This is a genomic window from Vibrio sp. Vb0937, assembly GCF_033338855.1.
Genome location: NZ_JAWOTK010000004.1, coordinates 62,552 through 120,222, shown reverse-complemented (window position 1 = coordinate 120,222; position 57,671 = coordinate 62,552). Strand labels below are relative to the sequence as shown.

Annotated in this window: 43 protein-coding genes and 2 tRNA genes (1 of these 45 cut by a window edge); 18 read left to right on the top strand and 27 right to left on the bottom strand. The window is 45.1% G+C overall.

Features of this window, described 5'->3' with window-relative positions:
* The 15 genes from nlpI to rlmE all read right to left on the bottom strand — a co-directional run.
* Nucleotides 1-436, bottom strand: partial view of a lipoprotein NlpI gene (nlpI, locus tag R7P67_RS08840; RefSeq protein WP_005380101.1) — the beginning only. It extends 485 nt beyond the left edge of the window; the window shows 436 of its 921 coding nt (coding positions 1-436); it begins with the start codon at nucleotides 434-436; its stop codon lies beyond the left edge, outside the window.
* 178 nt (nucleotides 437-614) lie between these two features.
* Complete coding sequence (gene pnp, locus R7P67_RS08835; protein WP_005380098.1) at nucleotides 615-2,750, bottom strand: polyribonucleotide nucleotidyltransferase; 2,136 nt, start codon at nucleotides 2,748-2,750, stop codon at nucleotides 615-617.
* A 292-nt stretch (nucleotides 2,751-3,042) separates the two neighbouring features.
* Entirely contained in the window at nucleotides 3,043-3,312 is a 270-nt protein-coding gene (rpsO, locus tag R7P67_RS08830) for a 30S ribosomal protein S15 (RefSeq protein ID WP_005380094.1), read from the bottom strand.
* 141 nt (nucleotides 3,313-3,453) lie between these two features.
* Nucleotides 3,454-4,407: a tRNA pseudouridine(55) synthase TruB gene (gene truB, locus R7P67_RS08825; protein ID WP_005380088.1), complete on the bottom strand. Its 954-nt coding sequence runs from the start codon at nucleotides 4,405-4,407 to the stop codon at nucleotides 3,454-3,456.
* A complete protein-coding gene (gene rbfA, locus R7P67_RS08820) occupies nucleotides 4,407-4,802 on the bottom strand; it encodes a 30S ribosome-binding factor RbfA (RefSeq protein ID WP_005380087.1) in 396 nt (131 codons plus the stop codon). Before rbfA ends, truB begins: the two co-directional genes overlap by 1 nt.
* A 114-nt stretch (nucleotides 4,803-4,916) precedes the next feature.
* Complete coding sequence (infB, locus tag R7P67_RS08815) at nucleotides 4,917-7,628, bottom strand: translation initiation factor IF-2 (protein WP_005380086.1); 2,712 nt, start codon at nucleotides 7,626-7,628, stop codon at nucleotides 4,917-4,919.
* 22 nt (nucleotides 7,629-7,650) lie between these two features.
* Entirely contained in the window at nucleotides 7,651-9,138 is a 1,488-nt protein-coding gene (gene nusA / locus R7P67_RS08810; protein WP_005380084.1) for a transcription termination factor NusA, read from the bottom strand.
* Nucleotides 9,139-9,174: 36 nt separating this feature from the next.
* Complete coding sequence (gene rimP / locus R7P67_RS08805) at nucleotides 9,175-9,630, bottom strand: ribosome maturation factor RimP (protein WP_005386424.1); 456 nt, start codon at nucleotides 9,628-9,630, stop codon at nucleotides 9,175-9,177.
* Nucleotides 9,631-9,855: 225 nt separating this feature from the next.
* Nucleotides 9,856-9,932: transfer RNA gene (locus tag R7P67_RS08800), tRNA-Met, on the bottom strand.
* 56 nt (nucleotides 9,933-9,988) lie between these two features.
* A tRNA-Leu gene (locus R7P67_RS08795) sits at nucleotides 9,989-10,072 on the bottom strand.
* Nucleotides 10,073-10,088: 16 nt separating this feature from the next.
* Entirely contained in the window at nucleotides 10,089-10,427 is a 339-nt protein-coding gene (gene secG / locus R7P67_RS08790; protein WP_005380080.1) for a preprotein translocase subunit SecG, read from the bottom strand.
* 220 nt (nucleotides 10,428-10,647) lie between these two features.
* A complete protein-coding gene (gene glmM, locus R7P67_RS08785; RefSeq protein WP_005388992.1) occupies nucleotides 10,648-11,988 on the bottom strand; it encodes a phosphoglucosamine mutase in 1,341 nt (446 codons plus the stop codon).
* A gap of 19 nt (nucleotides 11,989-12,007) precedes the next feature.
* On the bottom strand, nucleotides 12,008-12,838 hold the full coding sequence (gene folP, locus R7P67_RS08780) for a dihydropteroate synthase (protein ID WP_170890536.1): 831 nt from the start codon (nucleotides 12,836-12,838) through the stop codon (nucleotides 12,008-12,010).
* 52 nt (nucleotides 12,839-12,890) lie between these two features.
* Complete coding sequence (gene ftsH, locus R7P67_RS08775) at nucleotides 12,891-14,864, bottom strand: ATP-dependent zinc metalloprotease FtsH (protein ID WP_017635895.1); 1,974 nt, start codon at nucleotides 14,862-14,864, stop codon at nucleotides 12,891-12,893.
* A gap of 108 nt (nucleotides 14,865-14,972) precedes the next feature.
* A complete protein-coding gene (rlmE, locus tag R7P67_RS08770) occupies nucleotides 14,973-15,602 on the bottom strand; it encodes a 23S rRNA (uridine(2552)-2'-O)-methyltransferase RlmE (RefSeq protein WP_005388985.1) in 630 nt (209 codons plus the stop codon).
* Nucleotides 15,603-15,740: 138 nt separating this feature from the next.
* On the opposite strand from rlmE, the gene yhbY reads away from it, so the two are divergent.
* Nucleotides 15,741-16,037 carry a ribosome assembly RNA-binding protein YhbY gene (gene yhbY / locus R7P67_RS08765; RefSeq protein ID WP_005480467.1) on the top strand — a complete coding sequence of 99 codons (297 nt, stop codon included), beginning with the start codon at nucleotides 15,741-15,743 and terminating at the stop codon, nucleotides 16,035-16,037.
* A gap of 84 nt (nucleotides 16,038-16,121) precedes the next feature.
* Here the strand turns inward: yhbY and greA are convergent, their stop codons facing one another.
* A complete protein-coding gene (greA, locus tag R7P67_RS08760) occupies nucleotides 16,122-16,595 on the bottom strand; it encodes a transcription elongation factor GreA (protein WP_005380065.1) in 474 nt (157 codons plus the stop codon).
* Between the two features lie 545 nt (nucleotides 16,596-17,140).
* On the opposite strand from greA, the gene R7P67_RS08755 reads away from it, so the two are divergent.
* Nucleotides 17,141-18,163: a porin gene (locus R7P67_RS08755; RefSeq protein WP_005380064.1), complete on the top strand. Its 1,023-nt coding sequence runs from the start codon at nucleotides 17,141-17,143 to the stop codon at nucleotides 18,161-18,163.
* Between the two features lie 186 nt (nucleotides 18,164-18,349).
* Nucleotides 18,350-19,771, top strand: coding sequence for a serine-type D-Ala-D-Ala carboxypeptidase (dacB, locus tag R7P67_RS08750; protein ID WP_005380063.1), 1,422 nt, complete (start codon nucleotides 18,350-18,352; stop codon nucleotides 19,769-19,771).
* On the opposite strand, the gene R7P67_RS08745 is transcribed toward dacB, so the two are convergent.
* Nucleotides 19,750-20,595 carry a magnesium transporter gene (locus R7P67_RS08745; RefSeq protein WP_005380062.1) on the bottom strand — a complete coding sequence of 282 codons (846 nt, stop codon included), beginning with the start codon at nucleotides 20,593-20,595 and terminating at the stop codon, nucleotides 19,750-19,752. The two genes, dacB and R7P67_RS08745, sit on opposite strands and share 22 nt — an antisense overlap.
* A gap of 418 nt (nucleotides 20,596-21,013) precedes the next feature.
* Complete coding sequence (gene tyrS / locus R7P67_RS08740; protein WP_017820416.1) at nucleotides 21,014-22,201, bottom strand: tyrosine--tRNA ligase; 1,188 nt, start codon at nucleotides 22,199-22,201, stop codon at nucleotides 21,014-21,016.
* A 130-nt stretch (nucleotides 22,202-22,331) separates the two neighbouring features.
* Here tyrS and R7P67_RS08735 point away from each other — a divergent pair, with 130 nt between their 5' ends.
* The gene (locus R7P67_RS08735) at nucleotides 22,332-23,624 is read left to right on the top strand and encodes a peptidoglycan DD-metalloendopeptidase family protein (protein ID WP_005386530.1); all 1,293 of its coding nucleotides are present in this window, start codon (nucleotides 22,332-22,334) and stop codon (nucleotides 23,622-23,624) included.
* Nucleotides 23,625-23,688: 64 nt separating this feature from the next.
* On the opposite strand, the gene vmeK is transcribed toward R7P67_RS08735, so the two are convergent.
* From vmeK to erpA, 3 genes are all read right to left on the bottom strand, one after another.
* Nucleotides 23,689-26,793, bottom strand: coding sequence for a multidrug efflux RND transporter permease subunit VmeK (vmeK, locus tag R7P67_RS08730; RefSeq protein ID WP_054576316.1), 3,105 nt, complete (start codon nucleotides 26,791-26,793; stop codon nucleotides 23,689-23,691).
* Between the two features lie 9 nt (nucleotides 26,794-26,802).
* Nucleotides 26,803-27,918: an efflux RND transporter periplasmic adaptor subunit gene (locus R7P67_RS08725; protein ID WP_005380030.1), complete on the bottom strand. Its 1,116-nt coding sequence runs from the start codon at nucleotides 27,916-27,918 to the stop codon at nucleotides 26,803-26,805.
* A 105-nt stretch (nucleotides 27,919-28,023) separates the two neighbouring features.
* Nucleotides 28,024-28,365 (bottom strand): iron-sulfur cluster insertion protein ErpA, encoded by a 342-nt coding sequence (erpA, locus tag R7P67_RS08720; RefSeq protein ID WP_005380031.1) that lies wholly within the window; start codon nucleotides 28,363-28,365, stop codon nucleotides 28,024-28,026.
* Between the two features lie 246 nt (nucleotides 28,366-28,611).
* On the opposite strand from erpA, the gene hemL reads away from it, so the two are divergent.
* The 14 genes from hemL to R7P67_RS08650 all read left to right on the top strand — a co-directional run bounded on the left by hemL (nucleotide 28,612) and on the right by R7P67_RS08650 (nucleotide 51,386).
* Nucleotides 28,612-29,907 carry a glutamate-1-semialdehyde 2,1-aminomutase gene (hemL, locus tag R7P67_RS08715; RefSeq protein WP_054576317.1) on the top strand — a complete coding sequence of 432 codons (1,296 nt, stop codon included), beginning with the start codon at nucleotides 28,612-28,614 and terminating at the stop codon, nucleotides 29,905-29,907.
* Nucleotides 29,908-30,252: 345 nt separating this feature from the next.
* The gene (locus R7P67_RS08710; RefSeq protein ID WP_031779035.1) at nucleotides 30,253-31,338 is read left to right on the top strand and encodes an AI-2E family transporter; all 1,086 of its coding nucleotides are present in this window, start codon (nucleotides 30,253-30,255) and stop codon (nucleotides 31,336-31,338) included.
* A gap of 76 nt (nucleotides 31,339-31,414) precedes the next feature.
* Nucleotides 31,415-32,440 carry a 16S rRNA (guanine(1207)-N(2))-methyltransferase RsmC gene (gene rsmC, locus R7P67_RS08705; protein ID WP_025768200.1) on the top strand — a complete coding sequence of 342 codons (1,026 nt, stop codon included), beginning with the start codon at nucleotides 31,415-31,417 and terminating at the stop codon, nucleotides 32,438-32,440.
* A 226-nt stretch (nucleotides 32,441-32,666) separates the two neighbouring features.
* Nucleotides 32,667-36,053, top strand: coding sequence for a response regulator (locus R7P67_RS08700; RefSeq protein ID WP_062730455.1), 3,387 nt, complete (start codon nucleotides 32,667-32,669; stop codon nucleotides 36,051-36,053).
* A gap of 781 nt (nucleotides 36,054-36,834) precedes the next feature.
* Nucleotides 36,835-38,517, top strand: coding sequence for an ABC transporter substrate-binding protein (locus tag R7P67_RS08695; protein ID WP_005380037.1), 1,683 nt, complete (start codon nucleotides 36,835-36,837; stop codon nucleotides 38,515-38,517).
* A 170-nt stretch (nucleotides 38,518-38,687) separates the two neighbouring features.
* A complete protein-coding gene (locus R7P67_RS08690; RefSeq protein ID WP_005380038.1) occupies nucleotides 38,688-39,674 on the top strand; it encodes an ABC transporter permease in 987 nt (328 codons plus the stop codon).
* A gap of 2 nt (nucleotides 39,675-39,676) precedes the next feature.
* Nucleotides 39,677-40,702, top strand: coding sequence for an ABC transporter permease (locus R7P67_RS08685; RefSeq protein WP_025768199.1), 1,026 nt, complete (start codon nucleotides 39,677-39,679; stop codon nucleotides 40,700-40,702).
* Between the two features lie 2 nt (nucleotides 40,703-40,704).
* Nucleotides 40,705-41,688 carry an ABC transporter ATP-binding protein gene (locus tag R7P67_RS08680; protein WP_005380040.1) on the top strand — a complete coding sequence of 328 codons (984 nt, stop codon included), beginning with the start codon at nucleotides 40,705-40,707 and terminating at the stop codon, nucleotides 41,686-41,688.
* Between the two features lie 47 nt (nucleotides 41,689-41,735).
* Nucleotides 41,736-42,731 carry an ABC transporter ATP-binding protein gene (locus R7P67_RS08675; protein ID WP_005380041.1) on the top strand — a complete coding sequence of 332 codons (996 nt, stop codon included), beginning with the start codon at nucleotides 41,736-41,738 and terminating at the stop codon, nucleotides 42,729-42,731.
* A 63-nt stretch (nucleotides 42,732-42,794) separates the two neighbouring features.
* Nucleotides 42,795-44,534, top strand: coding sequence for a glycoside hydrolase family 9 protein (locus R7P67_RS08670; RefSeq protein ID WP_158174146.1), 1,740 nt, complete (start codon nucleotides 42,795-42,797; stop codon nucleotides 44,532-44,534).
* A gap of 2 nt (nucleotides 44,535-44,536) precedes the next feature.
* Entirely contained in the window at nucleotides 44,537-45,427 is an 891-nt protein-coding gene (locus R7P67_RS08665) for an N-acetylglucosamine kinase (RefSeq protein ID WP_005380046.1), read from the top strand.
* A gap of 8 nt (nucleotides 45,428-45,435) precedes the next feature.
* Complete coding sequence (locus R7P67_RS08660) at nucleotides 45,436-47,355, top strand: beta-N-acetylhexosaminidase (RefSeq protein WP_158174147.1); 1,920 nt, start codon at nucleotides 45,436-45,438, stop codon at nucleotides 47,353-47,355.
* An 84-nt stretch (nucleotides 47,356-47,439) separates the two neighbouring features.
* Nucleotides 47,440-49,848 (top strand): GH36-type glycosyl hydrolase domain-containing protein, encoded by a 2,409-nt coding sequence (locus R7P67_RS08655; protein ID WP_158174148.1) that lies wholly within the window; start codon nucleotides 47,440-47,442, stop codon nucleotides 49,846-49,848.
* Nucleotides 49,849-49,973: 125 nt separating this feature from the next.
* Complete coding sequence (locus tag R7P67_RS08650) at nucleotides 49,974-51,386, top strand: phosphoglucomutase/phosphomannomutase family protein (RefSeq protein WP_213917219.1); 1,413 nt, start codon at nucleotides 49,974-49,976, stop codon at nucleotides 51,384-51,386.
* A gap of 157 nt (nucleotides 51,387-51,543) precedes the next feature.
* On the opposite strand, the gene R7P67_RS08645 is transcribed toward R7P67_RS08650, so the two are convergent.
* The 6 genes from R7P67_RS08645 to R7P67_RS08620 all read right to left on the bottom strand — a co-directional run bounded on the left by R7P67_RS08645 (nucleotide 51,544) and on the right by R7P67_RS08620 (nucleotide 57,618).
* Nucleotides 51,544-52,575, bottom strand: a complete 1,032-nt coding sequence (locus tag R7P67_RS08645; RefSeq protein WP_017820405.1) for an ABC transporter ATP-binding protein — start codon at nucleotides 52,573-52,575, stop codon at nucleotides 51,544-51,546.
* Complete coding sequence (locus tag R7P67_RS08640; RefSeq protein WP_132936919.1) at nucleotides 52,575-54,200, bottom strand: ABC transporter permease; 1,626 nt, start codon at nucleotides 54,198-54,200, stop codon at nucleotides 52,575-52,577. The genes R7P67_RS08645 and R7P67_RS08640 overlap by 1 nt, the downstream gene beginning before the upstream one ends.
* A gap of 99 nt (nucleotides 54,201-54,299) precedes the next feature.
* A complete protein-coding gene (locus tag R7P67_RS08635; RefSeq protein WP_005386566.1) occupies nucleotides 54,300-55,313 on the bottom strand; it encodes a Fe(3+) ABC transporter substrate-binding protein in 1,014 nt (337 codons plus the stop codon).
* 152 nt (nucleotides 55,314-55,465) lie between these two features.
* Nucleotides 55,466-56,695 (bottom strand): ammonium transporter, encoded by a 1,230-nt coding sequence (locus tag R7P67_RS08630; RefSeq protein WP_005386568.1) that lies wholly within the window; start codon nucleotides 56,693-56,695, stop codon nucleotides 55,466-55,468.
* Between the two features lie 27 nt (nucleotides 56,696-56,722).
* Nucleotides 56,723-57,061, bottom strand: a complete 339-nt coding sequence (locus tag R7P67_RS08625) for a P-II family nitrogen regulator (RefSeq protein WP_005386570.1) — start codon at nucleotides 57,059-57,061, stop codon at nucleotides 56,723-56,725.
* Between the two features lie 188 nt (nucleotides 57,062-57,249).
* Entirely contained in the window at nucleotides 57,250-57,618 is a 369-nt protein-coding gene (locus R7P67_RS08620) for a YacL family protein (protein ID WP_017635908.1), read from the bottom strand.
* Nucleotides 57,619-57,671: the final 53 nt, after the last annotated feature.

Sequence of the window (57,671 nt, the reverse complement as noted above, 5' to 3'; positions counted from 1 at the left end):
AATACAGTGCAATCGCACGGTTGCGCTCAGCATAGGTATTATCAGGAGCCAACTCTATGGTCGAGTCAAACGCTTCATATGCCGCATCAAACTCTCCTACTTGGGTAAAGTATACTCCCAAAAGATTGAAGATGTCCGGCTGAGCAGGATTCAACTGCAAAGACTGGTTAAAGTCCAAACGGGCAAGATCACGCAAACCAACGCTGTCGTAGTAGCTACCGCGCTCATAATGCATTTTAGCGCGCACTTCATCACTAAGGTCGGGACGTTGTAGCAACTGCGAGAGACGCGCGATTTGTACTTCTTGTTGAACACTAGGCTGAAGTGGCACCGCCATCGGTGGATATAACCACTTTTGTGCTGATTGTTGAGAAGTATTTGCACAACCGGTCAGCGCGATAGCAACACATAAAATTGCGGTTTGAAACCATTTCACTAATTGATACTCCTGTTTGGACCGCTCAAGATTTGTTTCTCTTAATGCAATATAGGCGATAACCTCGTTTGAGGTTAATACATCGAAACAAACCAAAAAAGGGGAGCGAAAATGCTCCCCTTTTATAACATGCTTTCAGGCCCTTAATCTAATAAAAGGCTGAAAGTCTCATTTTGTCTTACTCGTCTTTAGCAGCTGGTGCTTCAGCAGCAGCTTCTTCAGCTGGCTTTTCTACCGCTTCTTTCATGCTTAGACGTACACGGCCTTGGCGGTCGATTTCAAGAACTTTAACTTGAACTTCTTGACCTTCAGCTAGGTAGTCAGACACTTTCTCTACGCGTTTTTCTGCGATTTGAGAAATGTGTACAAGACCATCTTTGCCTGGAAGAACCGTTACGAATGCACCGAAGTCTGCTAGACGTGCAACTTTACCTGTGTAGATACGGCCCACTTCAACTTCAGCAGTGATCTCTTCGATACGGCGGATAGCTTCTTTCGCAGCAGTGCCTTCAGTTGCCGCAATCTTGATAGTACCGTCGTCTTCGATTTCGATAGTTGTACCAGTCTCTTCAGTTAGAGCACGGATAACTGCACCACCTTTACCGATAACGTCTTTGATCTTCTCAGCGCTGATCTTCATCGTGTGAATACGCGGAGCAAATTCAGAGATGTCTTCACGAGCACCAGAGATTGCTTCATCCATTACAGATAGGATGTGCTTACGTGCGCCTTGAGCTTGGTTAAGCGCAATTTGCATGATTTCTTTAGTGATGCCTTCGATCTTGATGTCCATTTGAAGTGCAGTGATACCAGTGTTAGTACCTGCTACTTTAAAGTCCATGTCACCTAGATGGTCTTCATCGCCAAGGATGTCAGAAAGTACAACGAAATCGTCACCTTCTTTAACAAGACCCATTGCGATACCAGCAACAGATGCTTTGATTGGTACACCTGCGTCCATAAGCGCAAGAGAAGTACCACATACTGAAGCCATTGAAGATGAACCGTTAGATTCAGTGATTTCCGATACAACACGTACTGTGTATGGGAACTCATCAACAGAAGGCATTACTGCAGCAATACCACGCTTCGCCAGTTTACCGTGGCCGATTTCACGACGCTTAGGAGAACCTACAAAACCAGTTTCACCTACACAGTATGGAGGGAAGTTGTAGTGCAGTAGGAAGTGATCTTTACGCTCACCAGTTAGCTCATCGATGATTTGAGCATCACGCTGAGTACCTAGCGTTGCCGTAACGATCGCCTGAGTTTCACCACGAGTGAATAGCGCGCTACCGTGAGTACGAGGAAGAACACCAGTACGTACATCTAGTGCACGAACCATGTCTTTTTCACGGCCATCGATACGAGGGTTACCTGCAATAATACGGCTACGTACTACTGTCTTCTCTAGATCATGGAAGATAGTGTGGATTTCTTTTGTGTCTGCTTCAGGATCTTCAGCAAGAAGAACTTCATTTACTTCCGCAGCGATCTCATGGATGCGGTCGTAACGAGCCATTTTCTCAGTAATTTGGTAAGCTTCAACAAGTTTAGCTTCTGCTAGATCAGCAATCTTATTTTTAAGCGCTGTGTTCTCTTCAGGAGCAACCCAATCCCAAGCAGGAGTTGCAACTTCTGCTTTGAATTCGTTGATAGCTTGAATAGCAACTTGTTGTTGGTCATGACCATAAACAACCGCCGCTAGCATTTCTTCTTCAGTTAGGTTGTCCGCTTCTGACTCAACCATCAGTACTGCTGACTCTGTACCTGCAACAACAAGGTCAAGCTTAGAAGTTTCTAGTTCAGTTTGGCTAGGGTTAAGTACAAGCTGACCATCGATATGACCAACACGCGCCGCACCGATAGGGCCATTGAATGGAATGCCAGAGATAGCAAGAGCAGCAGAAGTACCGATCATTGTAACGATATCTGGCTGAACATCTGGGTTTACAGACATTACTGTCGCGATAACCTGAACTTCGTTTTTAAACGCGTCTGGGAAGAGCGGACGGATTGGACGGTCGATTAGACGAGCTGTTAGCGTTTCGCCTTCAGAAGGACGACCTTCACGTTTGAAGAAGCCGCCTGGGATTTTACCCGCAGCGTAAGTACGCTCTTGGTAGTTAACCGTTAGTGGGAAGAAGTCTTGACCTGCAACGGCTTCTTTTTTACCTACAACAGATACGAATACAGACGTATCATCCATTGTGACCATAACTGCTGCTGTAGCTTGACGTGCAATAACGCCAGTTTCTAAAGTAACTGTGTGGTTACCGTACTGGAACGTTTTAACAACTGGTTTTTCGAACATTGTTATTCCTTGTTTCTAATCTTCCTTTAGTGCTTAAAGAAATCTTAGATGTGTTAATTGACACTCAAGGCATTACGAATCGCGACTAGTAAAAAGAAACTCGGAAATTCCTTTTGAATAGTCGCGACCTTTTGGTCGACGTGGTTGACTGTAATGCTATGAGCTTTTGAGAAAACCTCTTACAAGGTTTAGCCGCCAGTATTATAACGGCATAAGTCTAATTTGGCTAAATTTAGGCAACAAAAAAGGGGCATAAAGCCCCTTTTTAGACAAACTGCTATGCAGTCGCTGATTAGCGACGTAGGCCTAGACGTTTGATTAGGTCTTGGTAGCGAGCTAGGTTTTTACCTTTTAGGTAATCTAGAAGCTTACGACGACGAGAAACCATGCGTAGAAGACCACGACGGCTGTGGTGATCGCCTTTGTGCGCTTTGAAGTGACCTTGTAGGTGGTTGATAGAAGCTGTAAGTAGAGCTACTTGAACTTCTGGTGAACCAGTGTCGCCTTCGCCTTGTGCGTATTCTGCAACGATTGCTGCTTTAGTTTCTGCATTCAGAGACATAATTCTCTCCTAATAAGAGTAGGTTTAAAGTTGTAGCAGCCAATCTCTGATTCAGCCGCTACGCGAAGCGCGGATTATAGGGAAATTTCCTATCTCGTGCAATATAAAAATACCGACACTCAGGTCGGTATTTTCAATCATTTACTTGGATGCAACGTCATCTCGGAACACGACCAATCGCTTAGGAGCGATTTTGCCATCTTCGTTCATTTCGCCAACGCCAATAAACAAGCGTTCTTCACCCATAGTAAGGCGAAGTGAGCCCTCAGTCGGAGCACCAAATACTTGAACGGGCTGCCCATGTTGGACCATATTCGCCAGTTCAGGCACCAAGTTGACTTCTGGTAAGTCTTCTACCGCTGTATCCATTGGCAAAAGTAGCGGGTCCAGTAGTTCTCGAGGCGCTCGTTCCTCGCGGTGAGCTTGCTCTAGCAACTCATTTAGTTGCTCAAGTGTTACCATATTCTCGTAAGGGTATTTAGCAACACCAGTACGACGAAGCATAGTTACGTGCGCACCACAACCTAACATTTCGCCCAGATCATCAACGATAGTACGAATATAGGTACCTTTAGAGCAGTGCACTTCCATCTCTACTTCATCGCCTTCAAAACGGTGAAGAACAATCTCATATACCGTGATCTTACGAGATTCGCGCGGAACTTCGATGCCTTTACGAGCGTATTCATACAAGGGTTTACCTTGATACTTCAACGCAGAGAACATGGAAGGCACTTGATCAGATTCACCACGGAACTGATCGATGCACGCTTCTAGCTTGTCTAACGTAACATCGACTGGACGCGTCTCTACAACTTCACCATCCGAGTCAGACGTATTGGTACGTTCACCCAGCTTTGCGATCACGCGGTAGCGTTTATCAGAATCAAGAAGAAACTGAGAAAATTTTGTCGCTTCACCCAAGCAAATTGGCAACATGCCTGTCGCTAATGGGTCCAAGGCTCCAGTGTGGCCTGCTTTCTCGGCAAAGTAGATTCGCTTTACTTTTTGCAGTGCATCATTGGAAGAGATACCTGTTGGTTTGTCCAACAGTATAACGCCATTAATTGGACGACCTTTACGACGACGAGCCATTATTCTTCGTCCTCACGACCAGAATCTTTTTGCTTTTGTTTGTCTGAACTAACGACTTCAGACACTAGGTTAGACATACGCATACCTTCAACAAGCGTATTGTCATAGTGGAAGCGGATTTCTGGCGTTAAACGTAGACGAATACGCTTACCTAACATCATGCGAATGTGCACTTCGTGCTCACGTAGCGCTGCTAGACATGATTCAGGTGTTTGCTCACCCACACATAGGAAGGTCACAAATACTTTTGCGTAAGCTAGGTCACGAGAGACTTCTACGTCTGAGATCGTCACCATGCCAAGGCGAGAGTCACGAACTTCACGTTGAAGGATCATCGCTAGTTCTTTTTGCAGCTGCTGTGCAACGCGCTGCGTGCGGCTAAATTCTTTTGACATATCTTTACTCTTATATAGAAAGAATGGGGGGTTGGTCAAAGCCAGCCCCCCATGGTGTATTCAACAACCAATTACTACTTATCTTTCAAAGACAATATTAGTAATTTTAGTCAATTAGTCTAGAGTACGTTTAATTTCAACGATTTCGAAGACTTCGATTTGGTCACCAACGCGAACATCATTGTAGTTCTTAACGCCGATACCACATTCGTAGCCATTCTTAACTTCTTGAACGTCATCTTTGAAACGACGTAGTGACTCTAGTTCACCTTCGTAAATAACAACGTTATCACGTAGTACACGGATTGGGTTGTTACGCTTGATCACACCTTCTGTAACCATACAACCAGCGATAGCGCCCAGTTTCGGTGACTTAAACACGTCACGAACTTCAGCAAGACCAATGATCTCTTGCTTGAATTCTGGAGCAAGCATACCGCCCATTGCTTGTTTCACTTCGTCAATCAATTGGTAAATGATTGAGTAGTAACGTAAGTCAACAGCTGCGGCTTCAACAGCACGACGAGCAGAAGCATCTGCACGAACGTTAAAGCCAAGGATGATTGCGTTTGAAGCTTCCGCTAGTACTACGTCAGTTTCCGTAATACCACCAACACCAGAACCAACGATGTTCACTTTAACTTCGTCAGTAGATAGCTTAACTAGTGAGTCTGCGATTGCTTCTACAGAACCTTGAACGTCTGCTTTAAGTACAACGTTAAGTTCAGCAACTTCACCAGCAGTCATGTTAGAGAACATGTTCTCTAGTTTAGATTTCTGCTGACGAGCAAGTTTCACTTCACGGAACTTACCAGCACGGTAGTTAGCTACTTCACGCGCTTTACGCTCGTCACGAACTACTGTTGCTTCATCACCTGAAGATGGTACACCTGAAAGACCTAGGATCTCTACAGGGATAGATGGGCCAGCCGAAGTAATTTCTTTACCTAGCTCATCACGCATTGCACGAACACGGCCGTATTCTTGACCACAAAGAACGATGTCGCCTTTGTTTAGTGTACCTGATTGAACAAGTACTGTTGCAACTGGACCACGACCTTTATCTAGGCGAGATTCAACAACAACACCAGATGCCATGCCTTCAGCTACAGCTGTAAGTTCAAGAACTTCAGACTGAAGAAGGATTGCTTCTAGAAGACCATCGATGTTTGTACCCTGTTTAGCAGAGATGTGAACGAACATGTTCTCACCGCCCCACTCTTCAGGAATAACGTCGTATTGAGCAAGCTCGTTCTTAACGTTATCTGGGTTCGCGTCTTCTTTATCGATCTTGTTCACAGCAACAATTAGAGGAACGCCTGCCGCTTTCGCGTGCTGAATCGCTTCTACTGTTTGTGGCATTACGCCATCGTCTGCTGCAACTACAAGAACAACGATATCTGTCGCTTGAGCACCACGAGCACGCATTGCAGTAAACGCTGCGTGTCCAGGAGTATCAAGGAACGTGATCATGCCGTTGTCTGTTTCAACGTGGTACGCACCAATGTGCTGAGTAATACCACCCGCTTCGCCAGAAGCAACGTGTGTGCGACGGATGTAGTCAAGTGTTGACGTTTTACCGTGGTCAACGTGACCCATGATAGTAACAACTGGAGCACGTGGAACTGCTTCCGCGTTAGTGTCACGGTCAGATAGTACCGCTTCTTCCAGTTCGTTCTCTTTACGAAGAACTACTTTATGGCCCATTTCTTCAGCAACAAGTTGTGCTGTTTCTTGGTCGATCACTTGGTTGATAGTCGCCATAGCGCCCATCTTCATCATTACTTTGATAACTTCTGTCGCTTTAACCGACATCTTGTTAGCAAGTTCTGATAGAACGATCGTTTCGCCAATTACAACGTCTTGCTTAGCAACCGTTGCTGACTTATCAAACCCGTGCTGCATTGAAGTCGGCTTAGCAAGTTTGCCCTTACGACCTCTACCGCCACGTTGGTTGTTACGGCCACCGCGAGCTTGGTCGTCTTTACCCGAAGCTGCTTTTTTCTTCTTACGACGACCGCCTTCTACTTTGCGATCTGCTTCATCTTCGGCTTCACGTGCGTATTGTGAAGTCGTTACATGGTAATCTGTATCTTCCATATCACCCTTTTTCTCTTCTGCAGCAGACCAACGCTCTTTATTCTTTTCAGCCAATTCGCGAGCTTCTTCAAGCTTGCGCTGACTTTCCTCTTCAGCCTTACGCTTAGCTTCTTCTTCCTGACGACGTTTAAGCTCGTCGGCCTCTTTTCGCGCTGCTTCTTGCTTAATTTTCTCTTCAGCATCACGCTTTGCTTTTTCTTCAGCATTACGTTGTGCATTCGTATCTACGTCTCGCTTCGCTTTTTCTTCAGCTTCACGTTTCGCTTTTTCTTCCGCTTCACGTTTTGCAGCTTCTTCAGCTTCACGTTTCGCAGCTTCTTCAGCTTCACGTTTTGCAGCTTCTTCTGCTGCACGTTTTGCTGCTTCTTCTGCTTCACGTTGTGCTGCTTCTTCAGCTTCACGTTTCGCTTCATCTTCAATTGTGCTGCGCTTCACGTATGTACGTTTTTTGCGCACCTCAACCTGAACATTCTTACTCTTACCACCACCCGCGTTCACACTAAGTGTACTACGAGTTTTACGCTGAAGCGTAAGGCGAGTCGGCTCTGAATCACCTGATTTATCACCGTGTTCTTTCTTTAAATGAGAGAGAAGCTTCTGCTTCTCTTCATCAGTAACATTGTCAGAGCTCGCCTTTTTAATGCCAGCGTCAGCAAGTTGTTCAATCAAGCGGTCGACTGGCGTACCAATCTCATCACTCAGTGCTTTAACTGTTAATTGTGTCATGCCGCTTCCTCCTTGCCGAAAATTATGCTTCTTCGCCGAACCAACAGATGTTACGTGCGGCCATAATTAGCTCACCTGCACGTTCTTCGGTCAGGCCTTCGATACCTTCTAAATCGTCAATACCTTGGTCAGCAAGATCTTCCAGTGTCGCTACACCTTTCGCTGCCAATTTAAATGCCATCTCACGCTCAAGACCTTCAAGTGCAAGTAGGTCCTCAGCTGGTTCTAGACCTTCAAAAGACTCTTCTTGTGCTAGTGCGATCGTCGTTAGTGCATCTTTTGCACGTCCACGAAGCTCTTCGATTAGTTCTTCATTCAAACCATCGATTTCTAGTAGCTCGTTAACTGGCACGTATGCGATTTCTTCTAGCGTTGAGAAACCTTCTTCAACAAGAAGTTGAGCGAAGTCTTCTTCAATATCTAGGTACTTCATGAAGTTTTCAATAGATGCTTGTGATTCTTCAGCGTGTTTCTTCTGAAGATCAGCAACTGTCATAACATTCAGTTCCCAACCGGTTAGTTGAGATGCTAGACGCACGTTTTGACCGTTACGACCAATAGCTTGCGCTAGGTTGTCAGCTTCAACTGCGATGTCCATTGAGTGTGCATCCTCATCAACGATGATAGAAGCAACATCAGCTGGCGCCATTGCGTTGATAACGAATTGAGCTGGGTTATCATCCCAAAGAACGATATCGATACGCTCACCACCAAGTTCGCCAGAAACAGCCTGTACACGTGCACCACGCATACCAACACACGCACCTACAGGGTCGATACGTTTGTCATTTGTTTTGACAGCGATCTTAGCACGAGAACCAGGATCACGTGCTGCGCCTTTCAGCTCGATAATATCTTCTGCGATTTCAGGCACTTCAACACGGAACAGTTCTGCCAACATTTCTGGCTTAGAACGAGTGATGAACAATTGGAAACCACGTGCTTCAGGCGCGACTTTGTAAAGAAGGCCACGTACGCGGTCGCCTGGACGGAAGTTTTCACGAGGAAGTTGGTCATCACGCAGGATTACCGCTTCAGCGTTATTACCAAGATCAAGCACGATTGTGTCACGGTTTACTTTTTTCACGACACCAGTGATTAGATCACCCTCATTGTCGATGAACTGTTCAACGATTTGTGCGCGCTCAGCTTCACGAACTTTTTGAACGATAACTTGCTTAGCAGTTTGAGTCGTAATACGGTCAAACGTTACTGATTCGATTTCGTCTTCTACGTAGTCGCCAAGCTCGATTGAGTCATCTTCGTATTGCGCTGCTTCTAGTGAGATCTCTTTTGTAGGGTTCTCAACGTCATCAACAACTAACCAACGGCGGTAAGTTACAAATTCACCGGTTTTACGGTCAATGGCAACACGTACGTCGATTTCGATTTCGTATTTTTTCTTTGTAGAAGTTGCTAGAGCAATCTCAAGAGCCTCAAAGATACGCTCACGAGGTACCGCTTTTTCGTTCGATACCGCTTCTGCTACCGCTAAAATTTCTTTACTCATTGTATTTAGCCTCTAAGCTTAAACTTTTTTAGGGAACTAAAATTTAGGGATCAGGTTAGCTTTGGAAATGTTACTTAGAGCAAACTCTTCTTGCTGACCGTCTACAGTAATTGTCACTGTTTCGCCATCAACACCGTGGATAATACCTTTCCACTTACGACGGTTTGCTACAGCCATTTTCAATACGATGCTGACCTCGTGACCAATAAATTGCTCGTAATGTGCTGCTTTAAAAAGTGGTCTTTCTAAACCTGGAGAAGACACTTCTAGGCTGTAAGCAACAGAAATTGGATCTTCAACGTCTAAAACTGCACTAACTTGGTGGCTAACTTCTGCACAGTCGTCTACGTTAATACCATTTTCATGGTCAATGTAGATACGTAACGTTGAGTGCGCGCCTGCACGAATGAATTCTAATCCAACTAACTCATAACCTGATGCCGCTACTGGCGCGTCAAGCATTTCAGTAAGTTGTCTTTCTAAACCAGTCATTTAACCACTCCAGAAACAAAAAAAGGGCTCAGAGCCCAATCAAAAAACCAAGCAGTATCTGAGCTATTTCAAAAAGCTCAGATAACAAAAAACCCCGATAGTCGGGGTTTTATGCTGCTGGACCCTGATACGTTAAGAATAGCCAACAATTGCTTTTCTTAACTCGTAGTGTGGTTAGCACTACGCAAACTTGCCAATCTACGATTTCCTTTTAAAGAAAGAGATTGGTTGCGGGGGCCGGATTTGAACCGACGACCTTCGGGTTATGAGCCCGACGAGCTACCAAGCTGCTCCACCCCGCGTCCGACTTGCTGAGCATTATACTCGCAAACAAGTGATTTACAAGTTTGTAAATACATGGTGCCGAGAGAGGGACTCGAACCCTCACACCTAAGGCACTAGCACCTCATGCTAGCGTGTCTACCAATTTCACCATCTCGGCATCAAAACCTTACAGCTTATTGAGGAATTTCATCACCCGCAGGGGCAGGAACTTCACTCGCTGCATCCTTAACTTGTTCAACAACTGGTTGACCTAACGTTGGGTCTACCCATTGTGATTCAGTCTGGTGCGTAGACATACGACCAAGTAACAAGCTAACGATAAAGAATACGGTTGCTAAAATAGCAGTTGTTCGGGTTAAGAAATTACCTGAGCCGCCAGCACCAAACACTGTGTTTGAAGCACCAGCACCGAACGAGGCTCCCATATCTGCGCCTTTACCTTGTTGAATCAACACAAGGCCAATCACACCAAGCGCTGCCAACAGGTAAATCACAAGTAGAACTGAAAACATTTTTTCCACCTATGTTCCAAATTGTTGAGCCAGCGCCGTTCAAAAGAATAAATCATAATGAACAAGGCTAGCGACCTCCTAACGGGAGGCGGAGCAATACTAGCGAAAGCCAGTAACGCTGACAAGGGAAAATTAGTAAAAAATCAATGCCAATGCGTTAAGCGCTCAAAAAAAGGGCAAAAGACGCCCTTTTCATTCAAGACATGCTTTAACGCAATGATTAACAACTTGCTTTAACAGCCTCAGCGATTTTCAATGCTGAGTGTTGAACTAGTTCACCATCTTCTCCTTCCACCATAACGCGGATCAAAGGCTCAGTGCCAGACTTACGCAGCAATACACGCCCTTTATCACCAAGTGTCGCCTCTACTTCAGCGACAGCATTTAATACAGCTGTAGCTTCAAGAGGGTTACTTTCTCCTGAGAAACGGACATTTTCTAAAACCTGAGGATATAGTGTCATTCCTTGCGATAGTTCATACAAAGACATATCGCTGCCAATTACAGAAGCAAGTACTTGAAGTGCAGCAACAATCGCATCGCCGGTTGTGACTTTATCTAATAAGATCACATGGCCTGAGTTTTCAGCACCAATTTTCCAACCTTTTTCTAGCAGTTGCTCCATGACATAACGGTCACCAACAGCAGCACGTACAAACGGAATGCCTAGCTGCTTTAAACCATTTTCCATACCCAAGTTAGTCATTAGTGTACCAACAACACCACCCTTTAGCTCACCACGACGAAGTGCATCACGAGCGATGATATAAGCAATTTGGTCACCATCAACTTTGTTACCTAGGTGGTCGACCATAATGATGCGGTCACCATCACCATCAAATGCGAGACCAAGATGCGCTTGCTCTTCAACAACACGCTGTTGAAGAGCTCGTACGTCTGTTGCGCCCACTTTTTCATTAATGTTGATGCCGTTAGGCTCTACGCCCATAGCGATAACTTCTGCCCCAAGTTCTTTGAAAACATTTGGAGCGATGTGGTACGTTGCACCGTGCGCACAGTCTACTACGATCTTAAAGTTCGCAAGGCTCAACTCAGATGGGAAAGTACTCTTACAGAATTCGATGTAACGACCAGCTGCATCATTTAGGCGGGTTGCTTTACCAAGCTCAGCAGACTCCACACATTCAATTTCTTTATCTAACTCAGCTTCGATCGCCAATTCGATATCGTCAGGTAGCTTAGTACCCTCAGAAGAAAAGAATTTAATGCCGTTGTCGTAATATGGGTTATGTGATGCAGAAATCACAATACCAGCCTCGGCACGGAAAGTCTGAGTTAAATATGCCACAGCTGGAGTTGGCATGGGACCAGTAAATGTTGCTTTAAGTCCCGCAGCTGCAAGGCCAGCCTCTAGTGCAGATTCAAGCATATAACCTGAAATACGTGTATCTTTACCTATGATAACTTTCTTTGTGCCTTGTTTCGCTAGTACACGACCAGCAGCCCAGCCAAGCTTAAGTACGAAGTCTGGAGTGATTGGGTATTGTCCTACTTTACCGCGCACACCGTCAGTACCAAAGTAACGTCTTTCATTCGACATAAACTTTCCTTTATTATTTTTAAATATTGTTTTTCGTCATCTCAACAACTTTCATTGCTTCGATTGTCTCTTCAAAGTCATGCACGCGAATGATCTGCGCGCCTTTCATCGCGGCAATCGTAGCACAAACGACACTTGCGTTCGTACACTCTGCCGCTGGCTTGTCTAACAGTTTGAAGATCATGGATTTACGAGACATGCCAGCCAAAATAGGCAGGCCGAATTCATGAAACTTTTCAAGATGAGCAAGCATATGATAATTGTGTTCGATTGTTTTGCCAAAGCCAAACCCAGGATCGAGAATCAGTTGAGATTTATCAATCCCTGCTGCTTCACACGCCGCGATACGCTCTTCTAGAAAAGCCGACACGTCCCCCATTAAATCATCATAATGAGGGTCAACTTGCATGGTCCCAGGCTGACCTTTCATATGCATCAGACAAATTGGAAGGTTTGCTTCTGCTGCGACTTCCAGAGCACCTGGCTCTTGCAGCGAGCGGATGTCATTGATCAAATCAGCCCCAGCCTCAATTGCTTGACGCATCACTTCTGCTTTACTGGTGTCAACGGAAATCCACACATCATACTTTTCACGAATGGCTTTGATTACTGGGACAACACGCCTAAGCTCTTCTTCCAAAGACACATCCGGTGCACCAGGTCTTGTCGATTCACCACCAACATCAACAATACTTACACCAGCCTTTATCATTTTATCAACTTGAGCAAGAGCAAGTTCAATTGAGTTGTATTTACCGCCATCCGAAAAGGAATCCGGTGTCACATTTAGAATGGCCATGACATGTGGACGCGAAAGGTCCAAAGATTTGTTATTTGCTGTAATCATCATCATAAACACAAAAACCCCGAGATAACTCGGGGTTTAATATTATCGATACTCTTTATTCAGAGTCTTTCTTTTCAGGCGCTTCGTTAGAAGTTGTTTCAGAAGAGCTAGGCTGTTCTGCATCTTTCGCAGTCTCCGTTGCTTCTTCTTTAACTTCTTGCTTTGCTTGAGGCTTGTCGCTGTCTTCTGGTTTGCTTGCTGAGTTATCACTCCAGCCCGCAGGCTCACGAATTTCAGCTTTGCGCTCCATTAAGTCATCAATCTGGCGAGCATCAATGGTTTCATACTTCATCAGCGCATCTTTCATCGCATGCATGATATCCATGTTCTCTTGAAGAATCTTCTTCGCACGATCGTAGTTGCGGTCAATGATCTGACGAACTTCGTCATCAATCAACTTCGCTGTATCGTCAGACACATGTTTAGTCTGAGTTACACTACGTCCTAAGAACACTTCGCCTTCATCTTCTGCATACAGCAGAGGGCCAAGCTTTTCAGAGAAACCCCATTGAGTAACCATCTTACGAGCAATATCTGTTGCGCGCTCGATATCATTAGAAGCACCGGTTGATACTTTGTCAGCACCGTAGATAAGTTCTTCTGCTAAACGACCACCATACAAGCTAGAAATCATTGATTCTAGGTGTTGGCGAGACATACTCACGCGGTCCTGCTCTGGAAGGTACATTGTTACACCCAACGCACGACCACGTGGAATGATAGACACTTTGTACACTGGATCGTGTTCAGGAACCAAGCGACCAACTATCGCGTGACCCGCTTCGTGGTATGCGGTTGACTCTTTCACTTCCTCAGACATCACCATTGAACGGCGCTCGGCACCCATCATGATTTTGTCTTTCGCCAGTTCAAACTCAACCATAGAAACGTTGCGCTTGTTACCACGCGCAGCAAACAGGGCTGCTTCGTTAACTAAGTTTGCTAGGTCAGCACCAGAGAAGCCTGGAGTACCACGCGCGATGAGAGAAGGCTCTACATCACCCGCTAGAGGGACCTTACGCATGTGAACTTTTAGGATCTGTTCACGGCCACGTACATCTGGAAGACCAACTACCACTTGGCGGTCAAAACGACCAGGACGCAGTAGCGCAGGGTCTAGCACGTCCGGACGGTTAGTCGCAGCGATAACGATAATACCTTCGTTACCTTCGAAACCATCCATCTCAACGAGCATTTGGTTTAGTGTTTGTTCACGTTCATCATGACCACCACCAACACCTGCGCCACGTTGACGGCCTACCGCATCGATCTCATCGATAAAGATGATACAAGGTGCAGCTTTCTTTGCTTGTTCAAACATGTCACGCACACGAGATGCACCAACACCAACGAACATTTCTACGAAATCAGAACCAGAGATAGTAAAGAATGGTACTTTCGCCTCACCGGCAATGGCTTTCGCTAGAAGCGTTTTACCCGTACCAGGAGGACCAACCATTAGAACACCCGTTGGAATCTTACCGCCCAGTTTTTGGAAGCGGCTTGGATCGCGTAGGTAGTCCACCAGTTCTTTCACGTCTTCTTTTGCTTCGTCACAACCAGCAACGTCAGCAAAAGTTGTCTTGATTTGTTCTTCGCTCATCATTCGAGCTTTGCTCTTACCAAAAGACATGGCGCCTTTACCACCGCCGCCTTGCATTTGACGCATGAAGAAAATCCATACACCAATTAGTAAGATCATTGGGAACCAAGAGATGAAGATAGTACCAAGCAAGCTTTGCTCTTCTGGAGGCGTGCCTTGTACTTTCACGTTTTGGTTAATTAGGTCATCTAGAAGCTTTTGGTCATACACTGGCATGTAAGTGACCATTTTGGCACCGCCGCCACGACGAACAAAGCTAATTTCACCGTCTTTAAAAGTTGCTTCTTGAATCTGGCCTTGGCCAACTTCCTGTACAAACGTGGTGTAATCCACGGTTCTGCCATTGCTTTCTCCAGGGCCAAAGCTCTGGAATACCGACATCAATACGACGGCGATAACAAGCCACAGAATTAAATTTTTTGCCATGTCACTCAAGGTGTAAGCCTCTCGATAACTAATTGTAATTAAAGGTAGGGTACTACAGTTCATTAACTGTAGCTATAGTGTTAACACGCTCTCAAGAGAGCAAAATGGTTAACCTTTGTAACCAGTGGCTACGACGAAGACCTCTCGAGAGCGAGCTCGCGATGAGTCTGGTTTTCTAATTTTTACGGCTTTAAACATGTCTCGGACTTCTTTCACATACTGATCGAAGCCTTCCCCTTGGAAAACCTTTACGACAAAGCTACCATTAGGCGCTAGAACTTGTCGACACATATCTAAAGCTAATTCAACTAAATACATAGCGCGAGGTTGATCAACAGAATTGTTTCCCGCGATGTTAGGCGCCATATCAGACATTACTACGTCTACCATGGAAGGTTGGATCCTTTCTAGCAAAGCTTCCAATACTGCATCATCACGAAAGTCGCCTTGTAAAAAGCTAACGCCAGCAATCGGGTCCATAGGAAGCAAGTCACACGCAATGATCTGACCACTGTCCCCTACTATCTTAGCAGCATATTGAGACCATCCGCCCGGCGCAGCCCCCAAGTCGACGACTGTCATTCCAGGCTTTAACAATTTATCTTTCGTTTGAATCTCATCGATCTTGAAATAAGCACGTGAGCGGTAGCCTTTTTTTCGGGCTTCATTCGCGTATTTATCATCAAAGTGTTCTTTCAACCAACGACCAGAACTAGCCGAATGTTTTTGTTTACTCATTTTAATCCCAACAAGGCACAAATTGGAGCTATTGTTTTAATAGGCGCTACCTATTACTCAATAAATTATAGTCTTCAGCAATAGATGGCGTTAAAATAGCTTTTTTCAACCCTTATTTTAAAGAAAATTGGCCGCGTAATGAACCTAAGCACCAAACAAAAGCAGCACCTTAAAGGCCTAGCTCACAGTTTAAAACCTGTTGTGCTAATGGGCGCAAATGGACTTACAGAAGCCGTGCTAGCAGAAATTGAAATCGCTCTTAACCATCACGAACTTATCAAAGTAAAAATTGCTTCGGAAGATCGTGAAACAAAACAGCTAATCATCGACGCTATCGTACGTGAGACGGGCGCTGAAAAAGTTCAGACTATTGGTAAAGTGCTTGTGCTATACCGCCAGTCTGAAGAGCGTAAAATCGAAATCCCTCGTAAGTAACTCTACTTACGTTGCTGAAGAAAAAAGGTCGCCTGAGGCGACCTTTTTGCGTTTTATCAGAGTAGTAATGCTACTCCAAACGACTTAGATATATTCTACTCGGTCAATTTCGAAGTCTTTCGCGCCACCCGGAGTTTGAATAGCAACTTCATCGCCTTCCATCTTACCAATCAGGCCACGAGCAATAGGTGAGCTCACTGAAATGCGACCTGCTTTGATATCGGCTTCGTCATCACCAACGATTTGGTACGTTTTTTCTTCTTCGGTGTCGATATCAATCAAGGTTACGGTTGAACCAAAAATAACTTTACCCGTGTTCTCCATCTTCGTTACATCAATAACTTGAGCAACTGACAGTTTGTATTCAATGTCACGGATTTGTGCTTCACAAATGCCCTGCTCTTCACGAGCGGCGTGATATTCAGCATTCTCTTTTAAATCACCTAGCTCACGAGCTTCAGCAATTGCCTCTGAGATCTGAGGACGTAGTTTAAGTAGACGATCGAGTTCTGCACGTAGCTTTTGCTCGCCACGTAGTGTCATTGGAACTTTTTCCATTTTATAACCTCAAGCCCAAATGGGTCTTTGGACAAAAAAAGCCCACCCTGTCATAGGACTGGGTAGTGCGCTTAAAGATGTATTTCGTTTAGTGTAAACAAACTCCCGGACGAAATCATCTTAATTCGAAAGACAGCAAGACTATGCCTTTTCGGCATAATGATATAACTCACTTTTAGAGCGGTTCTAGGGCGAATCACCTTCTCAATTTATTGAAAAACAACACTGTTCATTACACCAAAAACCTCAAAAAAGATAAAAACTAATCAATGTCAGGCCAATGTCATTGCCAATAATTTCAATCAAAAACAGTAATTTAAATAAAAACAACGCACAATTGAACAGTGTTCATCAGTGGGATTTATATCATTTTACTAACTCATACGGAAACTTTAGCAGTAAAACATGTCCAGCGAGTTGTTAGATCAATGGCTTACAAGTGCGAACTATATCGCTCAATTAGCCAATTTTGGACCAACAACTTGTGAGAGATCACCTCTCCCCCATACAACAATGATTATGGACAGCTAACTAGGACAAATAAGATGAAAAAGACTCTAATTGCTCTTTCTGTATCTGCAGCAGCTATGGCAACTGGCGTAAACGCAGCTGAACTTTACAACCAAGACGGTACTTCTCTAGAAATGGGCGGCCGTGCTGAAGCACGTCTATCTATGAAAGATGGCGACGCTCAAGACAAATCTCGCATCCGTCTAAACTTCCTTGGTAAACAAGAAATCAATGACAACCTATACGGTGTTGGTTTCTGGGAAGGTGAATTTGAGACTGCTCAAAACGGTACTGTAGACGGCGACGACAAGAGCGATCTAGAAACTCGTCTTGCTTACGCTGGTCTTGGCGGTGCTTACGGTGAGTTCGCATACGGTAAAACTGAAGGTGCACTAGGCGTTATCACTGACTTCACAGATATCATGGCTTACCACGGTAACTCTGCAGCAGACAAACTAGCTGTATCAGACCGTACAGACAACATGATGGCTTACAAAGGCCAGTTTGAAAACCTAAGCGTAAAAGCAAGCTACCGCTTCGCTGATCGTATGGAAAACAAAAACACTGGTGAGTACTACGACAACAAACAAGACGGTTACTCTCTATCTGCAATCTACGCTCTAGCTGACACTGGTCTTGAGCTAGGTGCTGGTTACGCAGATCAAGACAAAGCTAACGAGTACATGCTAGCTGCATCTTACACAATGTCTGATCTTTACTTCGCTGGTGTATTCACTGACGGCGAGAAAATGGAAGATTCAAACAACAGTAACACAGTTGATTACACTGGTTACGAGCTAGCGGGTGCTTACACTCTAGGCCAAACAGTATTTACAACATCATACAACAATGCAGAAACTAACAACGAAACTTCTGCAAACAACTTCGCTGTTGATGCTTCTTACTACTTCAAGCCTAACTTCCGTGGTTACATTTCTTACAACTTCAACCTGATTGATGCAGGTGACAAGTTTGGTTCAACTGACACGAGCAAAACAGTTGCAACTAAGATCGATGCTGAAGACGAGCTAGCTCTAGGTCTACGTTACGACTTCTAATTCCGGTCTTTGACTAGAATATCGAATGCCCGCTTTAAGCGGGCATTTTTTATACTTAATTTTAAGCAGCGCGCCTTTCTCTCGTGTCTCATTCATGAAGACATTTGAAGCATTTCTTTAGTTACCTAGCATATTGAAAGGACTTGCGTATACTCAATCACATAACTCACCTTAGAAAGTATCATTATGCGTTTACGTTGGCCCTTGCTCATATTCTCTTCATTACTTTCTGCTTTTTCACAAGCGTACCCTCATCAAGAAGTGCTGCCTGAAGGCGCCCGCATCAGTTTAGTTGCGGAAAAACTCAGTGAAAATGCTGAGCTTGACGGTGTTCATCCTACCGAACAACTGTTCCCACCAGCGAGTACATTAAAAATCGTCACCGCATTAGCCGCAAAGCTAGAACTGGGTGATAATTTCCGGTTTCGAACCAAGCTGGAAACGTCGAACTCAGATGCAGTGATTTACTTTGTCGGCGACCCAACACTCCAAACCAACGACTTAAAATCACTCCTCACTCTAGCTAAGAAAAATGGCTTAAAACGGATTAACGGTGACCTATGGCTCGATAACAGCGCATTCACTGGTTATAACCGTGCGGTGGGCTGGCCATGGGATATCTTGGGAGTTTGCTACAGCGCTCCGGCATCGACCATCACACTCAATAACAACTGTGTACAAGCCTCTATCTATACACAAAAAGATGGTGGAACGCGGGTCTACGTACCAGAGCATCAACCTATTCGTGTCACAAGTACCGTAGAAACAGTTTCTAAAACCATTAAGAAAAGTCGTCATTGTGACTTAGGTTTAGTTGCAAATCCCGATAACAACTACAAGCTAACAGGGTGCTTGGTTGAAAGAGACAAACCATTGCCACTGAAATTTGCGGTTCAAGACCCTGAGCGTTACACCAGTCAAAGGTTGGCGGCTTTGCTCAAGGAGCTCAACATTGGGGTATCAGGACAGATTAGGGTCGGTACGGCGCCAGAAAAGCAGCGAAAACTCATCGCAATGCATCAATCAAAAGCCTTACCAGACATTCTCGAAGATATGCTCAAAAACTCTGACAACTTGATTGCCGACACATTAACCAAAACACTTGGTGCTAAATTTTTCGTTCAGCCAGGCAGTTTTACTAACGGTACAGAAGCGATCAAGCAGATCATTTTCGCCAACACTGGTATTGATATTCGTAATGCGCGCCTAGAAGACGGCTCAGGACTTTCGCGAAATAACCGGATCTCCGCGACCAAGATGGCTGAAATGCTGCGCTATATTTGGAAGCATGAAAACGAACTCAAATTGATTGCCATCATGCCGAAATCAGGTGAATCCGGCACATTAAAGTACCGACAAAGTATGCGAAAACTTCCAATTAAAGGACAGCTGATCGCGAAAAGTGGCTCTATCTACGGGACTTACAATATGGCTGGATATGGCTTGGACAAAAATGGTCAACCTAACACCATTTTTGTTCAGTTTGTTTCAGACTACTTCCCAGAAAAACGGGACGACAACACACCTGTCATCGCCCCGATTACACATTTTGAGCAGCTTTTTTACAATGACATTGTGAACTTTAGTCAGGCAATACCTAAGAAATAGTTCACCACGTTAAAGTAAATCCACATTCCTGAAATATCGACGATAGACGCAAGAACTGGACTCACCAATACGGCTGGGTCCAACTTGCAAGCTCGTGCAATAATTGGCAACAGCCCGCCCAATGTTGTAGAAATGGTGACTTGAATGAACAGCGCAACTGCTATTGCCAGTGCGATATCGGTTAGTTCAAAGCCTCCTGTTGATTGTCCTGCACTAAATAACATAATGCGTCCAATCATCACGATAGCGATCGCTAGCGCAATAAATAGAGCGACTCGGCTCTCTTTCCACAAAACTTCTAACCATTGGCGTTTTTTTAACTCTCCAGTAGCAAGAGCACGAATCACCAAAGTTGCTGCTTGTGTTCCTGTGTTACCACCAGCAGCTGCAATCACTGGCATGTACACTGCAAGTAAAACAAGCTGACTAAGGGTGTCCTCATACTGAGCGATGATCAAGCCTGACACTATCCCTAAAAGAGCCAGCGCAATGATCCATCCAATACGCTGTTTTACATGCCCTAAAACACTAGTTGATAAATAACCATCGGGTGTATCAACTTCAGACATATGCAGACCCAGTTGGTGAGCATAATGACGTGCGCGTTTGTCATGACCTGCTTGCTCAAGTTGAGCAATAAGACTATTCACATAGCCGACAGAGCAATGCTGTAAAATACCTACAGCCTCATCAATCGGCATAACCGTAAGCAAATGGACTTGTTGCTCTTGCTCGTACTGCAAGAATGCATTGCGAGCTGCACCAATTTCTACTTCAGAAAAGTTTGGTGTTGTTTCAATAAAAGTGTTGTTCATTACCGTCATGGCGAATCTCCCGATTGGCATTGGTAACGACCATCGACAAAGCATGAAAAGCCACTCTTGCACGCTAAAAGTCAGACAACAATTAAGATGCACAGAGAAAACCAATGCGAATGCACTGTCTATTCAGAATGTATGAAGGAAATAACGAGAAGAAAATTAGAAAAGATGCCTCACCACTTAGGTAAGGCGGAGATCGCCAATACCGAAGCGGGTTATTTCGCTCCCTTAATCTTACTCACCCAACGACTGGGAGGATGGTCGGTATTGTTCATGTAAATCTCCGATAGCGCTGCCATTATTGGCAGCGCAAGTATAGTAGCAAAGTTCATCAGGTATGGAAGTTTTACTTTGCCGTTTTTGCTAAATTTTCATACAAAAAAAGCGCCCTTCGGACGCTTTCATTTGCAGTCATTATGAATTACTGAATAGTAATACGAGCAAATTTACGTTTGCCTACTTGGAACACGTAAGTACCCGCTTCTGGAGCAAATTTGCTGTCCGCAATTTTTTCACCATCAATCTTCACAGCGCCCTGCTTGACCATGCGCATCGCATCTGACGATGATGGACATAAGCCTGCTTCTTTCAACAGATTACTCACTGGGCGACCTGCGTCAAAGTCAAACTCTGGCATTTCATCAGGAATTTGGTTCTTCGCAAAACGGTTTACGAATTCTTGCTCTGCTGCATCGGCATCGGCTTCACTGTGGAAACGAGCAATAATTTCTTTTGCTAGCAATACTTTGATGTCACGAGGGTTTTTGCCCGCTTCTACATCAGCTTTGAATTGAGCAATCTCTTCCAGAGGACGGAAAGAGAGCAGCTCGTAGTAGCTCCACATTAGGTCATCAGAAATAGACATGATTTTACCAAACATTTCGCTTGGCGCTTCGCTGATACCGATGTAGTTGTTTGCTGACTTAGACATCTTCTTCTCGCCATCAAGGCCCACTAGAAGCGGCATCATCAGTACAACCTGAGGTTTTTGACCGTGAGACTTTTGCAGTTCACGACCCATTAGAAGGTTGAACTTCTGGTCTGTACCACCTAATTCAACATCCGTTTCCATTGCTACTGAGTCCCAGCCTTGTAGAAGTGGGTACATGAACTCATGAATAGCAATTGGCTGACCACCCGCGTAACGCTTTTTAAAGTCGTCACGCTCTAGCATACGAGCAACGGTTTGGTTTGCCGCAAGGCGAATCATACCTTCTGCGCCCAGTTCAGACAGCCACTCAGAGTTAAACTGAATTTTAGTCTTTGCAGGATCGAGAATTTTGAACACTTGCTCTTTGTACGTTTCAGCGTTACGCAATACGTCTTCGCGACTTAGCGGCGGACGAGTTGTGTTTTTACCTGTTGGGTCACCAACCATTGCAGTGAAGTCACCGATTAGGAACGTCACTTCATGACCTAGTTCTTGGAACAAGCGAAGCTTATTGAAAATAACCGTATGGCCTAGGTGAATGTCAGGTGCTGTTGGATCAGCGCCCAATTTAATACGTAGAGGACGGTCTTCTTTTAGTTTTGCGATTAGCTCTTCTTCTGGAATCAGCTCTTCAACACCGCGCTTAATCTCGGCTAGTGCAGCTTCAATGCTCGCCATTCTTGTTCACTCCCACAGATTTGGCAAAAATATAATAGCTGAACATATTACTTGAATAGCGATGCATTTTGAAACACGTTAGACTAGGTAGTTGTCACTTTTTCCGTTTAATTTAGCAATCAAGTACCTCATGCATTCGATTTTTGTCCGACTTCCACTCTTGCACAAAGTATTGATCGGTTTTTTTAGTGCGCTGATTATCTTCGCGCTCTTCTTTTTACCTGATCCGCAAGACCTAGACCCGCAGCAGAGCCGATTAAAAGTTGGTCAACATTATCCTGTGCCAGTTTCCCTCGAACTCAGTGCACTAAATAGTTCATCGCCTGCGGTTCCTGCCGTGCTGCGCTGGGAAACATACAAAGTAAAAAATGGCGAGAGTGCTGCCATCTTATTTAGTCGCGTAGGGCTTTCTGCTCGTCTATTACATGAACTGGTGTCATCAGACAAAGAAGTGGAAAAACAGTTAACTCGGCTTCGACCTGGTGACCGATTGCAATTTGGTTTTGACGAAAATAACGACTTGGTGCAGCTAAGAAGAACACTAAGCGCGTTCGAGACTTTTCGTATCACATTAAAAGACGGCAAGTACGTTTCTGAAGTTGATAAAAAAGAAGTCGACTTCCAGTACAACTACGCTGAAGCCACCATCAAATCAAACTTTTGGAATGCAGGAATATCTTCTGGATTAAATGGTAACCAAATCATGGAACTGGCTGGCATATTTGGTTGGGACATCGACTTTGCTTTAGATATTCGTAAAAACGACAGCTTCCGAGTACTTTACCAAGAGGAAGTGGTAGAAGGTGAAGTAATCGGCCGTGGAAAAATCATTGCTGCGATCTTTAAAAACCAAGGCGATACCTTTACCGCAATATTGGATCAGAAAAGTGGCAAGTATTACGACGAAAATGGGCGTGCAATGAAAAAAGCATTCTTACGCGCGCCGTTGGACTTCCGTCGAGTTTCGTCTAATTTCAACCCACGCCGCTTACATCCAGTGACGGGACGCGTTCGTCCTCATAGAGGCACGGACTATGCGGCACCAGTGGGCACCCCGATTTGGGCGGCTGGTGATGGCGTTGTTCAAAAATCGTCTTACAACAAATTTAATGGTAACTACGTTTTCATTAAACATAGCAATACTTACATTACCAAGTACCTGCACTTAACCAAACGTACTGTACGAGCTGGTCAACGCGTTAAGCAAGGCCAAACCATTGGTACGCTTGGCGGAACTGGCCGTGTAACTGGCCCTCACCTGCACTATGAGTTCCTTGTGAATGGTGTCCATAAAAACCCGCGCACGGTGAATTTGCCACAATCTAAATCCCTGACAGGCAAAGCGAGACAAACTTTCATGGCAAACGCGAAAATTAGCATGGACAAGCTTGAACGCTACAGCAAACTGCTAGCAATGAAGTAAGCCAGGTATTGAAAAGGGCAGCGAAGCTGCCCTTTTTGTTTTGTCGATATCATCACGATAAAGCTTACTGTTCGGAGTGATGCTCTCTCCCGAGCATAAGCAAACACGGTGTCAGAACTAACGTTAGCAAAGTCGCAAACGCCAAACCACCCGCGACAGCGGTCGCAAGCTGAGACCACCATTGAGTGCTTGGTGCGCCAAACTCCACTTTCTGATTAACTAAGTCGATGTTCATTTCTAACACCATTGGCAATAAGCCTAATATGGTGGTCACCGTCGTAAGTAAAACGGGTCTTAAACGCTGCACACCCGTACGCAAAATAGCCTCAGATTTTTCTAAGCCACGTTTACGCATCTGATTATAAGTATCGATTAAAACAATATTGTTGTTTACCACGATACCAGCCAACGCAATCACTCCAATTCCCGACATAATGATGCCAAATGGCTTTTGGAAAATAAGTAACCCGGCGAAGACACCAACGGTAGAAAACAGCACTGCACTAAGGATTAAGAAAGCTTGATAAAAGCTATTAAACTGCGTAATTAAAATCAAAGCCATCACACCAAGCGCGACAATAAAAGCATTTTGCAAGAATGCTGATGAGTTTTCCTGCTCTTCATTTTGACCCCGAATCTTATATTCAATGCCTTCCGGTAAGTCGAGCTGTTCCATTCCAGCGGCAATCTTAGGTAACTCAAGCGCCAAATTGTAACCTTCCACCATATCCGCTTTAATATTGATAACTCGATGACTGTCGACCCGACGAATAGTGTCTTGCTTATGATCTGGTTTGATTTGAGCAAAATTCGTAATCGGTACCAGACCAGCTGCCGTTTTCACTCTCAGTTGATCAAATCGACCTATGTCGCGCTTATCTTGCGGATAGCGCACCAAAATATCGACTTCTTCATCCGCATCATCGGGCAAATAATCGCCTATTTTCAAGCCGTTCGTAACAAACTGGACGGTATTCCCGACTAAAGTAGCATCCGCTGCAAAGCGAGAGGCGTCATCTCGCTGGATATCAATTTGCCAATCAATCCCTTCCTTATTAGTGGTATCACTCAAGTTGGTCAGTGCAGGATTACCATCAGCCCAATGTCGTACTTTTTTGGCTGCTTCATCTAACGCACTAACACTCAAATTTCGTGATGACACTTCAATCACGAGATCATGCTCGACAGGCGGTCCTGCGTCCGGGAATTTATACTCAAGTTCAACACCATAAAAGCGGTCTGTCGTCTCTTTTAGTTCCTCAATAATGGTTTTCACTTTGCGTCGATACTGCCAATCCACAGGCGTTATTTGAATCTGGCCAATCTCGTCCCCATTATCGCTCGATCCTGTGCGCGTGTAGACACTTTCAAACTCGTCATGACCGAGCATCACCTTCTCGATTTCGCGCATAACAACATCTTTTTCGTGAATAGACAGGTCACCATAAGAACGAACTTTAACGGTAAAAAAGGCAGGGTCCACCTCAGGGAAAAACTCTGCACCCAAGCCAGCTTTGTTGTAAGTGAAGCCGACACCTGCCGCTAGCAGTATCGCGCTGAGTAAGACCTTCCATGGATGACGAATCGCTACCGACAGAGTCTGGTAATAAAGCTTGGTAATGCCTGTCGCTTTTTCAAAGTTGCCGTTATGCAGCTCAACCATTTCTCGCTGAGCTTTCTGATTGACTACTTGAGGCTTGCCAATGATCCCACCGATGACAGGAACGAACAATAAAGCCATCATCAGAGAAGCGGCCAAAGTAGCAATTAAAGTAAGTGGTAAGTACTTCATGAACTCACCAGTGATGTCTGGCCAGAAAAGTAACGGAGCAAACGCAGCCAATGTGGTTGCTGTGGATGCGGTAATAGGCCAGGCCATTCGCTTTGCGGCATCTCGATAGGCTTCTTTACGTGGCGTTCCTTCTTGCATGCGCCGATCTGCAAACTCTGTCACCACAATGGCACCATCCACCAACATGCCTACTGCCATAATTAAAGCAAACAGTACGACGATATTGACCGTCAGCCCAAATACCGATAACACCAACAACCCAGTCAAGAACGATCCTGGAATAGAAATCCCCACGAGAAGCGCGGTCCTAACCCCCAATATGGCAATAATGACGATAACTACGAGGATAATTGCGGATAAGATATTGTTTTGTAGATCACTGAGCATCAATTTGACATCGTCGGATTGATCCCAAGTGTATTTAACTTGCAAATTGTCGGGCCACTCGGCGCGCTTCTGTCCCTGAGCCAGTACTTCTTTTACCAGCTCAACCGTTTCAATGATGTTTTCCCCTGCCCGTTTTTTTACGTCCAAAACGATGGCAGATTCGCCATCTAAACGAGCAAAACTTTCAGGATCGCGAAATGCACGCCGTACTGTCGCCACATCGCCAAAAGTGATCACCTCTTTTCCATTCACCTTGATAGGTAGTTCAAGCACATCTTTCAGTGAATCAAAAACCGATGGGACTTTTACCGAAAAGCGTCCATACCCAGTATCGACAAACCCCGCAGCCACAACTCGGTTATTCAAGGCAATTAAATTATAGATATCCGCTTGATCGAGACCGTAGCTTTCCATCAATAGCGGATCGACAACTATCTCCACGATGTCTTCGCGATCTCCTGCGATTTCAACCTCAAGAATCTGACGGAAACTTTCCAAACGATCACGTAACGTTCTGGCAATCTGAACAATGGTTCGCTCTGGTACGGTGCCATAGAGCACAACGGTCAAAACAGGCTCTTCAGATGCAAACGTGACTTCGTTTACCGTTGGCTCATCACTGTCCTCTGGTAACTTTGGCTTCGCAAGATCAACCGCATCACGCACATCTGCCATCGCTTTATCAAGATCCACTCCGACACTAAATTCCAGCGTCACCGAAGCATGACCTTCTGATGCCACAGAGGTCATCTCTTTTACGCCTTCAATAGAGCGCAACTCTTGCTCTATTGGCCGAACTAATAAACGCTCGGCATCGACAGGAGAAATGCCTTGATGCCCAACAGAAACGTAGATAATAGGAATGGTAATATCAGGGCTCGATTCCTTGGGGATTGTGACGTAAGTAATGACACCTGCAATTAATATCATCACCAACAATGTCAGCATAGTGCGAGCGCGAGATAACGCAGCATCAATCAGAGTGTACATAGGTGCTCCTTACTGCTCATTAGCCGCTTCAATAACTACGTCATCAACTTTATTGGCCAGTACTTGATCACCATCTCGCACAAAACCTTGTCCCAGCACGATAATGTCTACACGCTCTCCTAACCCAGAGAGCCACACACCATCATCCTCGGCCTTAACGAGTTGAATTGGAACAAACTCAACATGCTCATTACGCAGTGTCTTGACACCTAAGTTACCTTCTTCATCTAGTGCTAACATGGCAGCCGTAATCTTTACTGCCAACACTTCACTCAAAGGCAGCTGTACTTCTGCGCTCATACCAGCAGGAATTCTTGCGTCTTGATTATCAATTTCGATTTCAATTGGAAACGTATTAGTAGAAGCAGAAGAAACACGTCCAATGTAGCGCACACGACCTTGATGATGCTGTTGGTTAATGGTTCTTACGTCGGCTTCTAGGCCTTCCTTAAGATATTGTATATGCCGTTCACTGACATCGGCTTCAATCACTAAAGTATCCAAATCAATGACCGTCGCAATAGGATCGCCAATCCCGACAAAATCACCTAACTCAACAAAGTGATGATCTACGATGCCATCAAATGGCGCTTTAACCTCAGTATTTCTTAAAGCCGTTTGCACGTTACTCAAATTCGCACGTGCATCTACCAACGCTGCTTGCGCTGTCGCAAATGCAACCTCACCTTGCAGTCCGCGACTTTTTAGCGATTTAGCTGCATTAAACTCTTTCTCTTTAACCAACAGCATCGCCTGGGCCCGTTTAAGTTGAATGCCAAGGTCGCGCTTATCGATGTTTGCGATCACTTGTCCCTGTTTGACCGCTTGGCCTTTCTTTATGTTAAGACTGACTATTTTACCGGCAACTTCGGCGCCAAGACGCGCTTGACGATTGGGCGCTGTTCGTCCATACAATTCAATGGTTTTACTGGTAGGTTCGGCAAGAAAAGTATCAAACATCACCTTTGCAAGTGGTGTTGTGTTCGTGGATGTTGAAGAGTTAGGATGATCATCTTGTGCTTTGAGTTGGCCGATGGTTAGCCATGCAACAAGAAGTAAGACGAGGATAAGAGATACTAGCCAAGGGCGCTCGACAATTCGGCGCCCAAAAGAAAGTCCAGACATATAAAGTCCTTTTTATTATTTCTCTGCATATCTGCGAGCGTGCGCTTTACGTGACATCCTTCTACATAAAGCACAGGCAGCCATTAGCTGCCTGTTAGGTGTTAATTACACACTGAACGATGCACCACAACCACATGTTGTCGTTGCATTTGGATTATTTACGAAGAAGCGCGCTCCTTCCAACCCTTCTGTGTAGTCAACAATACCGCCAACGAGATATTGCAGACTCATAGGGTCTACAACCAGTGTTACACCACTGTTTACGATTGTCGTATCGCCTTCGTTTACATTTTCATCAAAAGTAAAGCCGTATTGGAAGCCGCTGCAGCCGCCGCCAGTAATGTATACGCGCAGTTTCAATGCTGGGTTTTCTTCTTCAGCAATCAATGCTTTAACGCGAGATGCTGCTGCGTCAGAAAAAGATAATGGTACGTTTACTTCGCTCACGAAGACCTCTCTCACTCGTGTAATGCGTCAAGCCTGAAGCAAGACGTCAAATTTGTGCTAATTGAGACGATTATCCAATACCTGACAAACTCGTTCAAGTATTCGCCGCCGATTCTTTATAACAGATGCGGATATATAAGATTACACTGCGAAACAACACATAAATTAAGCAAAACGTTTCTAACTTGATTATAGCTAGGTACAATGCGCTCCACTTGGTCCGAGCAATCAAAAGAGGATAACCCCATGACCAAATCATCAGAGCTGTATCAAAAAGCTCAGCAAACCATCCCTGGCGGTGTCAATTCACCAGTTCGTGCATTCAACGGCGTTGGCGGCTCTCCGCTATTTATCGAACGAGCAGACGGTCCACTGATTTTTGATGCCGATGGTAAAGCGTATATTGATTACGTTGGCTCTTGGGGTCCAATGATTCTTGGTCACAACCACGCGGTTATCCGCGAAGCAGTAATTGATGCAGCGCAACGCGGTCTTAGCTTCGGTGCGCCAACAGAACTTGAAATCGCGATGGCAGAATTAGTTTCTGAGCTTGTTCCATCAATGGAGCAAATCCGCATGGTAAGTTCTGGTACTGAAGCTACGATGAGCGCGATTCGCCTTGCACGTGGCTTCACCGGTCGCGACAAGATCATGAAATTTGAAGGTTGTTACCACGGCCACGCTGACAGCTTGCTAGTAAAAGCAGGTTCTGGTGCACTAACTCTAGGTCAGCCAAGCTCTCCTGGCGTTCCTGCAGATTTTGCTAAGCACACGCTAACAGCAACATTCAACGACCTAGATTCTGTACGCGAGCTATTTGCTGCTAACAAAGGCGAAATTGCTTGTATCATCGTTGAGCCAGTAGCAGGCAACATGAACTGTATTCCACCAGTGGAAGGCTTCCACGAAGGGCTACGTGAAATCTGTGATCAAGAAGGCGCGCTACTAATTTTTGATGAAGTAATGACAGGCTTCCGTGTTGCTCTAGGCGGCGCGCAAGCACACTACAACATCAAACCCGACCTAACGACACTGGGTAAAGTGATTGGTGGCGGTATGCCAGTAGGTGCTTTCGGTGGCCGTAAAGAAGTGATGCAATACGTTGCACCTACAGGCCCAGTTTACCAAGCTGGTACCCTTTCCGGTAACCCTGTCGCAATGGCAGCAGGCTACGCATGTTTGAACCTTCTAAAAGAAGAAGGCAACGAAAAGCGCCTAGCTTCTAAAACGAAACAACTTGCTGAAGGTTTTAAGTCTCTAGCAGAAAAACACGGTATTCCGCTAGTTGTTAACCAAGTGGGCGGTATGTTCGGCTTCTTCTTCACTGACCAAGAAAAAGTAACTTGCTACGAAGACGTAACGAAGTGCGATATAGAACGCTTCAAGCGTTTCTTCCACTTAATGCTAAAACACGGTGTCTACCTTGCGCCATCTGCGTTTGAAGCGAGCTTTACTTCACTCGCTCATGGTTCAAAAGAGATTGATGCCACACTAGAAGCTGCTGACCGCTGTTTTGCTGTTCTTGCAGAAGAAGCGAAATAATCGCTAAAAACGGCGATAACGCATTTAGAAAAGGACCGTAACGGTCCTTTTTTATTGCCAATTCAAAATAACCAATATCGCTAATACCCCAACGACAATGCCAAACCACGGTATTCGCTTAGCTTTTTTCTCGGTTTGACACTTTTTATCACCGTTGCAACAACCCATAGCTCATCTCTTGATTGATAACCGACTGATTTGTAGTCATTATAGCAAGGTACATCGCCCTGCTCTAATTCGGCATTGTCATAAGCTTGAAAGAGTTAAGAGTGCAAAGTAATAAAGGTTACACGCCATCATTGAAGGCATAAACCGTAAACGTCACCTGTAAGTTGGACTAATACCATGCCAAATAATGTAAAAATAACGTCGAGTCACCGAGTACTAATGGTTGCTTTACTCGCCGCTGCTTTTGCTTGCTACTTATTGGTTGAGCCATATATCAATTCCATTGTGATGGCTTTTATCATTTCTTTGCTCATGTTTCCGATACACGAATGGTTTGAGCAGAAAATTCCCAAGCACCCAAATATGGCAGCACTGCTGTCATGTGTCGTCTTGACGTTTATTATTGTTATCCCGCTTTTATTTGTGTTTGCAGCCATTGTTCAGCAAGGCTCTGTTTTCTCACAAAATACATATAATTGGGTTACCAATGGTGGCATCCAAGATATATTCCAACATCCTTTCGTTATCAAAGGCTTAGCGATTGTTAATGAGTACTTACCTTTTGATAAAATCGAGCCCAAAGCCATTGCTGAGAAAATTGGTCAATTTGCTACATCGTTTGGCTCTAACTTAGTTGCTATCAGCGCAAAGATTTTAGGAGACGCAACCAACTTCCTAATGAACTTCTTCCTGATGCTGTTTGTGCTGTTTTTTCTGCTTCGTGACCACGACAAAATTATCTCTGCGATTCGTCATATCCTGCCACTCTCACGTAGCCAAGAAGACCGCATATTGACAGAGATAGAGCAAGTTTCTAAATCAGCCGTGATGGGCTCATTCATGACAGCGATTGCTCAAGGTTTGGCTGGCGGCATCGGTATGTGGCTAGCTGGCTTCCCTGGGCTATTTTGGGGAACGATGATGGGCTTTGCATCATTCATTCCAGTGGTAGGAACCGCGCTAATCTGGATTCCTGCAGCAGCGTACTTGTTCTTAACAGGCGATATGACTTGGGCTATCTTCTTGACGGTGTGGAGTGTAGTTATCGTTGGCTCTATAGATAACCTATTACGTCCGTTGCTAATGCAAGGCAGCGCCGGCATGAATACCCTTATGATTTTCTTCTCATTACTGGGTGGTCTGCATCTGTTTGGTTTGATTGGTCTTATCTACGGCCCACTTATTTTTGCCGTGACCATGGTACTGTTTAATATCTACGAGGAAGAATTCAAAGACTTCCTTAACCAACAAGACAACAGCTAGTCACCGCTTAATCACTTCAAGCTTGGGGCAGATTGTGCGAAAATCTGCCCCAAATTATTTCTGATGAACCAAATTTATGTCTGCTTATATCGCTCCTAGCCAAATAGCTCAGCGCCAACTTGAATACTTCAACGGAAAACACGTTTTAGTCGCTGGTGAAGTTGAAGACCTATTTCCTCTTGAGTTAGTGGCTCATTGTGAGTCTGTTGAAGTGTTTACTTCCAACTATAGCTACTACCGCCAAATTCAAACCTCTGACAAAGTGAAAAGTCATTTTGGCTCTGTGTTTGATGTTGAAACAAAAGCAGACATGGTCCTTTTATACTGGCCAAAAGCAAAAGCTGAAGCAGAATACTTGCTGGCGATGTTGATGGCGAAACTGGGCATTAACACCGAAATCGTCATCGTTGGTGAAAACCGCTCCGGCATCAAGAGCATCGAGAAGATGTTCCAAGAATACGGCCCTGTGAACAAGTACGACTCTGCTCGTCGCTGCTCATTTTACTGGGGTAATTGCCTCAATGAACCAAAACCTTTCAACCAAGCAGATTGGTTTAAGTCTTACACTGTTACACTCGGTGAGCAGTCGCTAGCGGTTAAGAGCCTACCTGGCGTATTCAGCCATGGCGAGTTCGACTTAGGTAGCCGATTGCTGCTTGAAACCTTACCTAAGCTGTCGGGCAAAGTGCTCGACTTTGGTTGTGGTGCAGGTGTGCTCGGTGCGTTTATGGCGAAAGCGAATCCAGAGATCGCGATTGAGATGTGTGACATTAATGCTTATGCGATCACTTCTAGCCAAGCCACATTAGAAGCGAATGGTTTATCCGGACGCGTATTTGCATCAGATATATACTCGGATACCGCAAAAGACTACCGCTTTATTATCAGCAACCCGCCATTCCACAGTGGTTTAGACACAAATTACAACGCAGCGGAAACCTTGTTGGGCCAGGCACCACAATATCTAACCAAAGACGGCGAAATGGTGATTGTCGCGAATAGCTTCTTAAAATACCCACCAATTATCGAGCGGGCGTTTAATAATTGCGAGACGCTAAATAAGACCAATAAATTTTCTATCTACTACGCGAAAAAATCATAACTTCCCCCCGCGCAGGCACAAACCTGCGCGATTTTTTCTCATAAATTCAACACTCATAAGAAAAACTGCGTCACCCTGCACGCTTTACAACTAACTTTCTTGTCAAAGAAAAAAAACTCGTTAATTTTGTTAATTCTATCTAGTTGAACATCTTATCCGTTTTTAACGAGAACCTCGGCAGCGAAGTATGTTTTAGAACTGCCCATTATGAGTTGTAATCTTATCCATGTTTAAATTCTACAAAAAACAGAAATTTAAGCGCCTTCAGAGTACACTGATGACCGCATTTCTGGTGCTCAGTATCACACCTCTTACCATTACTGCGATCTTTTTCTTGCAGTCCCACAGTAAAGATCTGCAAGAACAAAGCACCTCGCACTTACTGTCTGTTCGAGATACAAAACAGCAGCAAATCATCGACTACTTTGAGGCACGAGAAACCGAAGTCATGGGCTTTGTGCGCTCAGAGTTGGCTTACGCCAGTGGTGGCCGATTCTACGGTCTCGTCAATGCTTTTAGTCGTTTAGGCAATGATATTGAAGAGTCTCGTAAAAACGCCCAACAGCGCTACATCGCGGGCAGCGGAGACCAAATCAAAACCTCAACGTTACCCGAGTCATCCAACTATGTAGGAAGTGAACGTTACCGACTTTTACATAAACGCTATCATTGGGCCTACTTGGAGCTCCTCAAGCGCTCTGATTTTAATGACATTTTGCTGGTCGACATCAATGGTAACGTCACCTACTCGATCAACAAAGACGATAACTACGGAACGAACTTGTTATCAGGCCCCTACAAAGACTCGGCACTTGGCAAAACTTTCAAGCGTCTCGCCGATGATGTGACTGAACGTCGAAAAGTAAACGAAGACTACACTCCTGTGATTGTGTCTGACTTCGAGCTGGAAGGGGGTAAATCAGTCGCTTGGCTAGGTGCACCAATTGTTCAACAAGGTTATCTACACAGCTATGCCATGTTCCGCTTGCCAAATAATGGCATCACTAAGTTAGCCGCAGACGCTAATCGAGAGTCATCCATTAACACCTTGCTGGTTGGAAATGATCACCAACCTCGCACAATTAACACGAAACAAGACGACATTAAGAACAGCTTAGAAGTGATCGATAAAGCACTCTCTGGTGCATTTGGTGTCGGCACTTACACAAACGGTTTAGGTGAAGAGATCATCGCGGCTTATGCACCGATTGAAACTCGTGGTGTGATTTGGGCGCTCGTCGTACAGTTACCAGAAAACGAAGCTTTCGCTCGTATCCATCAACTCGAAAAACTATTCGTTATCGCTATGTTGATCGCCATTATCCTTGTGGTGATCGCTTCTCACTATTTATCAAACTTTATCACTTCTCCGTTGCTGAAATTGACTTGGGTTGCCGAAAAGGTCTCTGCAGGGGATCTTGATGACACGTCTTTTAATACGGTTCGTAAAGATGAAATTGGTCGGCTTGCGTTAAGCTTTGAACGAATGCAACGCTCTATTCGAGAGAAGATTCAAACCATTAAGAAGCAAAATGAAGAACTAGAAAGCAACATACAGATCATTCAAAAACAGAATGAAGAACTGCAATTGGCCGATAAATTAAAAGATGAATTCTTAGCCACGACTTCTCATGAACTTCGTACACCGTTACACGGCATGGTCGGGATTGCTGAAACCTTAGCGTCCGGCGCCAATGGTGCGATCCCCGCTAGCCAGAAATATCAGCTTGATATCATCATTAAAAGTGGTCAGCGTCTCGCTAATCTAGTCGATGACTTGTTGGATTATCATAAAATGCGTTATGGAAGCATGGATATCCAGAAATCAGCAGTGAGTTTGGGCAGTGCAACACGATTGGTTTTAGAGCTTTCTAGCCATTTACTCGGAAGTAAAACCATCCGCATCATCAACCAAGTCCCAGCGGATTTAAAAGCAGTATCAGCTGACCCGCAACGCCTTGAACAAGTGCTATATAACCTGATTGGCAATGCGATTAAATACACCTCAGAAGGTAAAATTGTTATCTCCGCTAATGTGGTAGATGATCATGTACGCGTACAAGTCGTGGATACTGGACAAGGAATTCCCGCAGAACAACTTGAGCATATTTTTGAACCACTTATCCAAGCAGGGCAAGACGCGAGCCGTTATCGTCAAGGTGCAGGGCTTGGGCTCTCCATTAGCCGGCAATTGATCGAATTAATGGGAGGCTCGTTATACGTCAGTAGCCAACCAATGGTCGGAACTACCTTCAGTTTCACTTTACCGCTCGCCAGTGAAGAAGAAATCCAAGCAACCCAGACTCTAGCTGCGCACGGGCACTTCCAAATTCCTGAAGTTAATGTAGAGAACAGCGAAGACTTATCACTTCCAGAGAACCCAGACGGCCCGTTACTGTATGTTGCTGACGATGAACCAGTAAACTTACGCGTGCTTGAAAGCTTTTTACGTTTAGAGGGCTATCGTGTGCGTACCGTCTCCGATGGGCCAGAAACGTTAGCGCTCGTCGAGCAAGAGAAGCCGGAACTTCTGTTATTGGATATCATGATGCCAGGCATGAGCGGCTACCAAGTTTGTAGTGAACTACGTGAAACCTATGATCATGCCGAGTTGCCAATCATTATGCTCACCGCACTCAGTCAAACAGAAGATCGTGTAAGAGGTTTTGAAGCAGGAGCCAACGACTATTTATCGAAACCATTTAATAAACAAGAGTTGGCGGCACGTATCCAAGCGCATTTAACGGCAAGTAAAGCAGAAATGCGCCATATGGAAAACAAAGTGCTAGAGTCTGAACTGAGACAGCGAGCAGTCGTTGAAGCAAGCTTACTTGAGACTCAAGGTCGTTTGTTGGAACAGCTAGAATCGGCTCCTGAAGCAATCATCTGTCTACGTGAAGACAAGCGTATTCGCTTTGCTAACGAAGCTGCTTGTAAGCTATTCAAGCGCAGCTTAGAACAGCTAAAGCGCTCATCTGCTGATGAGCTGATTGCCCCTAAATATCTAACCGTCAAACAACCTCATTACTGTGGTAAGATTGATATCTATATTGAAGATATTCGTCAGAACATCGAAGCAGACATTCTTAAGCTCCCTGAAGGTTCAGGGTTAGATATCATGTACATCTTTAATGTCGGCGGTGGAGCCAGTGCCGCTCGCATACATAATCTAGAAACCGCCGTAGAAGTGCTTTCAAGTTATGCATTTGATGGTGACAAAGACCAATTGCAAAAGCTAAAAGAGCTTGGCGGAGAATTTACGCGCCTTGCAGACAAAGCGCTCGGTAATAAAAAAGACAAGCAAGAACTTATGCGAGAAGTTCTAGTAGACGCAATGACACATGCTTTAGAGTATTGGGAATCTGTAACGGGTGAAAGTAAGTTCGCATTTGCAGAGCAAAGTGGCTTGTGGCGCGTTTATCTAGACCGTAGTACTTTGCAAACACGCACTTTAGATAAATACATGCGTATAGAAACATTACCCAAAACACCACGTTGGAGAACGGTGCTAAGCTCGATAGAGTTCATTCTCGAACACTGCAAAGAACAGAGCCCCGAGAGAGCATACATAGAAGCACAACGAGATAAACTACAGCGACTATTGACCAGCTAATATTTATCAAAAAAACTAGCCCAGCGTGCATGCTGGGCTTTTTTGTTATTCAAGTATTCCCTTCCTAGAGATAAAAGAGACCGCCTCTTCCTACCCCATTAACATATTTCCAATAACGAACATTCGGTTAGACATCGCTATCTATTGTTGGTCTTCAAAACGTACGATCTTATCCATTTAACTGGCCTTAATTAGGTAAGTTCGAGCAACCAAAAAACTTCATTCATACAATAAAAAAAGGACGACAAACGGAAGAAAACTGTCGATAAAAAAGGCCATTTTTCAGATAACAAGCGGATTTTGACGAACTATTGATAGAGATTGCGAACTTAATCACAACAGAACGGCAGATTAATTTTTAGCTGATTAATTAACACCATTTCTGTATGTGAGCGAGATCTCCGAACCTAGAAACCAAGCAAGAAACGTATATTTTAAATGGATCACCAGGTTAGTAATCACCAACACTCATTATTAACAAGGATATAAACTGCGACGCATATCAACGTTTATTTTTTGTCCCTCTACTGGTTAAAATTAGCCAAAATAACGTTTATAACGGAGAGCTCAGAGATTTTAACGTTTTTAACGGGAATCAAGTTTGATTATTTTATGGATAAGGTGTTTTCTTACTCCTGCCTAAGGCCTACAGGCCACTCTTGGCGAAACTCAATGTTGTAATGAGTAAGGCATGTACAAGAGGTAGGTCTTAGAGAGTGTTTATCAATTGATGACATTCAATTCCATTTAGTGAAATGAAAGCAAATAGTAAGGAACAGCTATGCTTGCCAATATTAAAAAAACAGCACTAGCAACAGCAATTATTGCAACGGCTACTACAGGTTTTGCATCGGTAGCTACTGCGGCTGAACGCAGTGAACTGACTATCCACCCTAAAGAGTTTACAACTTTCGTTCGTAACTTTAACCCTTTCTTGGGTGCAACTAACCTGCACACAACAACCGACTTTATTTACGAGCCGCTCGTTGTTTTTAACGAAATGCACGGTAACACGCCTGTATTTCGTCTAGCAGAAAACTTTACCATGGCTGATGACCTGATGAGCGTAACCTTCGATATCCGTAAGGGCGTAAAATGGTCTGATGGCAAAGCGTTTACCGCTGATGATGTTGTTTACTCTTTCAACCTAGTTAAAGAGAAGCCAGAGCTAGACCAATCTGGTATCAACTCTTGGGTGACTGGCGTAGAAAAAGTTAACGACTACCAAGTTAAATTCCGTCTAAGCGAAGCAAACTCAAACGTTCCTTACGAAATTGCGAAAGTACCCGTCGTACCTAAGCACGTATGGAGCAAAGTAAAAGATCCAGCAACATTCACAAACGAAAATCCAGTAGGCAGTGGTCCATTTACTGAAATCGACACTTTCACACCGCAGCTATATATCCAGTGTGAGAACCCGAATTATTGGGATGCTGACAACCTAGATGTAGATTGTCTGCGTGTGCCACAAATCGCGAACAACGACCAATTCTTGGGCAAAATCGTTAACGGCGAAATGGACTGGACGTCTTCATTCGTACCAGACATCGACCGTACGTACGCTGCAGCAAGTCCGAATCACCACTACTGGTACCCACCAGCGGGTACTCAAGCATTTGTAGTGAACTTCAAAAACCCAGACGCTGCGAAAAACGAAGCACTAACTAACGTTGACTTCCGTCGTGCGTTCTCTATGGCGCTAGACCGTCAAACTATCATTGATATCGCTTTCTACGGCGGCGGTACAGTGAACGACTTCGCATCTGGTCTTGGCTACGCATTCGAAGCTTGGTCTGATGAAGAGACGCACAACAAGTACAAAGGCTACAACACATACAACGCGGAAGGTGCGAAAAAGCTTCTAGCTAAAGCTGGCTTCAAAGATGTAAACAAAGATGGCTTTGTGGATACACCATCTGGCAAGTCTTTCGAGCTTCTAATTCAATCACCAAACGGTTGGACTGACTTCAACAACACGGTACAGCTAGCCGTTGAGCAACTAGCAGAAGTGGGCATTAAAGCTCGTGCTCGTACACCGGACTTCTCGGTATACAACCAAGCTATGCTAGAAGGTACTTACGACGTTGCTTACACCAACTACTTCCACGGTGCAGATCCACACTTGTACTGGGATAGTGGCTACAACTCGAAGCTACAAGCTGGTGACGGCATGCCTCGCTTTGCAATGCACTTCTACAAGAACGATAAGCTAGACGGTCTTCTTAACAGCTTCTACAAGACAGCAGATAAGCAAGAACAACTAGAGATCGCTCATGGCATTCAGAAGATCATTGCTCAGGACCAAGTAACTATTCCTGTGCTATCTGGCGCGTACATGTACCAATACAACACAACTCGCTTCACTGGTTGGTGGAACGAAGAAAACCCTAAGGGCCGTCCAAACATTTGGGCAGGTATCCCAGAGCGTCTACTTCACGTACTGGACCTAAAACCAGTTAAATAAGTAGAAGTTCATTTCAAGCGGCATACATCCCGTGTGCCGCCTATAAAAATCCCTTGTTAACGAAACCAATATGTGGCGCTCGTCGTCAGGGGATTTTTCGCTCTAAATTTCGCTAGGAGCGACCTGAAACCAGAAACAGGGAAAAAATCTGGGTGAGTAAGGTGTGAGTTATGGGTTATTTTTTAAGACGTTTGTCGTTCTATCTTGTCGCGCTCTTAGTTGCAGCGACGTTAAACTTTATTATTCCGCGAGCAATGCCTGGTGACCCAGTTACCATGATGTTTGCTAATGCTTCAGTACAGGTGACTCCAGAACGAATCGCAGCAATGAAAGAACTGCTCGGTTTCGTTGATGGGCCAATTTACATTCAGTACTTCTCGTACATTAAAAACATTCTAAGTTGGGAATTGGGCACCTCAATCCAGTTCTACCCACTTTCAGTTAATTCTTTACTAGGTAGTGCATTTGGCTGGTCACTATTTCTAGCTGGTACTGCGGTTGTACTTTCTTTCTCCATCGCTTCTGTCCTTGGTATTTTTGCCGCCTGGAAGCGCGGTAGTAAGTACGATGCATTCGTAACGCCTGGCACATTGATCATTCAAGCTATTCCACAAATGGTTATCGCAATGTTAGCGCTGTTTACCTTTGCGATTGGCCTGAAATGGTTCCCATCTGGCTATGCTTACACGCCAGGTACTATTCCTGATTGGACAAGCTGGGAGTTCATCAAGAACGTGGGTTACCACGCTGTACTACCTCTATTCTGTGCAACCATCGTTCAAATTGGTGGCTTCCTAGTTAACATGCGTAACAACATGATCAACCTTCTCGCCGAAGACTATATCACGATGGCTAAAGGTAAAGGGCTGAGTGAAAACCGCGTCGTCTTTAATTACGCCGCACGTAACGCACTACTTCCAAGTGTTACCGCACTGTCTATGTCTCTAGGTATGGCCATCGGTGGTCAATTAATCATCGAGATGATTTTCAACTACCCAGGCCTAGGTACTGTTCTATTGAACGCAATTCACGCTCGTGACTACCAAGTACTTCAAGGTCAGTTAATTATCATGACGATGTTCATGCTGTGCTTCAACTTAATGGCTGACATGCTGTACATGATTCTAGACCCTCGCCTACGTACGGGAGGCAAATAATCATGAAAGAACTATTCAAACTTATTTTAGGTAACGCATTCGCTCGCATTGGTCTTGGCATTGTTACGCTGTTCGTGTTCGTTGCGATTGCCGCTCCTTTACTTACAAAGCATGCGCCAGACAAGCGAACCGGTAACCCGCACGAATACCCAAGCTTTGTTGTAAAACAGGCACAAAACAATCCTGATGGTTGGGTCGCTAAAAACCTAGCAGACGATCGTCGTACGCTGATTATGTCTAAAAAGGCCGACCACGTATTAGGTACTAGCCGAATGGGTCGCGATATCTGGTCGCAAGTGGCTTACGGTGCACGAGTATCACTGGGTGTAGGCTTTGGCGCTGGCATCATCGTGTGCTTCTTAGCAACAGTCATTGGTATATCGGCAGGTTACTTCGGCGGCAAAGTGGATGACGTATTGAGTGCCGCGATGAACATCATGTTAGTAATCCCGCAGTATCCATTGCTATTCGTGTTGGCGGCCTTTATCGGTGAAGCAGGCCCACTCACCATTGCCTTGATTATCGCTGGTACTTCTTGGGCATGGGGTGCACGTGTTGTCCGCTCTCAAACTATGGCACTACGCGAGAAAGAGTTCGTTAAAGCTGCCGAAGTATTGGGAGAGTCTTCATTCCGCATCATCTTCGTTGAGATTTTACCAAACCTTATCCCAATTGTCGGTGCGAGCTTCATTGGCTCAGTAATGCTGGCGATCAACACTGAAGCGGTCATTTCGTTCCTAGGTTTGGGTGATGCCAACACGATCAGTTGGGGCATCATGCTTTACAACGTGCAAACCTCATCAGCCATGCTGATTGGCGCATGGTGGGAAGTACTAGCACCTTGTATTGCCCTAACACTACTGGTTACTGGTCTTGCTCTGTTGAACTTTGCCGTTGACGAAATTGCGAACCCTCAACTTCGTTCTCACAAAGGCATGAAACGCTGGAAAAAACTAGCAGCAAAAGACAAGAAAGAGCGTGAGCCTGAACTGGCACCACAAAATGCACTATGGAGCGGAGATAAATAATCATGACTGCACCACTAATTTCCATCCGTAACCTATGCGTAGACTACATCACAGACGCGGGCGATGTCCGCGCCTGTAACAACGTGAGCTTCGACATTGCACCAGGTGAAGTATTCGGTCTGGCTGGTGAATCTGGCTGTGGCAAATCCACTGTTGCCTTCTCACTAATGCGCCTTCATAAGCCACCAGCGTTTATCACAGGTGGTGAGGTTATCTTCAACGGTGAAGATATCCTTCAGTACAGCGATGATCGCATGCAAGCGTTCCGCTGGAGTGAAATGTCGATGGTATTCCAGAGTGCGATGAACGCTTTGAACCCTGTTCTAACCATGGAAGAGCAGTTCTGTGACGTCATCATGCGTCATACCAATATGACTCGCGCTCAAGCAAAAACACGCGCTGAAGGTCTGCTGGAAATCGTTGATATCCACCCTAGCCGATTGAGTGATTACCCGCACCAGTTCTCTGGTGGTATGCGTCAACGTCTAGTAATCGCAATCGCTTTGGCTCTGAACCCAAAAATGATCATCATGGACGAACCGACTACCGCATTGGATGTAGTGGTTCAACGTGAAATTCTACAAAAAATTTACGCGCTTAAAGAAGAGTTTGGTTTCTCAATTCTGTTCATCACACATGACTTGTCATTGATGGTCGAGTTCTCGGATCGTATCGGCATCATGTACTCAGGTGAGTTGATTGAAGTCGCGCCTTCTAAGCAAATTCTGGAAAGTCCTTACCACCCTTACACCAAAGGTTTGGGTAGCTCTTTCCCTCCACTAACTGGACCAAAGACCAAATTGACTGGTATTCCAGGTAACCCGTTGAACTTGCTAGAAGTACCACGGGGCTGCCGCTTCCAAGCTCGTTGCGATCGCGTACATGAAGCATGTACACGTGTACCAACCCAATTACGTCAAATTGAACCAGGTCGCCTCTCAAATTGCCATTTGTACGGCGACACCATTGCTCAAGCTAAGGTTTAACAACAAAAAAACGCTAGCTAAGAACAAAAATTACACTGGAGAGAATTATGAGCAAACAATTCGGCGAACTGCTGATTGAGGGTAAAAATGTCGTTAAGGACTTCCCTTTAAACAGTAACTCAATCAAACAATCTAAGATGCGCGCAATCAACGACGTCTCTTTCAAAATGTACAAGAGCCGCGGCTTGTCAGTGGTAGGTGAATCTGGTTCAGGTAAGTCTACTACTGCAAAAATGATTGCAAAAATGTACGCACCAACCGATGGCATCATTGAATACAAAGGTCGTGATATCCAAGACATCACCTCTCGTCACGATTTAATGACCTACCGTGAAGGTGTACAAATGGTGTGGCAAGACCCGTTTGGCTCGCTAAACCCAACGCACAATATCTTCCACCATATTGCGCGCCCGTTGCTGATTCATAAGAAAGTAGCACCGGGCAACAAGAAAGAACTGGAAGAGCGTGTGTACGACCTACTTGAACAAGTTGGTCTTATTCCACCAAAAGAAACGGCGCAAAAGTTCCCGCACCAGCTATCTGGCGGTCAGCGTCAACGTGTAAACCTAGCTCGTAACATCGCAGTTGGTGCAGAAGTGGTATTGGCGGATGAGCCAACATCGATGCTCGATGTATCAATCCGTGCCGGTGTTCTGAACTTGATGGAAGAGATGAAGTTCGAGAAACAAATGTCTCTGCTTTACATCACTCACGACATCGCAACAGCGCGTTACATTGCTGAAGATCTCGCGGTCATGTACGTAGGTCACATGGTTGAATGGGGCGATACTGAAGAAATCATTCACGATCCTCAACACCCATATACGCAACTGTTGGTATCTGCGGTTCCAGATCCATCGAAGTCTATTCACGAGAAACTGAAAGGCAACAAAGGGGAAATCCCACTTTGGACACCAGAATCTGTCGGCTGTCCATTTGCTGGACGTTGTGTACACGCTACCGACAAATGTCGCGAACGACTACCGGGCGTCACTCAACTGTCCGACAACCACTTTGTCCGCTGTTACTTATTTGAAGATTAATCATAACGAGGGTCAGGTTCAGCCTGGCCCATTCCTGTTTTTATCGTTTCCCGGAGACATTGAATGCTGCTACTGACTAACCACATTGGTTATGAACGTCTGGGCCCAAAGAAAGCCATTATCCAGACCGAACAACCACACTTGTCTTCTTACACTGCTCAATTGATTTGTGCCACTAGCGAGCAAACCGTGGCAACTTTTGCGGTTGAAGAACAAGGTAAAGTGGCGAACTGGCATCAGGGCTATTTCTACCTCATCGACTTTTCCTCTTTCACAACGTCAGGTGACTATTTCTTGCAAGTAGAAGATAAGCGCTCTTCCTCTTTCATCGTTGGCGAACACATTCTGTTGGATCAAACTTTGTCAGATGTGATCCACTACTTCAAATCGCAACGTTGCGGCGGGATCTTCGATCAACAAGATCGACAACTTCCAGTACTAAACTCCAATAAAAAGGTTGATGTACACGGCGGCTGGTACGACGCATCAGGAGACGTTAGCAAGTATTTAAGTCACCTTTCATACGCGAATTATTTGAATCCTCAACAAACCCCAATGGTGGTTTGGAACATCCTAAAAGGGGTTTCATTGCTTGAAGGAAGCGAAGACATTGCAGCTTTCACACGTACACGTCTGATTGAAGAAGCCCTGTTCGGTGCAGACTTTCTTGTGCGTATGCAAAACGAAAAAGGCTTTTTCTACATGACGGTCTTTGACAAGTGGAGCAAAGATACTGCGCAACGCGAGATTTGCGCGTACGAAACTCAACTTGGTCACAAATTTGACGACTATCAAGCAGGCTTTCGACAAGGTGGCGGTGTCGCCATTGCAGCGCTAGCGGCAGCGTCGCGTTTAAGTGTTCACGGTGAATACGATCAACAAAAATACCGCAACGCTGCCGAAAATGGTTACTGGCACTTAAAAGAGCACAATACGCAGTACCTCAATGATGGGGAAGAAAACATTATCGACGAATACTGTGCGCTACTGGCTTGTGTAGAACTGTTTAAAGCAACCAAAGAAACTCGCTACTTGGAAGAGAGCCGTTTCTGGGCGCAACGTTTAGTTGCACGCCAAATGAGCGACGAACAGATTCAACACTTTTGGTCAGCAAACCAAGACGGCAGCCGTCCATATTTTCACGCAGCCGAAGCTGGCCTACCAGTTATTGCCCTATGCGAATATCTATTAATTGAAGACGACTCAGCACGAGCGGAATCGGTAAAACGTATCGTCAACCTAGCGTGTGAGTTTGAGATCACAATATCGAATAAAGTGATCAACCCATTCGGTTACCCTCGCCAATATGTTAAAGGCGTAAATGAGTCAAAACGCGAGGCATTTTTTGTCGCACACAACAATGAATCTGGCTATTGGTGGCAAGGCGAGAATGCTCGACTGGGCTCACTCGCGACCATGGCGTACCTTGCTCAACCGCATATAGCGTCGCAAGAAGTACAGCAACAACTTTCTGTGTTTGCTCAAGATGCATTGAACTGGGTTGTAGGCTTAAACCCATACGACATGTGCATGCTAGATGGCCATGGTCGTAACAACCCTGATTACCTCCCTCAATATGGTTTCTTCAACGCAAAAGGTGGCGTGTGTAACGGAATCACTGGCGGCTTTGAAGACGAGGAAGACATTGCATTTAACCCACCAGCACAAAAAGAAGACGTGTTACAAAACTGGCGCTGGGGCGAACAATGGATCCCGCATGGCGCTTGGTACTTACTCGCGATAATGAGTCAAGCTCAGCATGTTTCTCAGTTGGCGACCTCTAAAAATATGAAGGAAGAATAATCATGGGAATGTATTTTGTCGGTATCGATGGTGGCGGCACGTCATGTCGAGCCAGGATTAAAGATTCACAAGGTAATTTTCTTGGCGAGGCCAAAAGCGGCAGTGCCAACATCATGCTAGGTGCTGAAATAGCAATGGCTTCGATTCTTGAATCCATCACTTCGGCTACCGAGCAAGGCGGTCTGACACAACAAGATTTCGCGTCGATGCACGTCGGCTTAGCCCTTGCTGGCGCAGAGCACAAAGCATCTTGGCAAGCCTTCATGTCTCTTCCTCATCCATTTGCCAGTATGACTCTGAATACCGATGCTTACGGTGCGTGCGTTGGTGCGCACAATGGCGAAGATGGCGCAATCATGATTGCGGGAACCGGTTCTTGTGGCATCTACCTTAACGGATTGGAGCAACATGTTGTCGGTGGTCGTGAGTTCCCTATTTCGGATCAAGGTGGCGGCGCAGTGATGGGGCTACGCCTAGTTCAGCAAGTTTTGTTAGCTGAAGATGGCATCAGAGAAAAAACGCCCCTAGCACAACACGTTATGACGCATTTCGAAAATGAGGTCGACAACGTGGTGGCGTGGTCAAAACAGGCGCTTCCTCGTGATTATGGGCAGTTTTCTCCGGCTATTTTCCAACATGCGGAACAAGGCGATGCACTGGCCATTGAAATGCTGAAGCAAACCGCAGCGGATATAGAAATGTTTCTCGTGGCATTAAACAAGCGCGGCGCAACACGTATTTGTTTAATGGGCAGCATAGCTGAACGCATTGTACGTTGGCTTTCACCACCAGTTCAGCAATGGATTGTTGAGCCACAGTTTGACGCGATTGAAGGCGCAATTATGTTTGCTGGCAAACCAGAACATAACCTTTACTCGCTCAGTGCGGCGTAGGAGTAGATATGGAATATCGTGTTGATCTCGTAGTCCTTTCTGAGCAGAAACAAAACTGCCGCTTTGGCCTCACCTTTCATAACTTGAGCGACCAAGACCTAAACAGCTGGAGCTTAACTTTCGCTTTCGATCGTTACATTCTTCCAAACAGCGTTTCAAATGGTCAACTGACTCAAATTGGTAGTTTTTGCACACTTAAACCAGAAGGGGTGGTACTGGCTGCCAACCATCACTATTACTGTGAATTCAGTATTGGTTCGAACCCATTCCGTTATTACTCGGATGGCTTTAACGAAGCGATGATCAACTTTGTCGTTGATGGAAACCCACAGCGCGCACAAGTGGATGTCACGCCTATCGTATTAGCTTCACCATACCGTGAACGCAGTGAGATTCCGGCAAGTTTAACCCATGCACAGCCCTTGCTGCCAAAACCAAACCATATTGAGGTCAGCGATCACTATTTTAGCTTTGATCATCATGCTGGCGTCGCGGTTTATTCAAGCCTGGCCAATTCAGCTAAAGAATGGCTACTTGAAGAGCTTAAGCGCATTCACCAATTTGAGTTCGCATCAGACAATGGCAGTCAGATCATCTTCAAAGGCAACCCAACCTTGGATGAAGGCGCTTACAAACTGAAAGTAGCCGAAGAGTCAATCAAAATTGAAGCAGGATCTTCGTCTGGTTTTACCCATGCTTGTGCAACGTTATTACAACTAATCAAAGTTGGCGATCAACCTAACTCAATGGAAGTAGTTTGCTGTTCAATCAAAGACAGGCCACGTTTTCGTTACCGCGGTATGATGCTGGATTGTGCTCGTCATTTTCACTCCGTTGAGCAAGTCAAACGCTTGATCAACCAACTGGCTCATTACAAGTTCAATACGTTCCATTGGCATCTTACCGACGATGAGGGTTGGCGAATTGAAATCAAATCACTGCCTCAACTGACCGATATTGGTGCTTGGCGCGGATTGGATGAGATCAATGAACCACAGTACACGCACTTTGATGAACGTTACGGCGGCTTCTACACACAAGAAGACATCAAAGACGTTATCGAATTTGCATCGCAACGCGGCATCACCATCATTCCTGAAATTGATGTACCTGGTCATTGCCGAGCCGCCATCAAGTCGTTACCACACCTATTGGTAGAAGCGGAAGATACCACCGAATACCGCAGTATTCAGCATTACAACGACAACGTCATTAACCCTGCTCTGCCGGGGAGTTATGAATTTATCGACAAAGTGCTAGAAGAGGTCTCTGCGCTTTTTCCTGCGCCTTACGTTCATATTGGTGCCGACGAAGTACCTAACGGCGTATGGTCAAAAAGCCCAGCATGCCAAGCACTAATGGAACAACTGTGTTACAGCGACTACAAAGATTTGCAAGGACACTTCTTGCGTTATGCCGAAGACAAACTTCGTAAATTGGGCAAACGCATGCTGGGCTGGGAAGAAGCTCAACACGGCGACAAAGTCAGTAAAGATACGGTGATCTACTCATGGCTAAGCGAAGAAGCGGCATTGAACTGTGCTCGCCAAGGCTTTGATGTGGTGCTGCAACCAGCACAAACCACTTACCTAGATATGACCCAAGACTACGCACCTGAAGAACCGGGCGTGGACTGGGCAAACCCACTGCCACTAGAAAAAGCTTACAACTACGAGCCGCTCGCTGAAGTGCCTGCTGACGACCCAATACGTAAGCGCATTTGGGGCATTCAAACAGCATTATGGTGCGAAATTATCAATAACCAACCTCGCATGGACTACATGATCTTCCCTCGTTTAACTGCAATGGCAGAAGCATGTTGGACAGACAAACAACACCGAGATTGGACCGACTATTTATCACGCTTGAAAGGCCATCTACCTCTGCTTGATTTGCAGGGAGTGAATTACCGTAAACCGTGGAAGTAATACAAAACTGATGTCGAAACATCACGCTTAAACAGTTTTTAAATTTTGGCTGCTGATGCAGCTTCGTAAAAAGGAAAGACACAAATGAAATACGGCTATTTCGATAACGAGAATCGCGAATACGTCATCACTCGCCCTGACGTACCAGCACCATGGACCAACTACCTAGGTACTGAGAAGTTCTGTACGGTTATCTCGCACAACGCGGGTGGCTACTCGTTCTACAACTCTCCAGAATACAACCGTGTTACTAAATTCCGTCCAAATGCGACATTCGATCGCCCAGGACACTACGTTTACTTGCGTGATGATGAGACAGGTGATTACTGGTCAATCTCTTGGCAACCAGTTGCGAAGAGCCTAGACGAAGCAAACTACGAAGTTCGTCACGGCTTGTCTTACTCTAAGTTCAAATGTGAATACAGCGGTATTACCGCAACAAAAACTCTGTTCGTGCCAAAAGGCGAAGACGCTGAAATCTGGGATGTAGTGATTAAAAACACCTCTGACAAACCACGCACGATCAGCGCATTCTCATTTGTTGAGTTCTCATTCAGCCACATTCAATCTGATAACCAAAACCATCAGATGTCTCTGTATTCAGCAGGTACGGCTTACAATGAAGGCGTGATTGAGTACGACCTGTACTACAACACGAATGATTTCGAAGGTTTCTACTACCTAGCTTCAACATTTGATCCAGATTCATACGACGGTCAACGTGACAGCTTCCTTGGCCTATACCGTGACGAAGCAAACCCGCTAGCGGTAGAACAAGGTAAGTGTTTCAACACAGCACAAACGTGTTACAACCACTGTGGCTCTCTGCACAAGCAATTCACTATCCAGCCGGGTGAAGAAGTTCGCTTTGCTTACATTCTAGGTATCGGTAAAGGCAATGGTGACCGTCTACGTGCTAAGTACCAAGACTTTGCAGAAGTCGACAATGCATTTGCGGGTATCAAAGCACACTGGGATGAACGCTGTGGCAAGTTCCAAGTGAAATCACCAAACGAAGGTCTAGATACCATGATCAACGCTTGGACACTGTACCAAGCAGAAACTTGTGTGGTGTGGTCTCGCTTTGCTTCATTCATCGAAGTGGGAGGCCGTACTGGTCTTGGTTACCGCGATACAGCGCAAGATGCAATCTCAGTTCCTCACGCTAACCCAGCAATGACGCGCAAACGTATCGTTGACCTACTGCGCGGCCAAGTAAAAGCGGGCTACGGTCTACACCTATTCGATCCAGATTGGTTTGATCCAGAAAAAGCGGATGTTAAACCATCGAAATCCCCAACCGTGGTTCCAACACCGTCTGATGAAGACAAGATTCACGGCATCGAAGACACTTGTTCCGATGACCATCTATGGCTAGTTCCAACCATCTGTAAGTACGTGATGGAAACCGGTGAGCACAGCTTCTTCGACGAAGTGATCCCTTACGCCGACGGTGGCGATGCAACGGTTTATGACCACATGAAAGCCGCGCTAGACTTCTCGGCGGAGTACGTCGGTCAAACCGGTATCTGTAAAGGTCTGCGTGCAGACTGGAACGACTGTCTGAACCTAGGTGGTGGCGAATCTTCAATGGTGTCGTTCCTACATTTCTGGGCACTGCAGGAGTTCATCGACCTAGCGAAATACCTAGGCAAAGAAGCCGACGTAGAGAAATACACGGAAATGGCAGCAAACGTGCGTGAAGCTTGTGAAACCCACCTTTGGGATGACGAAGGCGGTTGGTACATCCGTGGTCTGACGAAGAATGGCGACAAGATCGGTACTGCGCAACAAGCGGAAGGCCGAGTACACCTCGAGTCAAACACGCTTGCGGTACTTTCCGGAGCGGTATCTCAAGAGCGCGGCGAAAAAGCGATGGACGCTGTCGATGAGAACCTATTCTCTGAATACGGCCTCCACCTAAACTCACCATCTTTTGCAACACCGAATGATGATATCGGCTTCGTAACTCGTGTTTACCAAGGCGTAAAAGAGAACGGTGCGATCTTCTCGCATCCAAATCCATGGGCTTGGGTAGCTGAAGCGAAACTGGGTCGTGGTGATCGTGCAATGAAGTTCTACGATGCACTTAACCCATACAACCAGAACGACATCATCGAAAAACGTATTGCAGAACCTTACTCATACGTACAGTTCATCATGGGTCGTGACCACCAAGACCACGGTCGTGCAAACCACCCATGGTTAACAGGTACGTCAGGCTGGGCTTACTTCGCTGTTACCAACTTTATCCTTGGTGTGCGTACAGGCTTCGATGGCCTAACTATCGATCCATGTATCCCAACGAACTGGCCTGGTTTCGAAGTGACTCGTCAATGGCTAGGTGCAACGTACAACATCAAAGTCGTTAACCCAGACTCAGTAAGCAAAGGCGTTAAGTCGATTACTGTGAACGGTGAAGCAGTGAATGGTGCCTCTGTCCCAGTTCAAGCGGAAGGTTCAGTAAACGAAGTTATCGTTACTCTAGGTTAATCATCTTTTGGGGGAGTCCTTCTCCCCTTTTGATTTATCCGGTGCATTTATGTTTTACAAGTGCATCGGTTCGCTAGCAAAGATTTAAGAGGCGGTGGGATGCCGCTCTTATCGAGGATCGAATCATGATCAAATTTGGTACAGGCGGTTGGCGTGCATTTATCGGTGAGGAGTTCACCAAAGATAATGTACGTTTGGTCGCTCAAGCAGTTGCAAACATCACGAATAACGAATCGGTTGCTGATCGCGGCTTTGTGATTGGCTATGACCGTCGTTTTCTTTCCGATAAAGCAGGTCGTTGGTTCGCTGAAGTTCTAGCAGCAAACGGCATTGTGGTTAGCTTTATCGACAAATTTGTCCCAACACCTATCGTAATGTTTAAAGCGAAAGAAATGGGCTGCGCATACTCGGCATGTATTACCGCATCACACAACCCTGCCGATTACAACGGCATTAAAGTCTTCATTGAAGGCGGTCGTGACGCAGATGAAATCATCACCCAAAAAATCGAATCACAAATAGACGCGCTCACTGCGCAAGATGTAAAAAGCGTCGACTTTGAACAAGCGGTTGAAGATAAGCTGATTGAAATCATCAATCCGATGAACGAATTCGTTGACTCAATCATCGACTTTATCGACATCGAAGCGATCAAGAAGGCGAATTTACGTGTTTTGATCGACCCAATGTTTGGTGTTGCGAAAAACGCGCTACAGACCGTATTGATCAACGGTCGTTGTGAAGTCGACGTAATCAACGACGGCAAAAACCCAGATTTCGGTGGCTTAATGCCATCACCAAGTGCAGCAACGCTTTACCGCTTGATGCACCTTGTAGAACAAGAAGGCTACGACATTGGTATTGGTACCGATGGCGACGCAGACCGCCTTGGTATTATCGACGAGAAAGGTAACTTCATTCATCCAAATGAAGTACTACTGCTGCTTTACTACTACCTACTTGAATACAAAGGCTGGACAGGGTCAGTAGTACGTAACATCGCAACCACTCATCTGTTAGATAAAGTCGCAGAAGATCATGGTGAAAAATGCTTTGAGGTTCCTGTAGGATTTAAGCACATCAGTTCTCAAATGGAAGCTGACGATTCGCTGATTGGCGGCGAAAGTTCTGGCGGCCTAACCATTCGCGGCCACATCAAAGGTAAAGACGGCGTATTCGCATCAAGCCTATTGGTAGAAATGATTTCAGTAACCGGCAAGAAGCTGTCTGAGTTGCTGGATGAAATCTACGGCAAGTACGGCTATGCCTACATGGCAGAAGGCGATTGTAAGTTCAAACCAGCGCAAAAGGACGTTCTGTTCAACAAAATTTATGTTGAAAAACAGTTGCCTGAGTTTGAGTTTGAAATCGAAAAAGTCAGCTATGAAGATGGCGCGAAAGTCTACTTCAAAAACGGCGGTTGGATCATCGCTCGCTTCTCTGGCACTGAGCCACTGCTACGAATTTTTGCAGAGATGCAAGATAAGGACACTGCGGAACGTGTTCTTCAACAGTTTAAAGACTTCTTGTCTTTATAACTGAACCTTGTGCCCGCTTCGAGCACTATGATGAGAGTCAACGCTGTCTGAAAAGGCGCTCATCAACAGGAGAAGAGCACTTGCCCGGCTCCACTGCCGGGCTTTTTTATTGTATGTTGGAAAGTCGTAAACGAGATAGCAAAGATACTCAGGAGCGTTAAGCAAATGCCAGGACGCCTTGCGTTTCAATTTTCACCGCGACGGACTCACCTATATTTAATGCTTGCGAAGCTGTAGCTAACAAACGGTCACCATTCGCGTTAATCACATAACGGCAGTGATCACCCATAAAATGCTGTTCCAATACGGTTACCGAACTATCTTCATCGGATTGAATTTGCACATGCTGCGGTCTTAGCAGTAAAGAGCACTCCGCCTGTACTGGAATATCTTGTTGAGCCGTGGCTTCAACCACGCCCAAGTGGGTTTCATATTCTGAATTCGAAACCCGTTTAGCAGCAAGGTAGCTGCCACCACCTAAGAAATCAGCGACAAATTTACTTGAAGGCTGGTAGTAAAGCTCAGATGCTGTGCCATATTGCTCGATGACTCCATTGTTCATCACTGCCATTTTATCGGCGAAAGCAAAAGCCTCTTCACGGCTATGCGTAACAAAAATGGCAGTCACACCTTGGGCCTTAAAAATCTTACGGATCTCACTTATCAACTCATGGCGAACTTGCGTATCAATATTAGAAAACGGTTCATCCAGTAACAATAAGTCTGGGCTGTAAGCCAATGAGCGAGCAATCGCAACACGCTGCTGCTGTCCGCCAGACAATTGGTGAGGATAACGATCGCCATAACCTTGAAGGTGTACGAGTTCTAACATTTCTTGAACTTTAGCATTTTTCTCTTTTGTCGAGCTCTGCTTTAAGCCAAAGGCAATGTTTTGCGCCACCGTCAAGTGAGGAAAAAGTGCGTAATCTTGGAAAATCATCCCTATGTTACGCTGTTCTGGCGGCAACCAGTTTTCCCCATCATCAATTGTGACGCAATTTAGACTCATTTCGCCTGACGTTAACGGCAATAATCCCGCAACGGCCTTTAATAGTGTTGTTTTCCCACAGCCACTAGCTCCTAGCAAACAGACAATCTGCCCTTGTTCTACCTCAAGAGACAATGATTCAAGTACGGTTTGATCATCATATTGGCACGTTAGGTTTTTAATTGATAATGCACAGCTCATCAGTGATTTTGCTCCAGTGAACGGTTAACAACAACAAGCGGGATCAACCCAACAAGAACCAACAGGACCGCTGGTAAAGCGGCCAATTCTAAATGCTCATCCGAGGCGAAGTTATAAACGTATGTGGCTAGTGTTTCAAAGTTAAACGGACGAAGTAACAAAGCCGCATTGAGCTCTTTCATTGACTCGATAAACACTAATAAAGCCGCAATCAGTGCACCGCGCTTAACCAGCGGAAAGTGCACGCGCCACAGCATGGCATTGGGCTTACAACCCATAGTGCGCGATGCCATATCTAACGACGGAGAAATTTTATTTAAATTACTTTCGATACTACCAATCGCTACCGCGGAAAAGCGCACAACCATGGCAAATACTAGTGCGAACATGGAACCAGAAAAGATAAGTCCCGGCCTTCCCCACTCCATGGCTTTAGCAACGTCGTTGACACGATGATCCATAAACAGCACAGCGACCATCACACCGATGGCTAGTACCGTTCCTGGTACTGCATAGCCCATAGAAGAAAGACGCATAAATGCCAAGCTTTCTCGTTTACCATTGACTCGATGGGTAAAGTTAACGATCAGTGCGACAGCAACACCAATAATCGCAGCAATAACAGACACAACTAAGCTATTCCATGCGTATTCACGAAACTCTGAGGTCCAACTCTGCGCAAAATAAGTGATCGCATAATCAATCAGCTGTAGTAGCGGCAAAATAAACGCGACCGAAACCAAGCCCCAGCACCAAACTAGTGCGGTCCACTTTTTCCAGCCCGTCAACTCGTAACGAAAATCTTCGTGACTGTTAAATTGGCTTTGAAAAAGCTTTTGTTTACGGCGGCTGTATCGTTCGGCACTAAGAAGCAGTACTACAATGACGAGCATCATGGCAGAAATCTTGGCTGCCGCATTAAGATTAGAGTACCCCAACCAAGTATCGTAGACCGCTGTGGTTAACGTATTCACCGCGAAGTAACTTACCGTACCAAAGTCACCGATGGTCTCCATTGCGACCAATGATAAACCCACTGCGATAGAGGGTCTTACTAACGGCATCGAGATGCGCCAAAAGCTTTCCCATGGAGAGCACTTGAGCAAACGCGCGCTTTGCAATAAAGAGACATTTTGCTCCATAAACGCAGCCCGGCACAATAAATACACGTAAGGATACAACACCAAAGCCAACACAAAGGTCGCACCAGGCAGCGTACGAATGTCAGGGAACCAATACTCGCCAGGTCCCCATCCGGTTACATCACGCAAAAAGATCTGAATCGGGCCTGCAAAATCAAACCAATCAGTAAAAATATAACCAATGATATAACCTGGCATTGCAAGAGGTAGCACCAATGCCCACTGCAACCATTTTTCGGTCGGCAGTTTACACATGGCCATTATCCAAGCGCTTGGAATACCAAGAGTTAAGGACAGCACCATTACGCCAACAGTTAGCGCAACCGTGTTAAAAATATAAGTCGGCATGACCGTTGCCATTAAATGAGCAAACAAATCATCCGTTTCACCAATTGCGGTGTAGAAGATCGCTAAGATCGGCAAAACCAGTAGCAGAGTTATTACCCCACTACTGGTTTTCCATAAAGAGTGTTTATCTTTCATCGCCTAATTACTGCAAGGCTGTATGAAATACAAATGCTGTTGCAAATACATCTCATATCCTTTAATCAAATGGGGGTACTGTTATACCCCCACAAGGAATTAAAGGTCAAATTTCACTTCGTCTAATAGCTTAATTGCCGCTTCGTGGTTGGCTGCAATATCGTCTAGAGAAAGCTTGTCTGCTTTAAAGTCACCCCAAGATTCCACAAGCTCAGAACGCTTCACGCCTTCTTTAACTGGGTACTCATAGTTAACTTCTGCGTACATTTGCTGCGCTTTGTCACCCGTTAGGAATTCCATTAGCTTCACAGCATTGTCTTTGTTTGGAGAGTACTTCGCCATCGCCATACCAGAGATATTCACGTGAGTGCCTGTAGTCTCTTGGTTAGGGAAGTTGATGTAAACTGCATCAGCCCAAGCCTTTTGCTCTTTGTCGTTAACCATTTTACCTAGGTAGTAGCTGTTACCCAGAGAAACATCACATAGGCCTTCTTTGATCGCTTTAACTTGTGCACGGTCGTTGCCTTGTGGTTTGCGAGCAAGGTTTGCTTTCACGCCTTCCAACCACTCTTTGGTTTCTGCTTCGCCATTGTGAGCAATCATTGCTGAAACTAGAGAAACGTTGTACGGGTGCTTACCGCTACGAGTACAAATTTTACCTTTGAACTCTGGCTTAGCTAAGTCTGCGTAGTTGAAATCTGCGCCTAGTTTACCTACGCGATCACGTGATGAATAAACGCTACGAGAACGTAGAGTTAGAGCAAACCACTCATTCTCTTTATCTTGGTATTGAGCAGGTACGTTTTCTTCAATGATTTTGCTATCGACTTTCTGAACTAAACCTTTGTTTGTCAGTTCAGCTAGACGGCTGATGTCTGTCGTAAGAATAACGTCAGCAGGGCTGTACTCACCTTCTTGAGCTAGCTTTTCTGCTAAGCCTTTTTTAGCAAATTTTACGTTTACTTTGATGCCAGTTTCTTTAGTGAACTCATTGAACATAGGTTCAACTAGGAAAGGTTGACGGTAAGAGTAGACGTTCACTTCTTCAGCAGCCATTGCTGTTGGAGCTAGAGTAGCGCAAGTTAGTGCTGAAAGAGTTAGCAGTTTTTTCATTGTTTAATCCTTTACCATGCTAATGATAACGTTTATCAGTTGCGTTATTATATGTATGTTCAATAAGAAGACAATGACGAATATTAAAAAACCTGCTCATCGGAGCAGGTTTTATTGTGTTAAGTGTGTAACCATTTATTACAAGCTAATGATTATTTCACCGTAACAAACTCTGGGTAAGCACCAACACCACAATCATGCATGTCCATACCTTCCATTTCTTCATCTTCTGTAACGCGAATCCCAACGGTTGCTTTCAAGATTGCCCACACAACTAGGCTGGCACCAAATACCCAAGCAAAGATAACTACGGCACCTAAAAGCTGTGCACCAAACGTTGCATCACCGTTGCTCAGTGGCACTACCATTAGGCCGAAGAAACCACACACACCGTGAACTGAGATAGCACCTACTGGATCGTCAATTTTAAGTTTATCTAGAGCAATGATACTGAATACAACTAGTGCACCCGACACTGCACCAATCGCAACCGCGTACAGTGGTGATGGCGATAGAGGGTCTGCAGTGATGGCAACCAAGCCAGCTAGCGCGCCATTGAGAATCATCGTTAAATCGGCTTTACCCCAAGTAGTTTTACAAACGAATAGCGCCGCAATTGCACCGGCAGCCGCAGCTGCGTTAGTGTTTAGAAAGATCTGACCTACCGCTGTAGCATTCTCAAAATCTGAAACCATCAACTGAGAACCACCGTTAAATCCAAACCAGCCAAACCAAAGGATAAAAGTACCCAACGTTGCCAAAGGCATGTTAGAACCTGGAATCGGATAAATTTCACCATTTTTACCGTACTTACCCTTACGCGCGCCAAGCAGTAACACACCAGCAAGAGCAGCAGAAGCACCTGCCATATGTACGATACCAGAACCCGCAAAGTCACTAAATCCAGCTTCTGCTAGGAAGCCTCCACCCCATGTCCAGTAACCTTCCATTGGATAGATAAACGCAGTTAAAATCGCAGAGAAAATCAAGAAAGACCAAAGCTTCATGCGCTCAGCTACCGCACCAGAAACGACGGACATGGCAGTTGCAACGAAGACAACTTGGAAGAAGAAGTCAGATTCTAAAGAGTGGTCGGCCCCTTCACCTTGAGTACCAATTAGCGTACCAAATGAAGGTAACCAGCCTCCTTCTCCATTATCGACATACATGATGTTATAACCGACGATCAGAAACATCGTACATGCGATGGCGTACAAACAGATGTTCTTCGTAAGAATTTCTGTTGTGTTTTTAGAGCGCACAAGGCCAGCCTCTAGCATCGCAAAGCCTGCTGCCATCCACATTACCAACGCACCGGAAATGAGGAAGAAAAAGGTGTCAAGTGCGTAACGTAACTCGGTTACTGTTGTTGTTAATTCCATAATAAGTATCTCCAATCCTTTGAATTCTTAAAGTGCTTCTGCGTCCATTTCGCCAGTTCGGATACGCACCGCTTGGTTCAGATCGTAAACAAAAATTTTACCGTCGCCGATTTTTCCGGTTTGCGCAGCTTTTGTAATTGCTTCAACAACACGATCTACATTGTCTGCGTGAGTCGCGATTTCAATTTTCACCTTTGGTAGGAAATCAACTTGATACTCTGCACCGCGGTACAATTCCGTATGACCTTTTTGACGACCGAACCCTTTAACTTCTGATACTGTCATCCCTTCGATACCGACATCAGCCAATGCTTCTCGTACATCGTCTAATTTAAACGGCTTAATAATGGCATTGATTATTTTCATTGAGTTATCTCCGAAGCTTTCATCCTGAAACACTTCTTATAATCCAATCTACGTGCCAAGTTTTTAAGTTATTGAATAATAAAAACTAACCTCAATTTACATATCTATAAACAAAAAGGGCGCACCATATCGGTGCGCCCTTTTCACAAATTTAAAGCAACGGCAGAGAAGTTACCCAAAACTGTGCATTAAATGTTCAAAAAGTCTTTCCACTGTTCGATAAGTGCCATGAAATCCTCTATCCCACAACTTGCTGTACTTTCTGCATTGTAGAAGTCGAACTCACTTTCCATCTCGACATCATATTCATGGGCTAATGCGTTTTCTTGTACAAGAACTTCGTCGCCCTGAATCATCAAGCTAATTTCCGTGCCTGTAAGGTTATGCTCCTGAGAAGGCGCTGAAAATGACCGCTCAATTAGCTTTTCAACCTGTGCAATCTTCATCGGATCTTTACCAATTTCTTCTTGCAACCAGCGCCCTACAATCTCATGTCCCATGCTACATTTTACGTAGTACTCGCCCATCAACGTGTTACGAATGAATTCAAATTCCACCGAGATTGCCTATTTCGTATCAATTTGGTGCGAGTATAGCGAATTGCTCCCAT

What these genes read in the sequence shown, in the direction of transcription:
- R7P67_RS08630 (WP_005386568.1), bottom strand. Translation starts at nt 56,695, where the DNA reads ATGGAATTAACAACAACAGTAACCGAGTTACGTTACGCACTTGACACC.
- R7P67_RS08675 (WP_005380041.1), top strand. Translation starts at nt 41,736, where the DNA reads ATGAGCAAACAATTCGGCGAACTGCTGATTGAGGGTAAAAATGTCGTT.
- yhbY (WP_005480467.1), top strand. Translation starts at nt 15,741, where the DNA reads ATGAACCTAAGCACCAAACAAAAGCAGCACCTTAAAGGCCTAGCTCAC.
- R7P67_RS08735 (WP_005386530.1), top strand. Translation starts at nt 22,332, where the DNA reads ATGCATTCGATTTTTGTCCGACTTCCACTCTTGCACAAAGTATTGATC.
- R7P67_RS08635 (WP_005386566.1), bottom strand. Translation starts at nt 55,313, where the DNA reads ATGAAAAAACTGCTAACTCTTTCAGCACTAACTTGCGCTACTCTAGCT.
- tyrS (WP_017820416.1), bottom strand. Translation starts at nt 22,201, where the DNA reads ATGGCGAGCATTGAAGCTGCACTAGCCGAGATTAAGCGCGGTGTTGAA.
- R7P67_RS08695 (WP_005380037.1), top strand. Translation starts at nt 36,835, where the DNA reads ATGCTTGCCAATATTAAAAAAACAGCACTAGCAACAGCAATTATTGCA.
- greA (WP_005380065.1), bottom strand. Translation starts at nt 16,595, where the DNA reads ATGGAAAAAGTTCCAATGACACTACGTGGCGAGCAAAAGCTACGTGCA.
- folP (WP_170890536.1), bottom strand. Translation starts at nt 12,838, where the DNA reads ATGATGATTACAGCAAATAACAAATCTTTGGACCTTTCGCGTCCACAT.
- R7P67_RS08625 (WP_005386570.1), bottom strand. Translation starts at nt 57,061, where the DNA reads ATGAAAATAATCAATGCCATTATTAAGCCGTTTAAATTAGACGATGTA.
- R7P67_RS08700 (WP_062730455.1), top strand. Translation starts at nt 32,667, where the DNA reads ATGTTTAAATTCTACAAAAAACAGAAATTTAAGCGCCTTCAGAGTACA.
- R7P67_RS08710 (WP_031779035.1), top strand. Translation starts at nt 30,253, where the DNA reads ATGCCAAATAATGTAAAAATAACGTCGAGTCACCGAGTACTAATGGTT.
- R7P67_RS08670 (WP_158174146.1), top strand. Translation starts at nt 42,795, where the DNA reads ATGCTGCTACTGACTAACCACATTGGTTATGAACGTCTGGGCCCAAAG.
- glmM (WP_005388992.1), bottom strand. Translation starts at nt 11,988, where the DNA reads ATGTCGAATGAAAGACGTTACTTTGGTACTGACGGTGTGCGCGGTAAA.
- vmeK (WP_054576316.1), bottom strand. Translation starts at nt 26,793, where the DNA reads ATGTACACTCTGATTGATGCTGCGTTATCTCGCGCTCGCACTATGCTG.
- R7P67_RS08745 (WP_005380062.1), bottom strand. Translation starts at nt 20,595, where the DNA reads ATGACGGTAATGAACAACACTTTTATTGAAACAACACCAAACTTTTCT.
- R7P67_RS08660 (WP_158174147.1), top strand. Translation starts at nt 45,436, where the DNA reads ATGGAATATCGTGTTGATCTCGTAGTCCTTTCTGAGCAGAAACAAAAC.
- rlmE (WP_005388985.1), bottom strand. Translation starts at nt 15,602, where the DNA reads ATGAGTAAACAAAAACATTCGGCTAGTTCTGGTCGTTGGTTGAAAGAA.
- R7P67_RS08725 (WP_005380030.1), bottom strand. Translation starts at nt 27,918, where the DNA reads ATGTCTGGACTTTCTTTTGGGCGCCGAATTGTCGAGCGCCCTTGGCTA.
- nusA (WP_005380084.1), bottom strand. Translation starts at nt 9,138, where the DNA reads ATGAGTAAAGAAATTTTAGCGGTAGCAGAAGCGGTATCGAACGAAAAA.
- pnp (WP_005380098.1), bottom strand. Translation starts at nt 2,750, where the DNA reads ATGTTCGAAAAACCAGTTGTTAAAACGTTCCAGTACGGTAACCACACA.
- R7P67_RS08650 (WP_213917219.1), top strand. Translation starts at nt 49,974, where the DNA reads ATGATCAAATTTGGTACAGGCGGTTGGCGTGCATTTATCGGTGAGGAG.
- R7P67_RS08680 (WP_005380040.1), top strand. Translation starts at nt 40,705, where the DNA reads ATGACTGCACCACTAATTTCCATCCGTAACCTATGCGTAGACTACATC.
- R7P67_RS08690 (WP_005380038.1), top strand. Translation starts at nt 38,688, where the DNA reads ATGGGTTATTTTTTAAGACGTTTGTCGTTCTATCTTGTCGCGCTCTTA.
- dacB (WP_005380063.1), top strand. Translation starts at nt 18,350, where the DNA reads ATGCGTTTACGTTGGCCCTTGCTCATATTCTCTTCATTACTTTCTGCT.
- ftsH (WP_017635895.1), bottom strand. Translation starts at nt 14,864, where the DNA reads ATGGCAAAAAATTTAATTCTGTGGCTTGTTATCGCCGTCGTATTGATG.
- rpsO (WP_005380094.1), bottom strand. Translation starts at nt 3,312, where the DNA reads ATGTCTCTGAATGCAGAAACTAAAGCAGCAATCGTTGCAGAATACGCA.
- rsmC (WP_025768200.1), top strand. Translation starts at nt 31,415, where the DNA reads ATGTCTGCTTATATCGCTCCTAGCCAAATAGCTCAGCGCCAACTTGAA.
- R7P67_RS08640 (WP_132936919.1), bottom strand. Translation starts at nt 54,200, where the DNA reads ATGAAAGATAAACACTCTTTATGGAAAACCAGTAGTGGGGTAATAACT.
- secG (WP_005380080.1), bottom strand. Translation starts at nt 10,427, where the DNA reads ATGTTTTCAGTTCTACTTGTGATTTACCTGTTGGCAGCGCTTGGTGTG.
- R7P67_RS08655 (WP_158174148.1), top strand. Translation starts at nt 47,440, where the DNA reads ATGAAATACGGCTATTTCGATAACGAGAATCGCGAATACGTCATCACT.
- R7P67_RS08665 (WP_005380046.1), top strand. Translation starts at nt 44,537, where the DNA reads ATGGGAATGTATTTTGTCGGTATCGATGGTGGCGGCACGTCATGTCGA.
- rimP (WP_005386424.1), bottom strand. Translation starts at nt 9,630, where the DNA reads ATGACTGGTTTAGAAAGACAACTTACTGAAATGCTTGACGCGCCAGTA.
- R7P67_RS08645 (WP_017820405.1), bottom strand. Translation starts at nt 52,575, where the DNA reads ATGAGCTGTGCATTATCAATTAAAAACCTAACGTGCCAATATGATGAT.
- R7P67_RS08755 (WP_005380064.1), top strand. Translation starts at nt 17,141, where the DNA reads ATGAAAAAGACTCTAATTGCTCTTTCTGTATCTGCAGCAGCTATGGCA.
- infB (WP_005380086.1), bottom strand. Translation starts at nt 7,628, where the DNA reads ATGACACAATTAACAGTTAAAGCACTGAGTGATGAGATTGGTACGCCA.
- truB (WP_005380088.1), bottom strand. Translation starts at nt 4,407, where the DNA reads ATGGCTCGTCGTCGTAAAGGTCGTCCAATTAATGGCGTTATACTGTTG.
- R7P67_RS08685 (WP_025768199.1), top strand. Translation starts at nt 39,677, where the DNA reads ATGAAAGAACTATTCAAACTTATTTTAGGTAACGCATTCGCTCGCATT.
- rbfA (WP_005380087.1), bottom strand. Translation starts at nt 4,802, where the DNA reads ATGTCAAAAGAATTTAGCCGCACGCAGCGCGTTGCACAGCAGCTGCAA.
- hemL (WP_054576317.1), top strand. Translation starts at nt 28,612, where the DNA reads ATGACCAAATCATCAGAGCTGTATCAAAAAGCTCAGCAAACCATCCCT.